At 68.9% G+C, this 56,390-nt stretch carries 52 protein-coding genes, 4 tRNA genes and 1 pseudogene (1 of these 57 running past the window's edge); 19 read left to right on the top strand and 38 right to left on the bottom strand.

Going from position 1 to position 56,390, the window contains the following annotated elements:
• The 11 genes from rpsG to ACWD6R_RS06865 all read right to left on the bottom strand — a co-directional run.
• A protein-coding gene (gene rpsG / locus ACWD6R_RS06915; protein ID WP_030977935.1) for a 30S ribosomal protein S7 crosses the window boundary here: on the bottom strand, nucleotides 1–439 show its 5' portion. Its footprint begins 32 nt before the window's first position; only the first 439 of its 471 coding nucleotides appear in the window; it begins with the start codon at nucleotides 437–439; its stop codon lies beyond the left edge, outside the window.
• Nucleotides 440–441: 2 nt separating this feature from the next.
• The gene (rpsL, locus tag ACWD6R_RS06910; protein ID WP_003948652.1) at nucleotides 442–813 is read right to left on the bottom strand and encodes a 30S ribosomal protein S12; all 372 of its coding nucleotides are present in this window, start codon (nucleotides 811–813) and stop codon (nucleotides 442–444) included.
• Nucleotides 814–1,710: 897 nt separating this feature from the next.
• Nucleotides 1,711–5,610 (bottom strand): DNA-directed RNA polymerase subunit beta', encoded by a 3,900-nt coding sequence (locus tag ACWD6R_RS06905; RefSeq protein ID WP_451817759.1) that lies wholly within the window; start codon nucleotides 5,608–5,610, stop codon nucleotides 1,711–1,713.
• A 128-nt stretch (nucleotides 5,611–5,738) separates the two neighbouring features.
• Complete coding sequence (gene rpoB / locus ACWD6R_RS06900; protein ID WP_451817758.1) at nucleotides 5,739–9,224, bottom strand: DNA-directed RNA polymerase subunit beta; 3,486 nt, start codon at nucleotides 9,222–9,224, stop codon at nucleotides 5,739–5,741.
• A 598-nt stretch (nucleotides 9,225–9,822) separates the two neighbouring features.
• Complete coding sequence (gene rplL / locus ACWD6R_RS06895; protein WP_393299506.1) at nucleotides 9,823–10,206, bottom strand: 50S ribosomal protein L7/L12; 384 nt, start codon at nucleotides 10,204–10,206, stop codon at nucleotides 9,823–9,825.
• Nucleotides 10,207–10,291: 85 nt separating this feature from the next.
• Entirely contained in the window at nucleotides 10,292–10,852 is a 561-nt protein-coding gene (gene rplJ / locus ACWD6R_RS06890; protein WP_030914107.1) for a 50S ribosomal protein L10, read from the bottom strand.
• 558 nt (nucleotides 10,853–11,410) lie between these two features.
• Nucleotides 11,411–12,133: a 50S ribosomal protein L1 gene (gene rplA / locus ACWD6R_RS06885; protein ID WP_451817757.1), complete on the bottom strand. Its 723-nt coding sequence runs from the start codon at nucleotides 12,131–12,133 to the stop codon at nucleotides 11,411–11,413.
• A gap of 80 nt (nucleotides 12,134–12,213) precedes the next feature.
• Complete coding sequence (gene rplK / locus ACWD6R_RS06880) at nucleotides 12,214–12,648, bottom strand: 50S ribosomal protein L11 (protein ID WP_404232267.1); 435 nt, start codon at nucleotides 12,646–12,648, stop codon at nucleotides 12,214–12,216.
• 175 nt (nucleotides 12,649–12,823) lie between these two features.
• Nucleotides 12,824–13,762: a transcription termination/antitermination protein NusG gene (gene nusG / locus ACWD6R_RS06875; protein WP_451817756.1), complete on the bottom strand. Its 939-nt coding sequence runs from the start codon at nucleotides 13,760–13,762 to the stop codon at nucleotides 12,824–12,826.
• A gap of 73 nt (nucleotides 13,763–13,835) precedes the next feature.
• Nucleotides 13,836–14,123, bottom strand: coding sequence for a preprotein translocase subunit SecE (secE, locus tag ACWD6R_RS06870; RefSeq protein WP_037687986.1), 288 nt, complete (start codon nucleotides 14,121–14,123; stop codon nucleotides 13,836–13,838).
• A gap of 106 nt (nucleotides 14,124–14,229) precedes the next feature.
• Nucleotides 14,230–14,302 (bottom strand) — tRNA-Trp (locus ACWD6R_RS06865).
• 225 nt (nucleotides 14,303–14,527) lie between these two features.
• On the opposite strand from ACWD6R_RS06865, the gene ACWD6R_RS06860 reads away from it, so the two are divergent.
• Nucleotides 14,528–15,754: a pyridoxal phosphate-dependent aminotransferase gene (locus tag ACWD6R_RS06860; RefSeq protein WP_451817755.1), complete on the top strand. Its 1,227-nt coding sequence runs from the start codon at nucleotides 14,528–14,530 to the stop codon at nucleotides 15,752–15,754.
• Between the two features lie 247 nt (nucleotides 15,755–16,001).
• The gene (locus tag ACWD6R_RS06855) at nucleotides 16,002–17,021 is read left to right on the top strand and encodes an adenosine deaminase (protein WP_451817754.1); all 1,020 of its coding nucleotides are present in this window, start codon (nucleotides 16,002–16,004) and stop codon (nucleotides 17,019–17,021) included.
• 50 nt (nucleotides 17,022–17,071) lie between these two features.
• On the opposite strand, the gene ACWD6R_RS06850 is transcribed toward ACWD6R_RS06855, so the two are convergent.
• On the bottom strand, nucleotides 17,072–17,677 hold the full coding sequence (locus ACWD6R_RS06850; RefSeq protein WP_451817753.1) for a TetR/AcrR family transcriptional regulator: 606 nt from the start codon (nucleotides 17,675–17,677) through the stop codon (nucleotides 17,072–17,074).
• Nucleotides 17,678–17,763: 86 nt separating this feature from the next.
• Between ACWD6R_RS06850 and ACWD6R_RS06845 the strand changes: the two genes are divergently transcribed.
• Complete coding sequence (locus tag ACWD6R_RS06845) at nucleotides 17,764–18,399, top strand: NAD(P)-dependent oxidoreductase (protein WP_451817752.1); 636 nt, start codon at nucleotides 17,764–17,766, stop codon at nucleotides 18,397–18,399.
• Between the two features lie 13 nt (nucleotides 18,400–18,412).
• Here the strand turns inward: ACWD6R_RS06845 and ACWD6R_RS06840 are convergent, their stop codons facing one another.
• The 8 genes from ACWD6R_RS06840 to ACWD6R_RS06805 all read right to left on the bottom strand — a co-directional run bounded on the left by ACWD6R_RS06840 (nucleotide 18,413) and on the right by ACWD6R_RS06805 (nucleotide 23,240).
• Complete coding sequence (locus ACWD6R_RS06840) at nucleotides 18,413–19,468, bottom strand: UDP-N-acetylmuramate dehydrogenase (RefSeq protein WP_451817751.1); 1,056 nt, start codon at nucleotides 19,466–19,468, stop codon at nucleotides 18,413–18,415.
• 93 nt (nucleotides 19,469–19,561) lie between these two features.
• A complete protein-coding gene (locus tag ACWD6R_RS06835) occupies nucleotides 19,562–20,989 on the bottom strand; it encodes an MFS transporter (RefSeq protein ID WP_451817750.1) in 1,428 nt (475 codons plus the stop codon).
• A 93-nt stretch (nucleotides 20,990–21,082) separates the two neighbouring features.
• Nucleotides 21,083–21,631 carry a TetR/AcrR family transcriptional regulator gene (locus ACWD6R_RS06830; RefSeq protein ID WP_451817821.1) on the bottom strand — a complete coding sequence of 183 codons (549 nt, stop codon included), beginning with the start codon at nucleotides 21,629–21,631 and terminating at the stop codon, nucleotides 21,083–21,085.
• A 155-nt stretch (nucleotides 21,632–21,786) separates the two neighbouring features.
• Nucleotides 21,787–22,215 carry a MaoC family dehydratase gene (locus ACWD6R_RS06825; RefSeq protein ID WP_451817749.1) on the bottom strand — a complete coding sequence of 143 codons (429 nt, stop codon included), beginning with the start codon at nucleotides 22,213–22,215 and terminating at the stop codon, nucleotides 21,787–21,789.
• Nucleotides 22,215–22,667, bottom strand: coding sequence for an FAS1-like dehydratase domain-containing protein (locus tag ACWD6R_RS06820; protein ID WP_451817748.1), 453 nt, complete (start codon nucleotides 22,665–22,667; stop codon nucleotides 22,215–22,217). Before ACWD6R_RS06820 ends, ACWD6R_RS06825 begins: the two co-directional genes overlap by 1 nt.
• 117 nt (nucleotides 22,668–22,784) lie before the next feature.
• Nucleotides 22,785–22,949 (bottom strand): 50S ribosomal protein L33, encoded by a 165-nt coding sequence (gene rpmG, locus ACWD6R_RS06815; protein WP_003956487.1) that lies wholly within the window; start codon nucleotides 22,947–22,949, stop codon nucleotides 22,785–22,787.
• Nucleotides 22,950–23,047: 98 nt separating this feature from the next.
• A tRNA-Met gene (locus ACWD6R_RS06810) sits at nucleotides 23,048–23,120 on the bottom strand.
• Between the two features lie 47 nt (nucleotides 23,121–23,167).
• Nucleotides 23,168–23,240 (bottom strand) — tRNA-Thr (locus ACWD6R_RS06805).
• A 370-nt stretch (nucleotides 23,241–23,610) separates the two neighbouring features.
• Here ACWD6R_RS06805 and ACWD6R_RS06800 point away from each other — a divergent pair.
• The 3 genes from ACWD6R_RS06800 to ACWD6R_RS06790 all read left to right on the top strand — a co-directional run bounded on the left by ACWD6R_RS06800 (nucleotide 23,611) and on the right by ACWD6R_RS06790 (nucleotide 25,967).
• Nucleotides 23,611–24,873 carry an amidohydrolase family protein gene (locus tag ACWD6R_RS06800; RefSeq protein ID WP_451817747.1) on the top strand — a complete coding sequence of 421 codons (1,263 nt, stop codon included), beginning with the start codon at nucleotides 23,611–23,613 and terminating at the stop codon, nucleotides 24,871–24,873.
• Nucleotides 24,874–24,907: 34 nt separating this feature from the next.
• Nucleotides 24,908–25,564 carry an SDR family oxidoreductase gene (locus tag ACWD6R_RS06795; RefSeq protein ID WP_451817746.1) on the top strand — a complete coding sequence of 219 codons (657 nt, stop codon included), beginning with the start codon at nucleotides 24,908–24,910 and terminating at the stop codon, nucleotides 25,562–25,564.
• Nucleotides 25,565–25,712: 148 nt separating this feature from the next.
• On the top strand, nucleotides 25,713–25,967 hold the full coding sequence (locus ACWD6R_RS06790; RefSeq protein WP_451817745.1) for a hypothetical protein: 255 nt from the start codon (nucleotides 25,713–25,715) through the stop codon (nucleotides 25,965–25,967).
• A 266-nt stretch (nucleotides 25,968–26,233) separates the two neighbouring features.
• Here the strand turns inward: ACWD6R_RS06790 and ACWD6R_RS06785 are convergent.
• Nucleotides 26,234–26,315 (bottom strand) — tRNA-Tyr (locus tag ACWD6R_RS06785).
• Nucleotides 26,316–26,484: 169 nt separating this feature from the next.
• On the opposite strand from ACWD6R_RS06785, the gene ACWD6R_RS06780 reads away from it, so the two are divergent.
• From ACWD6R_RS06780 to ACWD6R_RS06770, 3 genes are all read left to right on the top strand, one after another.
• Nucleotides 26,485–26,973 carry a YajQ family cyclic di-GMP-binding protein gene (locus tag ACWD6R_RS06780; RefSeq protein ID WP_266931780.1) on the top strand — a complete coding sequence of 163 codons (489 nt, stop codon included), beginning with the start codon at nucleotides 26,485–26,487 and terminating at the stop codon, nucleotides 26,971–26,973.
• A gap of 191 nt (nucleotides 26,974–27,164) precedes the next feature.
• Nucleotides 27,165–27,674 (top strand): methylated-DNA--[protein]-cysteine S-methyltransferase, encoded by a 510-nt coding sequence (locus tag ACWD6R_RS06775; protein WP_451817744.1) that lies wholly within the window; start codon nucleotides 27,165–27,167, stop codon nucleotides 27,672–27,674.
• Between the two features lie 60 nt (nucleotides 27,675–27,734).
• Nucleotides 27,735–28,394, top strand: coding sequence for an alpha-ketoglutarate-dependent dioxygenase AlkB family protein (locus ACWD6R_RS06770; RefSeq protein ID WP_451817820.1), 660 nt, complete (start codon nucleotides 27,735–27,737; stop codon nucleotides 28,392–28,394).
• 15 nt (nucleotides 28,395–28,409) lie between these two features.
• Here ACWD6R_RS06770 and ACWD6R_RS06765 read toward each other — a convergent pair whose 3' ends face one another.
• The 15 genes from ACWD6R_RS06765 to ACWD6R_RS06695 form a co-directional block, all read right to left on the bottom strand.
• A complete protein-coding gene (locus tag ACWD6R_RS06765) occupies nucleotides 28,410–28,682 on the bottom strand; it encodes a GlsB/YeaQ/YmgE family stress response membrane protein (protein WP_451817743.1) in 273 nt (90 codons plus the stop codon).
• 99 nt (nucleotides 28,683–28,781) lie between these two features.
• Entirely contained in the window at nucleotides 28,782–29,339 is a 558-nt protein-coding gene (locus tag ACWD6R_RS06760) for an SMI1/KNR4 family protein (protein WP_451817742.1), read from the bottom strand.
• 125 nt (nucleotides 29,340–29,464) lie between these two features.
• Nucleotides 29,465–29,857: a YccF domain-containing protein gene (locus tag ACWD6R_RS06755; RefSeq protein WP_451817741.1), complete on the bottom strand. Its 393-nt coding sequence runs from the start codon at nucleotides 29,855–29,857 to the stop codon at nucleotides 29,465–29,467.
• Complete coding sequence (gene htpX / locus ACWD6R_RS06750; protein WP_451817740.1) at nucleotides 29,854–30,717, bottom strand: zinc metalloprotease HtpX; 864 nt, start codon at nucleotides 30,715–30,717, stop codon at nucleotides 29,854–29,856. Before htpX ends, ACWD6R_RS06755 begins: the two co-directional genes overlap by 4 nt.
• 223 nt (nucleotides 30,718–30,940) lie before the next feature.
• The gene (gene mscL / locus ACWD6R_RS06745) at nucleotides 30,941–31,402 is read right to left on the bottom strand and encodes a large conductance mechanosensitive channel protein MscL (protein WP_451817739.1); all 462 of its coding nucleotides are present in this window, start codon (nucleotides 31,400–31,402) and stop codon (nucleotides 30,941–30,943) included.
• A gap of 106 nt (nucleotides 31,403–31,508) precedes the next feature.
• Nucleotides 31,509–33,059, bottom strand: coding sequence for an NADH-quinone oxidoreductase subunit N (locus ACWD6R_RS06740; protein ID WP_451817738.1), 1,551 nt, complete (start codon nucleotides 33,057–33,059; stop codon nucleotides 31,509–31,511).
• Nucleotides 33,056–34,630: a complex I subunit 4 family protein gene (locus ACWD6R_RS06735; RefSeq protein ID WP_451817819.1), complete on the bottom strand. Its 1,575-nt coding sequence runs from the start codon at nucleotides 34,628–34,630 to the stop codon at nucleotides 33,056–33,058. Before ACWD6R_RS06735 ends, ACWD6R_RS06740 begins: the two co-directional genes overlap by 4 nt.
• Before the next feature lie 27 nt (nucleotides 34,631–34,657).
• Nucleotides 34,658–36,658, bottom strand: coding sequence for an NADH-quinone oxidoreductase subunit 5 family protein (locus ACWD6R_RS06730; RefSeq protein WP_451817737.1), 2,001 nt, complete (start codon nucleotides 36,656–36,658; stop codon nucleotides 34,658–34,660).
• Nucleotides 36,655–37,065, bottom strand: a complete 411-nt coding sequence (gene nuoK, locus ACWD6R_RS06725) for an NADH-quinone oxidoreductase subunit NuoK (RefSeq protein WP_451817736.1) — start codon at nucleotides 37,063–37,065, stop codon at nucleotides 36,655–36,657. The genes ACWD6R_RS06730 and nuoK overlap by 4 nt, the downstream gene beginning before the upstream one ends.
• On the bottom strand, nucleotides 37,065–37,619 hold the full coding sequence (locus ACWD6R_RS06720; RefSeq protein ID WP_451817735.1) for an NADH-quinone oxidoreductase subunit J family protein: 555 nt from the start codon (nucleotides 37,617–37,619) through the stop codon (nucleotides 37,065–37,067). The genes nuoK and ACWD6R_RS06720 overlap by 1 nt, the downstream gene beginning before the upstream one ends.
• Nucleotides 37,616–38,203 (bottom strand): NuoI/complex I 23 kDa subunit family protein, encoded by a 588-nt coding sequence (locus tag ACWD6R_RS06715; RefSeq protein ID WP_451817734.1) that lies wholly within the window; start codon nucleotides 38,201–38,203, stop codon nucleotides 37,616–37,618. Before ACWD6R_RS06715 ends, ACWD6R_RS06720 begins: the two co-directional genes overlap by 4 nt.
• Complete coding sequence (locus ACWD6R_RS06710; RefSeq protein ID WP_451817733.1) at nucleotides 38,203–39,171, bottom strand: complex I subunit 1/NuoH family protein; 969 nt, start codon at nucleotides 39,169–39,171, stop codon at nucleotides 38,203–38,205. The genes ACWD6R_RS06715 and ACWD6R_RS06710 overlap by 1 nt, the downstream gene beginning before the upstream one ends.
• Entirely contained in the window at nucleotides 39,168–40,466 is a 1,299-nt protein-coding gene (locus tag ACWD6R_RS06705; RefSeq protein WP_451817732.1) for an NADH-quinone oxidoreductase subunit C, read from the bottom strand. The genes ACWD6R_RS06710 and ACWD6R_RS06705 overlap by 4 nt, the downstream gene beginning before the upstream one ends.
• Nucleotides 40,463–41,092 carry an NADH-quinone oxidoreductase subunit B gene (locus tag ACWD6R_RS06700; RefSeq protein ID WP_323135876.1) on the bottom strand — a complete coding sequence of 210 codons (630 nt, stop codon included), beginning with the start codon at nucleotides 41,090–41,092 and terminating at the stop codon, nucleotides 40,463–40,465. Before ACWD6R_RS06700 ends, ACWD6R_RS06705 begins: the two co-directional genes overlap by 4 nt.
• On the bottom strand, nucleotides 41,083–41,484 hold the full coding sequence (locus ACWD6R_RS06695) for an NADH-quinone oxidoreductase subunit A (RefSeq protein ID WP_451817818.1): 402 nt from the start codon (nucleotides 41,482–41,484) through the stop codon (nucleotides 41,083–41,085). The genes ACWD6R_RS06700 and ACWD6R_RS06695 overlap by 10 nt, the downstream gene beginning before the upstream one ends.
• Nucleotides 41,485–41,662: 178 nt before the next feature.
• Between ACWD6R_RS06695 and ACWD6R_RS06690 the strand changes: the two genes are divergently transcribed.
• The 6 genes from ACWD6R_RS06690 (at nucleotide 41,663) to ACWD6R_RS06665 (ending at nucleotide 50,772) form a co-directional block, all read left to right on the top strand.
• Nucleotides 41,663–42,862, top strand: a complete 1,200-nt coding sequence (locus tag ACWD6R_RS06690; RefSeq protein ID WP_451817731.1) for a sensor histidine kinase — start codon at nucleotides 41,663–41,665, stop codon at nucleotides 42,860–42,862.
• 248 nt (nucleotides 42,863–43,110) lie between these two features.
• Nucleotides 43,111–44,466, top strand: a complete 1,356-nt coding sequence (locus ACWD6R_RS06685; protein ID WP_451817730.1) for a sensor histidine kinase — start codon at nucleotides 43,111–43,113, stop codon at nucleotides 44,464–44,466.
• A gap of 237 nt (nucleotides 44,467–44,703) precedes the next feature.
• The gene (locus ACWD6R_RS06680; RefSeq protein ID WP_451817817.1) at nucleotides 44,704–45,363 is read left to right on the top strand and encodes a LuxR C-terminal-related transcriptional regulator; all 660 of its coding nucleotides are present in this window, start codon (nucleotides 44,704–44,706) and stop codon (nucleotides 45,361–45,363) included.
• A gap of 253 nt (nucleotides 45,364–45,616) precedes the next feature.
• Nucleotides 45,617–47,590: a 2-oxoacid:acceptor oxidoreductase subunit alpha gene (locus ACWD6R_RS06675; protein ID WP_451817729.1), complete on the top strand. Its 1,974-nt coding sequence runs from the start codon at nucleotides 45,617–45,619 to the stop codon at nucleotides 47,588–47,590.
• Nucleotides 47,583–48,662 carry a 2-oxoacid:ferredoxin oxidoreductase subunit beta gene (locus ACWD6R_RS06670; protein WP_451817728.1) on the top strand — a complete coding sequence of 360 codons (1,080 nt, stop codon included), beginning with the start codon at nucleotides 47,583–47,585 and terminating at the stop codon, nucleotides 48,660–48,662. The genes ACWD6R_RS06675 and ACWD6R_RS06670 overlap by 8 nt, the downstream gene beginning before the upstream one ends.
• A 154-nt stretch (nucleotides 48,663–48,816) precedes the next feature.
• Nucleotides 48,817–50,772 (top strand): APC family permease, encoded by a 1,956-nt coding sequence (locus ACWD6R_RS06665; protein ID WP_451817727.1) that lies wholly within the window; start codon nucleotides 48,817–48,819, stop codon nucleotides 50,770–50,772.
• Here ACWD6R_RS06665 and ACWD6R_RS06660 read toward each other — a convergent pair.
• A complete protein-coding gene (locus ACWD6R_RS06660; RefSeq protein ID WP_451817726.1) occupies nucleotides 50,760–51,143 on the bottom strand; it encodes a winged helix-turn-helix transcriptional regulator in 384 nt (127 codons plus the stop codon). The two genes, ACWD6R_RS06665 and ACWD6R_RS06660, sit on opposite strands and share 13 nt — an antisense overlap.
• Before the next feature lie 110 nt (nucleotides 51,144–51,253).
• On the opposite strand from ACWD6R_RS06660, the gene ACWD6R_RS06655 reads away from it, so the two are divergent.
• The 4 genes and pseudogenes from ACWD6R_RS06655 (at nucleotide 51,254) to ACWD6R_RS06640 (ending at nucleotide 54,976) form a co-directional block, all read left to right on the top strand.
• The gene (locus tag ACWD6R_RS06655) at nucleotides 51,254–52,114 is read left to right on the top strand and encodes an SDR family oxidoreductase (protein ID WP_451817725.1); all 861 of its coding nucleotides are present in this window, start codon (nucleotides 51,254–51,256) and stop codon (nucleotides 52,112–52,114) included.
• Nucleotides 52,115–52,243: 129 nt separating this feature from the next.
• On the top strand, nucleotides 52,244–53,248 hold the full coding sequence (gene rarD, locus ACWD6R_RS06650; RefSeq protein WP_451817724.1) for an EamA family transporter RarD: 1,005 nt from the start codon (nucleotides 52,244–52,246) through the stop codon (nucleotides 53,246–53,248).
• Nucleotides 53,249–53,386: 138 nt separating this feature from the next.
• Nucleotides 53,387–54,676, top strand: a pseudogene (locus tag ACWD6R_RS06645) (FAD-dependent monooxygenase); the annotation flags it as partial.
• A gap of 90 nt (nucleotides 54,677–54,766) precedes the next feature.
• The gene (locus ACWD6R_RS06640; protein ID WP_451817723.1) at nucleotides 54,767–54,976 is read left to right on the top strand and encodes a hypothetical protein; all 210 of its coding nucleotides are present in this window, start codon (nucleotides 54,767–54,769) and stop codon (nucleotides 54,974–54,976) included.
• Nucleotides 54,977–55,329: 353 nt separating this feature from the next.
• Here ACWD6R_RS06640 and ACWD6R_RS06635 read toward each other — a convergent pair whose 3' ends face one another.
• Nucleotides 55,330–56,154 (bottom strand): SAM-dependent methyltransferase, encoded by an 825-nt coding sequence (locus ACWD6R_RS06635; protein ID WP_451817722.1) that lies wholly within the window; start codon nucleotides 56,152–56,154, stop codon nucleotides 55,330–55,332.
• Nucleotides 56,155–56,390 lie beyond the last annotated feature (236 nt).

Raw genomic sequence — 56,390 nt, 5'->3', positions numbered from 1 at the left:
ACTCGGCCATCTTGTGGGTGTCCTCACGCTTCTTGACAGCAGCGCCAAGACCGTTGGAGGCGTCGAGCAGCTCGTTCATGAGGCGCTCGGTCATCGTCTTCTCGCGGCGGGCGCGGGAGTAACCCACGACCCAGCGCAGGGCGAGGGTGGCGGCGCGACCGGGCTTGACCTCGATCGGCACCTGGTAGGTGGCGCCACCGACACGGCGGGACTTGACCTCGAGCGAGGGCTTGACGTTCTCAAGCGCGCGCTTCAGCGTGATGACCGGGTCGTTGCCGGTCTTCTCGCGGAGGCCTTCCATGGCGCCGTACACGATCCGCTCGGCAGTGGAACGCTTGCCGTTGAGCAGGATCTTGTTGATCAGCGAGGTGACAAGAGGAGAACCGTAGACCGGGTCGATGATGACCGGGCGCTTCGGGGCGGGGCCCTTACGAGGCATTCTTACTTCTCCTTCTTGGCGCCGTAGCGGCTGCGGGCCTGCTTGCGGTTCTTGACGCCCTGGGTGTCAAGGGAGCCGCGGATGATCTTGTAACGAACACCCGGCAGGTCCTTCACACGGCCACCACGCACGAGCACGATGGAGTGCTCCTGCAGGTTGTGTCCCTCACCCGGGATGTAGGCCGTGACCTCGATACCGGAGGTCAGACGCACACGCGCGACCTTACGGAGGGCCGAGTTCGGCTTCTTCGGGGTGGTCGTGAACACACGCGTGCAGACGCCACGGCGCTGGGGCGAACCCTCAAGCGCGGGCGTCTTGTTCTTCTCGACCTTGTCCTGCCGGCCCTTCCGGACCAGCTGCTGGATCGTAGGCACTACTTCTCCGGTTTCTGTGTGCCGTTCGTGAAACTAACCTGGAACGTCACCGACCCACGCGGTCGGGTGTGTCGAATGCTGCGGACTCCCGCCCGAGGACAGAAGGGGCACAGATCGCGGTGGCCACTGACGGGCTCGCCGTGCGGTTGAGGACACGCACACGAGCCCAGGCACACCCCAGGCACAAGGTCTGAGCGTACCTACCTCATCGACTTGGGTCAAAACAAATGCTGTCCGCCGGGACACGCAGGACAGAGCGTTGCGTCCCGTTCACCACCTGGTGCAAACCAGTCGTTCCTCGCACATGCCCCGGTCACTTTCATCAGCCTCTCGTCCCACCGGCCGGCGGGGCGCGCCGAGGGGCACTCCCCCTCACTGACCACCCAAAAACTCACGGCTCGCCCCGAACAGCATGCGCGAGAACCAACTGCGCATGATCGAGACCCAGATGGACCCGGTCGGCCAGTTGCCCGGCAGCGACGGAGAGCTACGAGCGGGAGGGGCCGAAGAAGCTCGCCCTGCGGGCGCTGAGCGACGTTCTGAACCAGCGGCTTCCCGGGGGCCTCAGCAGGACCCCGCGACGCCACAGCTGCCGCTGGACGCCCGGGCGGGACCGTGCACGGAACCGGCGGGACAGGACACACTGCCCCGCCGCCGTCCGGCGAGTCGCGGCATTCCGGGCCGCAGCCCGCCCGGCCGACGGCGCGGGGTGCCGTACCCGCCGAGCCGGGCACCCCGGCCCGGCTGCTCTCCAGCCACCCCGACCACCCGACCCGGCTGAACCGCCTGCGGCCCTGTCTGCAGCCCGGACGCCGACCCCACGCACGCCGAAGGGCGGCCACCCCGTACGCAACGGGGTGGCCGCCCTTCAGTCGTTCAGACCTTCGAACGACTCGCTTACTGGTTGTACGGACCGTAGTCGTAGTCCTCCAGCGGAACGGCCTGGCCGGAGCCCGTGCCGAACGGCGAGTAGTCGATGTCGTCGTAGCCGACGGCCGAGTACATCGCGGCCTTGGCCTCCTCGGTCGGCTCGACCCGGATGTTGCGGTAGCGGGCCAGACCCGTACCGGCCGGGATGAGCTTACCGATGATGACGTTCTCCTTGAGGCCGATCAGGGAGTCCGACTTGGCGTTGATCGCCGCGTCGGTCAGAACCCTGGTCGTCTCCTGGAAGGACGCCGCCGAGAGCCACGACTCGGTGGCGAGCGAGGCCTTGGTGATACCCATCAGCTGCGGACGGCCGGAGGCGGGGTGACCGCCCTCGGTGACCACACGACGGTTCTCGGTCTCGAACTTCGACCGCTCGACCAGCTCGCCCGGCAGCAGCTCCGCGTCGCCGGACTCGATGATCGTCACGCGGCGCAGCATCTGCCGGATGATGATCTCGATGTGCTTGTCGTGGATCGACACGCCCTGCGAGTTGTACACCTTCTGGACTTCGCCGACCAGGTGGACCTGGACCGCGCGCTGACCGAGGATGCGCAGCACGTCGTGCGGGTTGGTGGCACCCACGGTGAGCTTCTGGCCCACCTCGACGTGGTCGCCCTCGCCCACGAGCAGACGGGCACGCTTCGAGATCGGGAACGGCGTCTCGTCGCTGCCGTCGTCCGGGGTGACGACGATCTTCTTGGTCTTCTCGGTCTCCTCGATACGGATACGGCCGGCCGCCTCCGAGATCGGGGCGACACCCTTGGGCTGACGGGCCTCGAAGAGCTCGACGACACGGGGCAGACCCTGGGTGATGTCGTCACCGGCCACACCACCGGTGTGGAAGGTACGCATCGTCAGCTGGGTACCGGGCTCACCGATGGACTGGGCGGCGATGATGCCGACCGCCTCACCGATGTCGACCAGCTTGCCGGTGGCGAGCGAGCGTCCGTAGCAGAAGGCACAGGTACCGACCGCGGACTCACAGGTCAGGACCGAACGGGTCTTGACCTCCTCGACGCCGGCGCCCACAAGGGCGTCGATCAGGACGTCACCGAGGTCGACATTGGCAGGCGCGATGACCTTGCCGTCGACGACGACGTCCTCGGCGAGCATGCGGGCGTAGACCGAGGTCTCGACGTCCTCCGTCTTGCGGAGCACACCGTCCGCACCCTTGACGGCGATCTTCAGCTTGAGGCCACGGTCGGTGCCGCAGTCCTCCTCGCGGATGATCACGTCCTGCGAGACGTCCACCAGACGACGGGTCAGGTAACCCGAGTCGGCGGTACGCAGGGCGGTGTCCGCCAGACCCTTACGGGCACCGTGCGTGGAGATGAAGTACTCCAGAACGGTGAGGCCCTCACGGAAGGACGCCTTGATCGGACGCGGGATGGTCTCGTTCTTGGCGTTGGACACCAGACCACGCATACCGGCGATCTGACGCATCTGCATCATGTTTCCTCGGGCACCCGAGTCAACCATCATGAAGATGGGGTTCGTCCGCGGGAAGTTCGCGTTCATCGCCTCGGCAACCTCGTTGGTCGCCTTGGTCCAGATCGCGATGAGTTCCTGCGTGCGCTCGTCCTTGGTGATCAGACCGCGCTCGTACTGCTTCTGGACCTTCTCGTCCTGAGCCTCGTAACCCGCGACGATGGCCTTCTTGGCCTCGGGCACGACGACGTCGGAGATGGCCACGGTGACACCCGAGCGGGTCGCCCAGTGGAAACCGGCCGCCTTCAGGTTGTCGAGCGTCGCCGCCACGATGACCTTGGGGTAGCGCTCGGCCAGGTCGTTGACGATCTCGGAGAGCTGCTTCTTGCCCACCGAGTAGTCGACGAACGGGTAGTCCTCGGGCAGCAGCTCGTTGAAGAGCGCGCGGCCCAGGGACGTACGCAGCCGGAACGTGTCGCCCTGCTGGTACTCCTGTTCGCCTTCCTCGGCGACCGGCGGCACCCAGCCACGCGGCGGGATGGTGCCCACCGGGAAGCGGATGTCGACCTGCGTCTGGAGCGACAGCTCGCCGGCGTCGAAGGCCATGATCGCCTCGGCCGTGGAACCGAAGGAACGGCCCTGGCCGATGACCTTGCGCTCCTCCTCGTCCGTGGTGAGGAAGAACAGGCCCAGCACCATGTCCTGGGTCGGCATGGTGACGGGACGACCGTCGGCCGGCTTCAGGATGTTGTTCGAGGACAGCATCAGGATGCGGGCCTCGGCCTGCGCCTCCGCGGAGAGCGGCAGGTGCACGGCCATCTGGTCACCGTCGAAGTCCGCGTTGAACGCGGTGCAGACGAGCGGGTGGATCTGGATGGCCTTGCCCTCGACCAGCTGCGGCTCGAAGGCCTGGATGCCGAGGCGGTGCAGGGTCGGTGCACGGTTCAGCAGCACCGGGTGCTCGGCGATGACCTCTTCGAGGACGTCGTACACCACGGTGCGGCCGCGCTCGACCATGCGCTTGGCCGACTTGATGTTCTGCGCGTGGTTCAGGTCGACCAGGCGCTTCATCACGAACGGCTTGAAGAGCTCCAGCGCCATCGCCTTCGGCAGACCGCACTGGTGCAGCTTCAGCTGCGGACCGACAACGATCACGGAACGCGCGGAGTAGTCCACACGCTTACCGAGAAGGTTCTGACGGAAACGACCCTGCTTGCCCTTGAGCATGTCGCTCAGGGACTTCAGCGGGCGGTTGCCCGGACCGGTGACCGGGCGACCACGGCGGCCGTTGTCGAACAGCGCGTCGACGGCCTCCTGCAGCATCCGCTTCTCGTTGTTCACGATGATCTCGGGGGCCCCGAGGTCAAGGAGACGCTTGAGGCGGTTATTGCGGTTGATCACACGGCGGTACAGGTCGTTCAGGTCGGAGGTCGCGAAGCGGCCACCGTCCAGCTGCACCATCGGACGCAGGTCCGGCGGAATGACCGGCACGCAGTCGAGCACCATGCCCTTGGGCTTGTTGCTGGTCTGCAGGAACGCGGAGACGACCTTGAGGCGCTTGAGCGCACGGGTCTTCTTCTGGCCCTTGCCGGTACGGATGATCTCACGAAGCCGCTCGGCCTCTTCGCTCAGGTCGAAGGACTCCAGGCGCTTCTGGAGCGCGGCGGCGCCCATGCAGCCGTCGAAGTACGTGCCGAAGCGGTCACGCAGCTCGCGGTAGAGCAGCTCGTCGCCCTCGAGGTCCTGGACCTTGAGGTTCTTGAAGCGGTTCCACACCTCGTCGAGACGGTCGATCTCGCGCTGCGCACGGTCACGCAGCTGCTTCATCTCACGCTCGGCACCCTCGCGCACCTTGCGGCGCACGTCGGCCTTGGCACCCTCGGCCTCGAGCTCGGCCAGGTCGGTCTCGAGCTTCTTGGCGCGGGCCTCCAGGTCGGAGTCGCGACGGTTCTCGGTCTGCTGACGCTCGACGGAGACGTGAGCCTCCAGCGACGGCAGGTCACGCGTACGGCGCTCCTCATCCACGAACGTGATCATGTACGCGGCGAAGTAGATGACCTTTTCGAGGTCCTTCGGCGCGAGATCAAGCAGGTAGCCGAGGCGCGACGGGACGCCCTTGAAGTACCAGATGTGAGTGACGGGAGCAGCAAGCTCGATGTGACCCATGCGCTCACGACGCACCTTGGCGCGCGTGACCTCCACGCCACAACGCTCACAGATGATGCCCTTGAAGCGGACACGCTTGTACTTGCCGCAGTAGCACTCCCAGTCCCGGGTCGGACCGAAGATCTTCTCGCAGAAGAGTCCGTCCTTTTCGGGCTTGAGCGTGCGGTAGTTGATGGTCTCCGGCTTCTTCACTTCGCCGTGCGACCAGGTCCGGATGTCGTCCGCGGTGGCAAGGCCGATCCGCAGCTCGTCGAAGAAGTTGACGTCGAGCACTTGTCGTCAATCCCTCTTTCGGGGGTTCGAGCCCCCTCGCATGAGCGAGAAAACGGGGCACTTCAGCAATGGTCTGAACGGGTCCGGGGAGAGCCGGCCGGATCACAGGGATCCGGCCGGCCAACCCGTCAGACCTCTTCGACGCTGCTCGGCTCGCGCCGGGACAGGTCGATTCCGAGCTCCTCCGCCGCGCGGAAGACGTCCTCGTCCGTGTCGCGCATCTCGATGGACATGCCGTCCGAGGAGAGCACCTCCACATTGAGGCAGAGCGACTGCATTTCCTTGATGAGCACCTTGAAGGACTCGGGAATGCCAGGCTCGGGGATGTTCTCGCCCTTGACGATGGCCTCGTAGACCTTCACGCGGCCGGTCACGTCGTCGGACTTGATCGTCAGCAGCTCCTGAAGGGCGTAAGCGGCGCCATAAGCCTCGAGCGCCCACACCTCCATCTCGCCGAAGCGCTGTCCACCGAACTGGGCCTTACCACCCAGCGGCTGCTGGGTGATCATGGAGTACGGGCCCGTCGAACGAGCATGCAGCTTGTCGTCGACGAGGTGGTGGAGCTTGAGGATGTACATGTAGCCGACCGAAACCGGCTCGGGGAACGGCTCACCGGAGCGGCCGTCGAACAGGTTGGCCTTGCCCGAGGGCTGGACCAGCCGGTTGCCGTCGCGGTTCGGGATCGTGGCCTCGAAGAGACCAGAGATCTCGTCCTCGCGCGCACCGTCGAAGACGGGCGTGGCGACGTTGGTGCCGGGGGCGACCTGGTCGGCGCCGATGGCCTGCAGGCGCTTGGCCCACTCGTCACCGAGGCCGGAGACGTCCCAGCCGCGGCTGGCGAGCCAGCCGAGGTGGATCTCCAGGACCTGTCCCGGGTTCATTCGGGACGGGACACCCAGCGGGTTGAGGATGATGTCGACCGGGGTGCCGTCCTCCAGGAACGGCATGTCCTCGATCGGAAGGATCTTCGAGATGACGCCCTTGTTGCCGTGACGGCCGGCGAGCTTGTCACCATCGGTGATCTTGCGCTTCTGCGCGACGTAGACGCGGACCAGCTGGTTCACGCCCGGCGGCAGCTCGTCGCCCTCTTCGCGGTCGAAGACGCGGACGCCGATGATCTTGCCGATCTCACCGTGCGGCACCTTCAGCGAGGTGTCGCGCACCTCGCGCGCCTTCTCACCGAAGATCGCGCGGAGCAGGCGCTCCTCGGGGGTCAGCTCGGTCTCACCCTTGGGCGTGACCTTGCCGACGAGGATGTCACCGGCGACGACCTCGGCACCGATACGGATGATGCCGCGCTCGTCGAGGTCGGCGAGGACCTCTTCGGAGACGTTCGGGATGTCCCGGGTGATCTCCTCCGGGCCGAGCTTGGTGTCACGGGCGTCGACCTCGTGCTCCTCGATGTGGATCGAGGAGAGGACGTCGTCCTGCACGAGGCGCTGCGACAGGATGATCGCGTCCTCGTAGTTGTGACCCTCCCACGGCATGAACGCCACGAGCAGGTTCTTGCCGAGCGCCATCTCACCGTTCTCGGTGGCCGGCCCGTCGGCGAGGACCTGGCCCTCGATGACCCGGTCGCCCTCGGAGACGACGACCTTCTGGTTGACCGAGGTGCCCTGGTTGGAGCGCGAGAACTTGGCGATGCGGTACGTGGTGTACGTGCCGTCGTCGTTGGTGACGGTGACGTAGTCCGCGGAGACCTCCTGGACGACACCGTCCTTCTCGGCCTTCAGGACGTCACCGGCGTCGGTGGCGCAGCGGTACTCCATGCCCGTGCCGACGAGCGGAGCCTCCGACTTGATCAGCGGCACCGCCTGACGCATCATGTTCGCGCCCATGAGGGCACGGTTGGCGTCGTCGTGCTCCAGGAAGGGGATCATCGCGGTGGCGACGGACACCATCTGGCGCGGCGAGACGTCCATGTAGTCGACGTCGTCGCCCGGGATGTAGTCGACCTCTCCGCCACGACGGCGGACCAGGACGCGGGGCTCGGTGAACCGCATGTCCTCGGAGAGCGTCGCGTTCGCCTGGGCGATCACGAAGCGGTCTTCCTCGTCGGCGGTGATGTAGTCGACCTCGTCAGTGACCTGACCGTCGACGACCTTGCGGTACGGCGTCTCGATGAAGCCGAACGCGTTGACACGTCCGTACGAGGCGAGCGAACCGATCAGACCGATGTTCGGGCCTTCAGGGGTCTCGATCGGGCACATGCGTCCGTAGTGGGACGGGTGCACGTCACGGACCTCGAAGCCGGCCCGCTCACGGGAGAGACCACCCGGGCCAAGTGCCGACAGACGGCGCTTGTGGGTGAGACCCGACAGCGGGTTGTTCTGGTCCATGAACTGAGACAGCTGGCTGGTGCCGAAGAACTCCTTGATGGAGGCGACGACCGGCCGGATGTTGATCAGGGTCTGCGGCGTGATCGCCTCGACGTCCTGGGTCGTCATGCGCTCACGCACGACGCGCTCCATACGGGCGAGGCCCGTACGGACCTGGTTCTGGATGAGCTCGCCGACGTTGCGCAGACGACGGTTGCCGAAGTGGTCGATGTCGTCGGTCTCGACGACGATCGTCCGGCCGGACTCGCCGACCGTCTCGGTCTCCCCGGCGTGCAGCTTGACCAGGTACCTGATGGTCGCGATGACGTCGTCGGTGGTGAGCACCCCGGCGTCCAGCGGCTCATCGGCGCCGAGCTTCTTGTTCACCTTGTAGCGTCCGACCTTCGCGAGGTCGTAGCGCTTCGGGTTGAAGTAGAGGTTCTCGAGCAGCGTCTGAGCAGCCTCGCGGGTGGGCGGCTCGCCCGGGCGCAGCTTGCGGTAGATGTCGAGCAGCGCGTCGTCCTGGCCCTGGGTGTGGTCCTTCTCCAGGGTGGCACGCATGGACTCGTACTCGCCGAACTCCTCGAGGATCTGCTCGGTGGTCCAACCGAGAGCCTTCAGGAGAACGGTCACGGACTGCTTGCGCTTGCGGTCGATACGGACACCGACCATGTCGCGCTTGTCGATCTCCATCTCGAGCCAGGCACCCCGGGACGGGATGATCTTGGCGGAGAAGATGTCCTTGTCGGACGTCTTGTCGATGGAGGAGTCGAAGTAGACACCCGGCGAGCGGACGAGCTGCGACACGACGACACGCTCGGTGCCGTTGATGACGAAGGTGCCCTTGTTGGTCATGAGCGGGAAGTCGCCCATGAAGACCGTCTGGGACTTGATCTCGCCGGTCTCGTTGTTGGTGAACTCGGCCGTGACGAAGAGCGGGGCGGCGAACGTGAAGTCGCGCTCCTTGCACTCGTCGATCGAGTTCTTCGGGGGCTCGAAGCGATGGTCGCGGAACGTAAGCGACATCGACCCGGAGAAGTCCTCGATCGGTGAAATCTCCTCGAAGATTTCCTCCAGGCCGGACTTGGTGGGGACGTCTTGTCCACTGTCCAGAGCAGCCTCGACGCGAGCCTTCCAGGCAGCATTGCCGAGGAGCCAGTCAAAGCTCTCGGTCTGCAGCGCGAGGAGGTTCGGAACCTCGAGGGGCTCCTTGATCTTTGCAAAAGAGATGCGCAGCGGGGCGGTGCTGGCACCGTTGTTCGTATTCGCGGTCGAGGCGTTGCGCGAGGCGGCCAAGAGGGGGTCCTTCCGAGGGCTCGGACTCACTACGCGCGTACCGGTCCCACGTTGGACACGGAGACAGAAATCCCAGGTCAGGGAAGATCGGTCATCGATGCTCAAGCGTGGGCATGCCTCTGGTGACGGGCAGGAGGCAGCTAACAGGCAGCGCAAAGGGTCAGTGTAGCCAAACGGCACACTGATGTCCAGTCCGGGTTCTCAGAGACCCTCGTAGCTCGCAACAGCTGTTCTCAACACCTATGAATCGCCCTCGCGCGGGATGCGCTCTTCTTTACTGCCCTCTTCGTCATCGATCCATGCCTCGGATTCGGATCGATGTGACGACGCGTCCTGAGAATTGCGCGCCGCGTGCGGTTCGTCAAGGCCCCCCTGCCAGGACAGAGCCCCCTAGACCGTCACCCGCCGCCCCTCGGCATCGGCCGACGGCCCCGAGAGGCGTACGGCGAAGATCACCCTACTCGTCAACCGCGGAAGAGCAAGGCAACCGCCTCGGGTACGCCGAAGGGCGACCACCCGTACGGGTGGTCGCCCATCGCGATGTGACGTCCGTGCCGTGCGGCACGAGCAGTCCAGACGAGTCAGAAGACTCGCAGGGTCACTTGACCTCGACCGAGGCGCCAGCGGCCTTGAGGGACTCGGCAGCCTTCTCGGCGGCCTCCTTCGCGACCTTCTCGAGGACCGGCTTCGGGGTGCCGTCGACGAGGTCCTTGGCCTCCTTCAGACCCAGGGAGGTCAGCTCACGCACGACCTTGATGACCTGGATCTTCTTCTCGCCGGCGCCGGTGAGGATGACGTCGAACTCGTCCTGCTCCTCGACGGCCTCGGCAGCGGCAGCAGCGCCACCGGCGGCGGCAATGGCGACCGGAGCGGCAGCCTTGACGTCGAACTTCTCCTCGAACGCCTTGACGAACTCGGAGAGCTCGATGAGGGTCAGGGTCTCGAACTGCTCGAGCAGCTCGTCCTGGGACAGCTTCGCCATGATGGCGTCCTTCCACTAAGTCGGCAGGTGCCGGGTGTATATGAAGGCGGGCGTACGGGCCCGCTGCGAGCCGTGGGGCGGAGTGTTACTCCGCCACCTCGGCGTCGGCGGGAGCCGGCGTACCGGCACCGCCCTGCTCGACCTTGGCGCGAAGGGCGTCCGCAGTGCGGACGAACTCCGACAGAGGGGCCTGGAAAGTCGCCGCGGCCTTGGCCATCGACGCCTTGATCCCACCGGCCACCTTGGCGAGCAGAACCTCGCGGGACTCGAGGTCCGCAAGCTTCTTGATCTCATCGGCGGACAGCGCCTTACCGTCAAGGACACCGCCCTTGATGATGAGGTTCGGGTTGTCCTTGGCGAAGTCACGAAGACCCTTCGCCGACTCCACCGGGTCACCGGTGACGAAGGCAACCGCCGTCGGGCCTGCGAACAGGTCGTCCAGCGTGTCGATCCCGGCCTCGTTGGCCGCAATCTTGGTCAGCGTGTTCTTCACCACGGCGTACTGGGCGTTCTCACCGAGCGAACGGCGCAGCTGCTTGAGCTGTGCCACGGTGAGACCCCGGTACTCGGTCAGCACAGCGGCGTTCGAGCTGCGGAACTGGTCCGCGAGCTCGGCTACCGCGGCAGCCTTGTCGGGCCTTGCCATGAGCGTCGGCCTCCTTCCGGGTGATGAGGACCGCTCAGAAGGGGCCGGGAAAGACGAAACGCCCCGGCACAGGTGCCAGGGCGCAGCTCGACCGGACAGAGTCCGGGAGCTTTCCACAGTCACCTGCGCAGGTCGTCCGCACTCAACGGATCCTTCGGTCACTACCCCCTCTTGCGAGAGCGCAGCAACGACCAGCGGTCTTTGGCTTCTGGAGGAGAATACGCGACCGGGGTCGCGCCGAGCAAATCCGTTTCGGTTCGGGCGGTGCGGGAGGTTTAAGACGCGCCCGCGGTGCTGCCCTGCGGCTGGTTCCACGAGCTTCTGGAAGTCGACCGTGCCGGCGGCAGGAGGCTCCTCGACCGTGGCCTGGGTGCGGTATCGGCGTCGAGCCGGGAGTTCTTCGCGGTCAGCTCGGCGACGTCGACCGTCCCTGAGTAGTGCGTGGTGGCGACGCCCCGTACGTCCTCCTGACGGATACGAGGACGGGCCCCGCACCTCGAAAGGTTGCGGGGCCCGTCAATGTCACACGTGACACGGCTTTCGTACGAGCGCGGAGGCTCAGACGGCGGCCGGGTCCTCCTCGACGAGGAGGTTACGGGTGCGGTTGGCGTCCAGCGGGATGCCGGCGCCCATCGTGGTGGCCAGAGTGGCCTTCTTGATGTAGCGGCCCTTGGCGGCGGACGGCTTCAGACGGAGGATCTCCTCCAGCGCCGCGGCGTAGTTCTCGACCAGCTTCGTGTCATCGAAAGAGACCTTGCCGATGATGAAGTGCAGGTTCGAGTGCTTGTCGACGCGGAACTCGATCTTGCCGCCCTTGATGTCGTTGACAGCCTTCGCGACATCGGGGGTGACCGTACCGGTCTTCGGGTTCGGCATCAGGCCACGCGGACCGAGCACGCGGCCGAGGCGGCCGACCTTGCCCATGAGGTCCGGAGTGGCGACGACGGCGTCGAAGTCCAGACGGCCCTTCGCCACCTCGTCGATGAGCTCGTCGGCGCCGACGATGTCGGCGCCCGCGGCTTCCGCGGCCGCAGCACGGTCACCGGTCGCGAAGACCAGGACCCGGGCGGTCTTGCCGGTGCCGTGCGGGAGGTTCACGGTGCCACGGACCATCTGGTCGGCCTTGCGCGGGTCTACACCCAGGCAGAACGCGACCTCGACGGTGCTGTCGAACTTGTTGCTGGCGGTGTCCTTGGCGAGACGGACGGCCTCGAGGGGGGCGTAGTTGCGCTCCCGGTCGATCTTGGCGTCCGCAGCGCGGAGGTTCTTGCTGCGCTTCACTTCTGCTCCTGTGGTTTCAGGTGTGGAGGCGTGGTACGGGCCAGCGCTTGGCCCTGCCACTGAAGGACTACGGGGGCTGATCAGCCCTCGACCGTGATGCCCATCGAACGGGCGGTGCCGGCGATGATCTTCGACGCGGCGTCCAGGTCGTTGGCGTTCAGGTCGGGCAGCTTGACCGTGGCGATCTCGCGGACCTGGGCGCTCGTGAGCTTCGCGACCTTGGTCTTGTGCGGCTCGCCGGAGCCCTTGTCCACACCTGCGGCCTTGAGGATGAGCTTGGCAGCCGGCGGGGTCTTCGTCACGAAGGTGAAGGAACGGTCGTCGTAGACCGTGATCTCCACCGGCACGACCATGCCACGCTGCGACTCGGTCGCGGCGTTGTAGGCCTTGCAGAACTCCATGATGTTGACGCCGTGCTGGCCGAGCGCGGGGCCGACCGGCGGGGCCGGGTTGGCCGCACCGGCGTTGATCTGGAGCTTGATAAGCCCCGTGACCTTCTTCTTCTTGGGAGGCATTGCTCTCTCCGGGTCCTAGTGAGAGTTTTTCGCCGTCATCCGGTCATCCGGATGCAGGCATACCGCACAACGATAACGGGTATAGCTGCGCGACCAAAAACCGAGCAGGTCAGAGAGGCTGCGAAGCCTCTCTGACCTGCTCGGTAGGCATGTGTCCAGGAGTCGGCGGAAACCGCTAGTTCTTCTGGATCTGGTCGAAGCTGAGCTCGACCGGGGTCTCGCGGCCGAAGATCTCGACGAGGCCCTTGACCTTCTTCGAGTCGGCGTTGATCTCGTTGATCGTCGCCTGCAGCGTCGCGAACGGGCCGTCGGTGACGGTGACCGAGTCGCCCACCTCGAAGTCCAGCACCTGGACCTCGACCTTGCGGGACGGAACCGGCTTGCCCTCGGCCTCCGCGGCCTCGCGGGCGGCCTTCTCCTCGGCCTCCGGGGCGAGCATCTTGACGATCTCGTCCAGGGTCAGCGGGTACGGGTCGTAGGCGTTGCCCACGAAGCCGGTGACACCGGGCGTGTTGCGGACGACGCCCCAGGACTCGTTCGTCAGGTCCATGCGCACCAGGACGTAACCCGGGAGCTTGTTCTGACGGACGTTCTTCCGCTCGCCGTTCTTGATCTGGACGATCTCTTCCTCGGGCACCTCGGCCTGGTAGATGAAGTCCTCGACGTTGAGCGAGACGGCGCGCTGCTCCAGGTTGGCCTTCACACGCTTCTCGTAACCGGCGTACGTGTGGATGACGTACCACTCACCGGGGAGACCGCGGAGCTCGTCGCGGAGCGCGGTGACGGCGTCGACGGGAGCGGCCGGCTCGGCCTCTTCCTCGGCCTCCTCGGACGCGCTGTCCTCGGAGTCGGTCTCGTCCTCGGCCGCCTCGGACGCGCTGTCCTCGTCCTCGGAGTCGGTCTCGTCGTCGGAGTCGGTCTCGTCGTCGGAGTCGGTCTCGTCCTCGGCGTGCAGGGCAGCCTGCTCGGCGGGCTCGCCCGCGGCGGCGTCGCCGGCTTCGGCCTGGTCCGGCTCCACAGCGTCCGCCGCCTCGACGATCTCGAACTCGTCCTCGGCGGACTCGACGTCGCCCGCCGTCGAGTCGACGGCGTCGTTCAGGTTCGGGTCAGACACGGTGGCTGCTTCTTCCTGGATACAAATGGGTGGAACATGCGAAAGGGGCGCCCTTGGGGCGCCCTCCGCGGGATCAGCCGAAGACGTACTTGATGACCCGCTGGAATCCGAAGTCAATCACGGTAACAAGACCGATCATGACGACGACGAAGACAATCACCACGGACGTGTACGTCGTGAGCTGGTTGCGAGTCGGCCAGACAACCTTGCGCAACTCGGCGATGATCTGGCGGTAGAACAGCGCGAGACGGCCCAGGGGACCCTTCTTGCCGCGCTTGCCGCCCTTCCGAGTCTTCTTCTTCGACTCGGGTACTTCATCCTCAGCATCAGGCATGTCGATGGAGCCCACGGCGTCCGTCACGCTTCTCACCTGATTCCGGGTCATGGCCGTGCCGCGCCCGGTGGAGCCGCACGGCGGTGCATTGAAGTACGTACATGCGCACACATCCTGGCGAAGGAGTGTGTAGCAGGGCCGGAGGGACTTGAACCCCCAACCGCTGGTTTTGGAGACCAGTGCTCTACCAATTGAGCTACGACCCTTTGTGGTTTCCACCAACCTACCGCATCTTTCCCGGTATCCCGGGTGCAGCAACGGTGTGGCTGGTGAAGGCCAACGACAGGTGAGTGTACGTGCTCAGAGGCCCGGCGTCGAACAGACAGCTCCCGACAACTCGTGGCCGCATGTTGTCCACATGCTGTCCGAGTCCTGTCCGGTCCCTGAAACCCGTGTGCCGACCGGGATCGGGGTCTGGGACGATGGGGCCCATGAGCGCTGCAACTCCCCCCTCCGAGCGCCGGGTCTCCGCCCGCATCGGTGCAATCTCCGAATCCGCCACCCTCGCCGTCGACGCCAAGGCCAAGGCCCTCAAGGCCGCCGGCCGTCCGGTGATCGGCTTCGGTGCCGGCGAGCCCGACTTCCCGACCCCCGGCTACATCGTCGACGCCGCGGTCGAGGCCTGCCGCAACCCGAAGTACCACCGCTACACCCCCGCCGGCGGGCTCCCCGAGCTCAAGGCCGCCATTGCGGAGAAGACGCTGCGCGACTCCGGTTACGAGGTCGACGCCTCCCGGATCCTGGTGACCAACGGCGGCAAGCAGGCCATCTACGAGGCGTTCGCCGCGATCCTCGACCCGGGCGACGAGGTCATCCTCCCAGCGCCGTACTGGACCACCTACCCCGAGTCGATTCGTCTCGCCGGCGGTGTCCCCGTGGAGGTCGTGGCCGACGAGACCACCGGCTACCAGGTCTCCGTCGAGCAGCTGGAGGCGGCGCGCACCGAGCGTACGAAGGTCGTCCTGTTCGTCTCCCCGTCGAACCCGACCGGTGCGGTGTACAGCGAGGCCGACGCCAAGGCGATCGGCGAGTGGGCCGTCGAGCACGGCCTGTGGGTGCTGACCGACGAGATCTACGAGCACCTGGTCTACGGCACCGCGAAGTTCACCTCGCTGCCGGCGCTCGTGCCCGCCCTGCGTGACAAGTGCATCGTGGTCAACGGTGTCGCCAAGACGTACGCGATGACCGGCTGGCGCGTGGGCTGGCTCATCGCCCCGAAGGACGTCGTCAAGGCCGCGACCAACCTGCAGTCGCACGCCACGTCCAACGTCTCCAACGTCGCTCAGGTCGCCGCACTGGCCGCCGTCTCCGGGAACCTGGACGCGGTCGCCGAGATGCGGACCGCCTTCGACCGCCGCCGGCAGACCATCGTGCGGATGCTGAACGAGATCGACGGCGTGCTGTGCCCGGAGCCCGAGGGCGCGTTCTACGCGTACCCGTCCGTGAAGGCGCTGCTCGGCAAGGAGATCCGCGGCAAGCGCCCGGCCACCTCGGTCGAGCTGGCGGCCCTGATCCTGGACGAGGCCGAGGTCGCGGTCGTTCCGGGCGAGGCCTTCGGCACGCCGGGTTACCTGCGGCTGTCGTACGCACTGGGCGACGAGGACCTCGTCGAGGGCGTGTCGCGGCTCCAGAAGCTGCTGGGCGAGGCCCGCAGCTGAACTGGCACGCCATCGCATAAGCGGGTCCCCGGCTCAGCCGGGGACCCGCTTATGCGTTCAGGCAAGCGCCCGTTCGGTGAATCGGGCTTCCTGGGTCGAGATCCATGCGGCAGGATCTTCGAGTGACTCCTCCCCCTCTGACAGGGGGCTTCTCACTCGGCCGCCGCAGCGGCCTCGTGACGGACAAGCCCTGCCCGACGCCTGTTGGCACAGTGCGGAATATAACAGTTACGGAAGGTGAACGGATATGGGGCGGGACGTCCGGCTGTTGCCCAAGGCCCACCTGCACCTGCATTTCACCGGGTCGATGCGGCCCACGACACTGCTCGAACTCGCCGACAAACACGGCGTACGCCTGCCGGAGGCACTGACCGGCGGCGAACCGCCCCAGCTGCGGGCCACCGACGAGCGCGGCTGGTTCCGCTTCCAGCGGCTCTACGACATCGCCCGGTCCTGTCTGCGGGCGCCCGAGGACATCCAGCGGCTGGTGCGCGAGGCGGCCCAGGAGGACGTCGCCGACGGCTCCGGCTGGCTGGAGATCCAGGTCGACCCCACCTCGTACGCACCGCTGCTCGGTGGGCTGATCCCGGCGATCGAGATCATCCTGGACGCGGTGGACGCCGCCGCCCGCGAGACCGGGCTCGGGATGCGGGTGGTGATCGCCGCGAACCGGATGAAGCACCCGCTGGACGCGCGGACACTGGCACGGCTCGCGGTGCGCTACGCGGACCGGGGCGTCGTCGGCTTCGGGCTCTCCAACGACGAGCGGCGCGGGATGGCGCGCGACTTCGACCGGGCCTTCGCCATCGCCAGGGAGGGCGGCCTGCTGGCGGCCCCGCACGGCGGGGAGCTGGCCGGCCCGTCGAGCGTGCGGGACTGCATGGACGACCTCGACGCGGCCCGGATCGGCCACGGCGTACGGGCCGCCGAGGACCCGCGGCTGCTGCGCAGGCTGGCGGAGCGCGGGGTGACCTGCGAGGTGTGCCCTGCGTCGAACGTGGCACTGGGCGTCTACGAGAAGCCGTCGGATGTACCCTTGCGCACTCTGTTCGAGGCCGGGGTGCCGATGGCGCTCGGCGCGGACGACCCGCTGCTCTTCGGCTCCCGGCTGGCCGCGCAGTACGAACTCGTACGCCGCCACCACGCGTTCACGGACGAGGAGCTGGCGGAGCTGGCGCGGCAGTCGGTACGGGGGTCGGCGGCGCCGTCCGATGTACGGGAGCAGCTCCTCTCCGGGATCGACGACTGGCTGGCGAAGCCGGCCTGACAGCGCAAGGGCCGGGAGACGGGCCCACCTGCGAGCCCGCACCGGCCCGGTTACGCCCCGATTCCGTACAGCACCGTCCGCGCCACGGACGCGGCGAACTCGTCGAGTGACTGCGGTGGCCGGCCCTCGTCCGTCGCGTCGTAGGCGAACGCGCGCTGGACGCAGGCGCCGAGCAGCAGCGACGCGGCGGCATAGGTGTCGGCGCCGGGCCGGACGCGGCCGGCGGACTGTTCGCTGCGGAGGTAGGCGGCGACGCCCTGGATCGGCATGTGCGGGCCGGTGCCGAGCTCGCGCATGGCCGCGTCGTGGCGGTTCTTGAGCCGCGGCTCGGCGTAGAGGGAGGCGGCGATCGGGAAGCTCTGGGCGTAGAAGAGCGCGGCCTCGCGGGCTATCTCGGTGAGGTTCTCCTCGACCGTCCGCTCCCCCGCCGCCGGGTCGGCGGTCAGCCGCCGCAGGAGCGGGTTGAGCTTGGGCAGCCGCTCCTTGAGGACAGCCACGAACAGCTCCTCCTTGCTCGGGAAGTGCTTGTAGAGGGCCGCCTCCGAACAGCCCGCTGCCCGGGCGATTTCCTTGGTGGTGGCCCGGGCCAGGCCGATGGTGAGCATCAGCTGGTGGGCGGCGTCGATGATGCGGACGCGGGCCGGCTTCTGCTCCATGTGCACTCCAATGAGGCTTGACGCGTGGTGAGTATCCACTCACTCTAGAGGTGAGTGAATACTTACCCACCCGGGGAGGGTGCGCAATGAGACTCACGGTGTTCGGTGCGACAGGCGGCATCGGCCAGGAGATCGTCCGCCAGGCGGTGGCCGCGGGCCATGACGTGACGGCAGTGGTCCGCGATCCGGCACGGCTGCCGGTCCCGCTCTCCGACGTCACGGTCCACACAGCGGCGCGGATCGACGATCCAAAGGCGCTGCGCGAAGCGGTCGCCGGGCGGGACGCGGTGCTCTCCGGACTCGGCTCGCGCGGCCGGAAGGCCGACGGGATCGCCGAACGGCTCACCGGCTCGGTGCTGCGCGCGATGGAGGCGGAGGGGACACGGCGGCTGCTCGTGGTGAGCGCGGCCCCCGTCGCACCGAAGCCCGCGGACGATCCGTTGCTGGACCGGATGATGCTGAAGGCGATCGGCGCGATCCTCAAGGAGGTCTACGCCGACCTGACGCTGATGGAGGCCGCACTGGCCCGCAGCGCGACGGACTGGACGTCGGTCCGGCCGCCGAAGCTCACCAACGGGCCGCTGACCGGGACGTACCGGACGGTCTACGGCAGCAATCCGCGCAGCGGCCGGTCCATCTCCCGGGCCGATGTGGCGCACGCGATGCTGGCGCTGATCGACGATCCGGCGGCGGTGAAGCAGGGCGTGGGCGTGGCGTACTGACACCGCACCCGCGTCAGAGGGTGACGCCGACCGTCACCGGTTCGTTGACGAGCGTGACGCCGAAGGCGTCGTGAACGCCCGCGACGACCTCGCGGGCGAGCGCGAGCAGGTCCTCGGTGGTCGCCCCGCCGCGGTTGGTGAGGGCGAGTGTGTGCTTGGTGGAGATGCGGGCGGGCCCGGATCCGTACCCCTTGGTGAAACCGGCCCGGTCGATGAGCCAGGCCGCCGAGGTCTTGGTGCGTCCCCCGTCCGCGGGGAAGGCGGGGGGCGTCACCTCGGGGCCGAGCCGGTCCTTGGCACGGGCGAGGAACGCCTCGTACTGCGCACCGTCGAGGATCGGGTTGGTGAAGAAGGACCCTGCCGACCAGGTGTCGTGGTCCTCCGGGTCGAGCACCATGCCCTTGCCGGCCCGGAGCCGCAGCACGGTCTCACGGGCGGCCGCCGCGGGCACCCGGTCGCCCGGTTCGACACCCATGGCACGGGCCGTTTCGGGGTACTTGAGGGGCGCGGAGAGACCGCCCGCGTCTTCCAGCTCGAAACGGACACGCAGCACCACGAAGCGGTCGGGTTCGGCCTTGAAGCGGCTGTGGCGGTACGAGAATGCGCACTCGGCGTTCGGGATGGTGACCGTTTCGCGGGTGTACCGGTCGTAGGCGACGACCTCCGTGATGGTCGACGCGACCTCCTGGCCGTACGCACCGACGTTCTGGATCGGCGTCGCACCCGCCGAGCCGGGGATTCCGGCCAGGCACTCGATGCCCGCGAGACCGGCTTCGACCGTGCGGGCGACGGCGTCCGTCCAGATCTCTCCGGCGGCCAGTTCCAGCGTCGTACCGGAGAGCGCGAAGCCCTTGGTCGCGATGCGCAGGGCGGTGCCGTCGAAGCCCTTGTCGCCGATGACCAGGTTGCTGCCGCCGCCGACGACGAGGAGCGGAGTGCCGTCCTCGTCGGCCTCGCGCACGGCTGCGACCACCTCGGCGTCCGTCGTTGCCGCGAGGAGGCGGGCTGCGGGGCCGCCGAGCCGGAAGGTGGTCAGGGGGGCGAGGGGGGCGTCGTGGAGTTCCTGCACGGGGACAAGAGTACGGTCCGCGGCGCCACCGCTCGGGCGGGGCCACGGACCGTACACACAGGGCGGCCGGGTCGGACCGGACCGCGCCACGGATCAGGCGGCGACGGCGGACCACTCCTCGACCGGCTCCGGCTCCGCCGTCGGCGCGGGGCGGCGGCCCGGGATCAGCAGTGCCACGAGCGCGGCGAGCGCCACGAAACCGGCACCGATCCAGACCGCCGGGACGGTCCCGTCCGTGAAGGACTGCGCGGAGCCGTAACCGCCCTGCGCGGAGAAGACCGAGGCGAGCACCGCGATCCCGAGGGCGCCGCCGACCTCACGCAGGGCGTTGTTGGCGCCGGAGGCGATGCCCTGCTCGGCGGGCTGGACGCTCGACATGACGAGGCTGGCGGCCGGCGCGAAGTAGAGCGCCATGCCGACACCGCCGATCATCAGGGCGGGCAGTTGCGCGGTGTACGAGGCGTCGGGGGCGATGACCATGGCGAAGAGGGCCAGCCCGACGGCCTGGAGCGCGAGACCGGTCACGACGACCGGGCGCCCGCCGAACCGGTCGGAGAGATACCCGGCAATCGGAGCGACCAGCATCGGCATGCCGGTCCAGGGCAGCATCCGCAGCCCGGCCTCGGTCGGCGAGTAGCCCAGCACGCCCTGGAGGTACTGGATGAGCAGGAAGATCGATCCGAACATCCCGAGGAACATCAGCAGGCCGGCCATGTTGATCCCGAAGAACCCGCGGTTGCGGAAGAGCCGCATCGGCAGCATCGGGTTCTTCGCCCGGAAGCCGTGGTGGATGAAGCCGCCCATCAGCGCGGCACCGGCGATCAGCCCGGTGAGGACCGTGGCGCTGGTCCAGCCGTCGGCGTTGGCGTTGACCAGCCCGTAGACGATGCCGAACAGACCGCCGCTGACGAGAAGTGTGCCGGGGATGTCGAGCCGGGCGTTCGGGGCGTACGACTCCACCAGGCGCAGCCGGGCCAGCGGCAGCAGGACCAGGCCGACCGGCACGTTCAGCCAGAAGATCCACTGCCAGGAGATGTGCTCGGTCAGGCTGCCGCCGATCAGCGGACCACTGGCCACGGCGAGTCCGGTGACGGCGCTGAAGATCCCGAGGGCCATGCCGCGGCGGGCGGCCGGCACGGCGGCCGTGAGCAGGGTGAGTGTCAGCGGCATCATGATCGCCGCGCCGACGCCCTGGACGGCCCGGAAGGCGATCAGCTCGTTGATCCCGGACGACAGGGCCGCCGCGGCGGAGGCGCCGGTGAAGACGGTGAGCCCGGCGAGGAAGAGCCGCCGCCGGCCGAACCGGTCGCCGAGAGCGGCACCGAGCATCAGCAGAACGGCGAAGGTCAGGGTGTACGCGTTCACCGTCCATTCGAGCTCCGGCAGCTCGCCGCCGAGGCTCTTGCGGATGGAGGGCAGGGCGGTGGTGACGACGAGGTTGTCGAGGGCCGCCATGAAGCCGGCGACGCTGGTGATGACGAGGGCCCAGACCGCTCCTGAGCGGCCTGTCGTGTGCTTCACTGCTCCCCCTGGGGGTTAGTTATTAATGACTAACTTTCCTTGGCAGAGAACCGGGCCGAACCCGGGTCGCACTGTTCGGACGGTCGGCCGCACTCAGGCCGTCGGCTGCGCCGAGGGATAGAAACCGGACCAGACACGGTGACCGGCCGGGAAGCCGAGCGAGGCCAGGGTGTTGACGAGCATGGCGTACGCGAGGAAGGTCGTGGTCTCGCCGGGATCGGCGCCGAGCGCGAGGTGGATCTCGTCCCACATCTGCAGCCAGCCGGCCCGCGCCGACTCACCGAACTCGTGGTCCCCGGAGGCCTCGGCCGCCGCGACCGCCGCATACATCTGCATCTGCATCAGCAGTTTGTCGGGGTCGTCGACGATGAGGCGCTGATACGCCGCCGCCATGGCGTGGAGCGCCTCCTGCCCCTCCAGGCCCGCACCGGCCTCGGCGAAGACCTTCCGGGTGTCCGCCAGGCAGCGGTCGGAGGCGGCGAGGAACATGGCCTGCTTGCTGGGGAAGAGGCGGAAGAGATACGGCTGCGAGACGCCGACCCGCTTGGCGATCGCCTCCGTGGAGGTGGCGTTGTACCCGCCGCGGGCGAACTCGGTGATCGCCGCGCGGATGACGCTCTCGCGCCGCTCCTCAGCACTCATCCTGACCATGCAGCTAAGTTAGTGCTCAATCACTAACTTGGTCAAGCGGTACGGGACAGCCACTCCGGAACGTGACGCGAGGGCCTCGCGAGTACGGGTAAGGGGCACCCCCAGCGGAGAGTGCCCCTCACTCATGAACGTGGCTCGACAACGGCTCAGGTGAGCCGCACAACGGCGCGGGACATCCCCAGCACCTTCTTGCCCTCGCTCATCGCCGTCAGGTCCACCCGCACCTGCTTGTCGTCCAGCAGGGCCGCCACCTTGGCACCGACCTCGATCAGCGCACCCTTGTCGTCGTTCGGCACGACGACCGGCTTGGTGAACCGCACCCCGTACTCGACGACCGCACCCGGGTCACCGACCCAGTCCGTGACCACCCGGATCGCCTCGGCCATGGTGAACATGCCGTGCGCGATCACATCCGGCAGCCCGACCTCGAGAGCGAACTTCTCGTTCCAGTGGATCGGGTTGAAGTCACCGGAGGCGCCCGCGTACTGCACCAGCGTCGCGCGGGTCACCCGGAAGGACTGCGCCGGCAGCTCCGTACCGACCTCGACCGATTCGTAACTCACCTTCGCCGTCATCACGCCTCCTCGGTGGCGCGCGCCACCAGCTTCGTCCACGCGGTCACGACATGCTCGCCGGCCTCGTCATGGACCTCACCACGGATGTCGAGGATGTCGTTGCCCGCCATGGACTTGACGCCCTCGATCGTCGAAGTGACCGTCAGCCGGTCCCCCGCCCGCACCGGACGCACGTACGCGAACTTCTGGTCACCATGCACCACACGGCTGTAGTCCAGGCCCAGCTGCGGGTCCTGCACCACCTGTCCCGCGGCCTTGAAAGTGATCGAGAAGACAAAAGTGGGCGGCGCGATCACATCGGAATACCCGAGCGCCCGGGCGGCCGCCGGATCGACGTACGCGGGATTGGCGTCTCCCACCGCCTCGGCAAACTCACGGATCTTCTCCCGGCCGACCTCGTACGGCGCGGTGGGCGGATAGGTCCGCCCGACGAAGGACTGGTCGAGCGCCATGGGCTCGCTACCTCCTGATGAAAGACGAAAAGGCCGATGAACAACCCTGTACGGGACAGTCCTATACAACGACACGAGGCCGCCCCCAGTGGGGGCGGCCTCGTGTACGAGCCTGATTCAGCGGGTTTCGCGGTGCGCAGTGTGCGAGTTGCAGCGCGGGCAGTGCTTCTTCATCTCAAGACGGTCCGGGTTGTTACGCCGGTTCTTCTTGGTGATGTAGTTCCGCTCCTTGCACTCCACGCAGGCCAGCGTGATCTTCGGGCGGACGTCGGTGGCAGCCACGTGAGTGCTCCTTGGACGGACGGATGAACGGATGAACGAATGAACGCAAAAAAAGAGTAGCCGATCGAAGGACCGACCCCACAATCGGCTACCGTAAGTAGCGGTGACCGGACTTGAACCGGTGACACAGCGATTATGAGCCGCTTGCTCTACCGACTGAGCTACACCGCTTTGATGACGGATCCCCCCGCCGTGAGGCGGGGTTCTCCGATCACCAGAGCCCCAATACGGAATCGAACCGTAGACCTTCTCCTTACCATGGAGACGCTCTACCGACTGAGCTATTGGGGCGAGCGATGAAGACATTACACGGTCCTCCGCCGATCGCCCAAATCCGTTTCGGAGCCCCCGCCGCAGCGATGACCGGCCCCGCCCCGATCCCCCGACCGACCCCCGATCCACGACCGGCGGCGGACTCGGCCGGGAGCCCGGCCGGCGGCCGGAACCGCCGCCTGATCAGCAACGTGACCGGCAACCCGACCAGCGCCGTGAGCCACACCCGGCCGGCCTCGGAACAGCCACCGCGCCGGCCCCTCCCACCCGCCGCGCACACCTCACGAGGCCACACCGGTACGACTATTTCCCTCCTCCTCGAACCGGGACGAACACGCCCCTAGGCTCGACTCACTCTGCGTGATCTTGTAACCCTCCCAGGAGCGCGATGCCCGACAGCCGGCCGCGGCAGCCCGACGACCACGCCGCCACCGAAGCCAACGCCCTGATCCTGTGCGGCGCCCGGCTCACCGACGGCCGCATCGTCGACGTACGCCTCGGCCGCGGCCGCATCGAGGCCGTCGGCACCACGGGCAGCCTGACCGCCCCCGGCCCCCGCATCGACCTGCGCGGCTATCTCCTGCTCCCCGCCCCCGCAGAACCCCACGCCCACAGCGACACCGCACTCACCGCGGACAGCACCGGCCCCGACAGCTCCGGACCCGCCTCGCACCACCCCGAGGACATCCAGCGCCGCGCCACCGAAGCCGCCCTGCTGCAACTCGGCCACGGCGCCACCGCCCTGCGCTCACACGTACGGATCGGGGACGTCACCGGACTCGCCGGCCTCGAAGCAGTACTCCAGGCACGCCGCTCCCTGCACGGACTCACCGAACTGACCCCGGTCGCCGTACCCCGCCTGCTCACCGGAATCGCGGGCGCCGACAGCCTCGCCATGCTGCGCGACGCGGTGAAAACAGGAGCCGGCGTGATCGGCGGCTGCCCCGAGCTCGACCCCGACCCGGCCGGATACACCGAAGCCGTCCTGGAGATCGCCGCCGAACACCACTGCCCCGTCGACCTGCACATGGACGGCGACGACCCCGCCCGCCTCGCCCGGCTCGCCGCCATGGCCGCCGGACACCGGCCCGGCGTCTCCATAGGCCCCTGCGCCGGCCTCGACCGGCTCCCCCCGGAAACCGCGACCCGCACCGCCGATCAGCTCGCCGCCGCCGAAGTAACCGTGATCTGCCTCCCCCAGGGCGGCTGCTGCGGCGCCGGACGCAGGGGCACCGCCCCCGTACAGCTGCTACGCGCCGCCGGAGTGCGCGTAGCGGCAGGCAGCGGGGCACTGCGCGACGTCGCGAACCCCGTGGGCCGCGGAGACCCGCTGGAGGCCGCCTACCTGCTCGCCTCACAGAGCGGCCTACGCCCCGAGGATGCGTACGACGCCGTCTCCACGGCCGCCAGGAAGGCCATGGGGCTGCCCGAGATCCGCGTCGAGGCAGGCTTCCCCGCCGAACTCCTCGCCGTACGTGGCGAACAGCTCTCCGGCGCGCTCTCGCTCGCGTACAGCCGGATCGTCGTGCACAGCGGACGCGTGGTGGCCCGTACCAGCGCGGTCCGCGAATACTGCGACTCCGAGACCGTCGTCGCACTCGATCTGCCCCGCCAGGCCCGCCCTGAACCCGGGCCGGGCGGCGGGTCCTGAGCGGGGCGGCGCGCCGCGGCGTACGGTCGTGACTATGCGCATTGTCATCGCAGGTGGACATGGTCAGATCGCGCTGCGGCTGGAGCGGCTGCTCGCTGCGCGCGGAGATGAAGCGGTCGGCATCATCCGCAACCCGGAACAGGGCGAGGACCTCCGGTCGGCAGGCGCCGAACCGGTCGTCCTGGACCTCGAATCGGCCTCCGTGGAGGAAGTGGCCGAGGTGCTGCGCGGCGCCGACGCGGCGGTCTTCGCGGCCGGCGCGGGCCCGAACAGCGGTACGGCCCGCAAGGACACGGTGGACCGCGGCGCGGCAGTGCTGTTCGCGGACGCGGCGGAACGGGCGCGCGTACGGCGCTGCATCGTGGTCTCCTCCATGGGTGCCGATCCGGACTACCCGGGCGACGATGTCTTCGACGTGTACCTGCGGGCCAAGGGCGCCGCCGACGCTTACGTACGCTCCAGGACCGCACTCGACTGGACGATCCTGCGCCCCGGAATGCTTACCGACGACGCGGGCAACGGGCAGGTTCTGCTGGCAGCCTCGACGGGGCGCGGAACGGTACCGCGCGACGACGTGGCGGCGACGCTGCTGGAACTGCTGGACACCCCGGCGACAGCGGGACTGACCCTGGAACTGATCTCGGGGAACGTGCCGTTGGCGGTGGCGATGAAGGACGTCGCGGGGAACTGAGCGGGGCGACGGGGGGAGGAGCGCAGAGCCCGAACGCCCCTCCCCTGCTCTCCCTCGTACGAAGTTTCTTCGGCCGAACGGGTGACCATCAGCCGCCCGCGTCGTTGATCCTCCCGACGGCTCGTAAGCCCCGCCGGGAGGAGGACCCATGCGTCGCTCAACAGCCCTGATCCGCACAGCCACTTGTCGTGTCGCGCGCGGCCTCCGCGAGGACACCGGCGAACAGCTGACCGGGCGCCAACTCGCGCAACGGGTGGGCTGGCTGAGCAGCCTCGTCGCCGACATCGGACAGGCGACGATCGACGCCCACCCGGACCGGACGTCGCTGACGGCGCTCACCGCGGACGAGACCCCCAGCGGCAAAAAGAGGACACCGTTCGGCGGGGGCCGGTCCCAGGCTTGAGCTCCACCAGGCCGGCAGGCAGCGAATGCGGCAACCCCGATCTCCGGCCAATCGGCTGGAGACCCTGCTCCGCACCCACCGGACCGTACTGCGCGCCACCGGATCCCCACGGGGCCGGACCGGCTCGGCGCAGCGTGGAACGCTCGGAGCGAACAGGGCAGGCGTAGCTGCAAGCAGCGGTTCGAACCACGGTGGGAAAGCTCGCGAAAGGGGCAGAAAATGACTGAGCCCCCGACCATTTGTGCTGGTCAGGGGCTCTGTTCGAGTGGCGGCGCCAGGGTTCGAACCTGGGTAGGCTGAGCCGGCAGATTTACAGTCTGCTCCCTTTGGCCACTCGGGCACACCGCCTCGAACGACGCGTTGGAACTCCGTTGAGCGGGGCTCCTTGGCGACGACGTAAACGATACCTGATGACGTGGGGTGCTCCGCCACCTGATTGATCAGTGCTCGTGGCGGTGGGCGATGGCTAGGCTTTGCGTCGTACCCCACAAGCATTCGACGCAAGGAGCCACACGTCATGGCCGACTCCAGTTTCGACATCGTCTCGAAGGTCGAGCGGCAGGAGGTCGACAACGCCCTCAACCAGGCCGCCAAGGAGATCTCGCAGCGCTACGACTTCAAGGGCACGGGCGCCTCGATCTCCTGGTCCGGCGAGAAGATCCTGATGGAGGCGAACGGCGAGGAGCGGGTCAAGGCGATCCTCGACATCTTCCAGTCCAAGCTGATCAAGCGGGGCATCTCGCTCAAGTCGCTGGACGCGGGCGAGCCGCAGCTGTCCGGCAAGGAGTACAAGATCTTCGCCACGATCGAGGAAGGCATCTCCCAGGAGAACGCCAAGAAGGTGGCGAAGATCATTCGCGATGAGGGTCCGAAGGGCGTCAAGGCGCAGGTCCAGGGCGACGAGCTGCGGGTCAGCTCGAAGAGCCGGGACGACCTGCAGGCCGTGCAGGCGCTGCTGAAGGGCCAGGACTTCGACTTCGCCGTGCAGTTCGCGAACTACCGGTAGGTCCGTCTTTCGGTCGTCCGTCCGGGCGTGGGTGGGGCAGGCCGGGAGATACGCACCGGCCCGCCTCGCACCCCATCGGACGTGATGTCCGAATACCGCCGGTCGCGGGTGGCGGACGGTCACAGACTTGTCCGTATGGAACGGCGATGTGGGTGATTCGTCGCCCTGTACGGAGAAGAGAGGGACCGGCCATGACCATGTACGCGACCGTCGACAGCCCGCTGGGTGAACTGCTGCTGGTCGGTGAGGAATCACCAGCCGCCGCCGGCGGTGTGGCGCTCGCCTCGCTCTCCCTGCCGGGCCAGAAGGGCGCCGAGGTCGTCCAGGACGGGTGGATCCCTGCGCCGGAGGCCTTCGCCGGGATCGCCGCGCAGTTGAGGGCGTATTTCGAGGGGCGGCTGACCCACTTCGACATCGCGTACGCGGAGGGTCGGGGCACGGAGTTCCAGCGGCGGGTGTGGAGCGCGCTGGACACCGTCCCGTACGGGGAGACGGTGTCCTACGGGCAGATCGCCGAGCGGATCGGCGCACCCGGGGCGGGTGTGCGGGCCGTGGGGACGGCGATCGGCCGCAATCCGCTGCTGGTCGTGCGCCCGTGCCACCGGGTGATCGGTGCGGACGGGGCCCTGCGGGGTTACGCGGGCGGGCTGGAGCGCAAGGAGCAGCTTCTGGGGCTGGAAGGCGCTCTGGCGGCGCGCTGAGCGGCCCGTGTGCCGAGCGTTGCGCGCTGAGCGGCTGTGTACGGATGGGCGGTGGGCGAAATGGCGGGTCTCTTCCCGAGGCCGCGGGCTGTCGTGGCGCCGGGTGCCGTGCATGTGCCGGACTGGTTGCCGGTGGAGCGCCAGCGGATGCTGGTCGAGGCCTGCCGGGAGTGGGCGCGGGGGCCGGTGCCACTGCGGCACACGGTGTTGCCGGGCGGAGGGGTGATGTCCGTCCGGACGGTCTGTGTGGGGTGGCACTGGCAGCCGTACCGGTATTCGCGGACCGCGGATGATGTGAACGGGGCGCGGGTCGCCGATTTTCCGGACTGGCTGGCGGAGTTGGGGCGGGCGGCGCTGGTCGAGGCGTACGGGGAGGAGAGTCCGGTCGGGACGTACGCGCCGGACACCGCGCTGATCAATTTTTATGACGGCGCGGCGAGGATGGGCATGCACCAGGACAAGGAGGAGCGGTCCGGTGCGCCGGTGGTCTCGCTCAGCATCGGTGATACGTGTGTCTTCCGCTTCGGCAACACGAAGGACCGTGGACGGCCTTATACGGATGTGGAGTTGGCTTCCGGTGACCTGTTCGTCTTCGGTGGGGAGTCACGCTTCGCGTTCCACGGTGTGCCGAAGGTCTGTCCGGGGACGGCCGATCCCGCGACGGGCATGAGCAGAGGTCGGCTCAATCTGACCCTGCGCGAGACCGGGTGGGGTGTCTGAGGCGCGGACGGGGTGTCAGTGGCGGTCCCGGGAGTTCCCGAAGAGCAGCCGGTAGGCGATGAGCAGTACCAGCGAGCCGCCGATGGCCGAGATCCATGTCGCGGTGTCGTAGAAGTTCTTGGATATGGGGTGGTCGAGGAAGCGTGAGGATATCCAGCCACCGATGAAGGCGCCGGCGACTCCGATGAGGGTGGTGCCGACCAGCCCGCCCGGGTCGCGGCCCGGGAGCAGCACCTTGGCAATGATGCCGGCAAGCAGTCCGAGAATGATCCAAGCGATAATGGTCATGCTGCCAAACCTACCGTTCACTTGGCTGTGGAATCCAAGACGTCGGGTGGGCGTGGACGGTTGCTGGTTGAGCGGGATGAGCGGCAGGTCACAGCCTGTTCATATGCGGGTGTTGTAGTCCGGCCAGGGCTGCAGGTCCATTGCTTCGTCGTCGGCGTCCTCCCCGTACCAGCCCGCTCCGTCCAGCCATGTGCGCAGCCAGGTGGCGAGATCGGGCTGGTCGATGTACCAGGCGTGCTGCGGTTCGTCGGCGTTCGGCTCGAAGAGCAGGACGGTGGTGCGGTCGGTGCGGCAGTCCACGCAGCTGTACATGCCGCAGCCCAGGGTGCATATCGGCAGTACGCCTTCCGGCCACGGCCACTGCCCTTCCTCGCTCGCGGATCTGCGGTGGGCGAGGTACTGATCGACGGCGGACTGCTCGCCGTCGGGGGCGGGGCTGCCGGTGAGGGGCAGCAGACCGTATTCCGGGCCGAAGCCGCCGTTGGCGACCCGGGTGTAGAGGGCGGTCAGCAGTGGCGGCAGCGCGAAGCCGAGGGCCGCTTCGGCCTGGGCAATGTCCTGGGTGGACAGAGCTGCCGGGAGGGGGCACTTCTCCCACCGTGGGGTGGTGTGCGCTGTCTTCTCCACGGCCGTCAGCAACTGCTCGGTGTCGTTCATGGGTTCATGGTGGAGGACGACACTGACAATCGGTGGAGGGTGGCCCGATGCCGTCCTGCGTGACGGGGGGCGTTTCGACGGATGGGCCGCCCGGCTCCCCGTTGCCCCCTGGTCGTGCTGCCGTCCTATCGGGTGGCGAACGGCTGGTCCGTTCGGACGATTTCCTTGCCGAAGGGCATGAGGGAGACCGGGATCATCTTGAAGTTCGCGATGCCGAGCGGGATGCCGATGATCGTGATGCAGAGGGCGATTCCGGTGGTGATGTGGCCGAGGGCCAGCCACCAGCCTGCGAGGATCAGCCAGAGGACGTTGCCCACGCAGGAGGGTGCGCCGGCGTCGCGGCGGTCGACGACGGTGTAGCCGAAGGGCCACAGTGCGTAGATGCCGATGCGGAAGGCTGCGAGGCCGAACGGGATGCCGATAATAGTGATGCACAGCAGGACACCGGCGGCCATGTAGCCGAGGAACATCCAGAATCCGCACAGGACCAGCCATATGACGTTCAGGATTGTCTTCATGGGCGATGACCTGCCATCTGCTCAAGTCGGGCAATGCGCTCCGCCATCGGCGGGTGCGTGGAGAACATCTTGGACATGCCCTGGCCGGGGCGGAAGGGGTTCGCGATCATCATGTGGCTCGCGGTCTCGATCTTCGGCTCGGGGGGCAGGGGGAGCTGTTTCGTTCCGGCGTCCAGTTTGCGCAGGGCACTGGCGAGGGCCAGGGGGTCGCCGGTCAGTTGGGCGCCCGAGGCGTCTGCCTCGTATTCGCGGGAGCGGCTGACGGCGAGTTGGATGACGCCGGCGGCGAGCGGGCCGAGGATCATGATCAGCAGCATGCCGAGGATGCCGGGGCCTTCGTCGTCGTTGGACCGGCCGACCGGGATCAGCCATGCGAAGTTGACCAGGAACATGACGACGGAGGCGAGTGCTCCGGCGACTGACGAGATCAGGATGTCGCGGTTGTAGACATGGCTGAGTTCGTGGCCGAGGACGCCTCGCAGTTCGCGTTCGTCCAGGATCTGCAGGATGCCTTCGGTGCAGCACACTGCCGCGTTGCGCGGGTTGCGGCCGGTGGCGAAGGCGTTGGGTGCCTGGGTCGGGGAGATGTAGAGCCGTGGCATGGGTTGGCGGGCCGTGGTGGAGAGTTCGCGGACCATGCGGTAGAGCTGTGGCGCCTCGAATTCGCTGACCGGGCGGGCCCGCATGGCCCGTAGTGCGAGTTTGTCGCTGTTCCAGTAGGCGTAGGCGTTGGTGCCGACGGCTACGAAGAGCGCGACGATCAGGCCCGTACGTCCGAAGAAACTGCCGATGACGATGATGAGTGCGGACAGGCCCCCGAGGAGTACGGCGGTTCTCAGCCCGTTGTGCCGACGGTGCACGGTACGCCCTCCAAGTGGTGCAGCAGGGGAACCCTTTTGCTGGTGGTGCTCCACTCCCCAGTGGAGCCTCCTGTACTGGTCAACGCCAGGCGAGGAGAGCTAGTTCCCTTGTGCGCACGGCCGGAGGGCGGGCCGTGTCCGGCGGCTTGTCCGGCTGTTCGGGCCGGAGCGGGCATTGGGCCGTACGGGTGTCGGGGGGCGGTGCGGGTCGGCTCCGGGTGGGTCAGCGCTGGGCGGGGAGTTTGGCGAGCGCGAGGGCCTCGGGGTCGGGCTTGATCTCGCTGGTGCAGTGGGCGCAGCGGGAGGCGATGGCCGGGATGGCCGTGTAGCAGCGGGGGCAGTCGCGCAGGGCGGCCTTGATGTCGACCTTCTCCTCGGCCTTGGCTGTGAAGCGGCTCTGGACCTTCGTCATGGGGACGACGACGCAGAAGTAGAGGACGGCGGCGGTGATCAGGAAGGCAATGGAGGCGCTGACGAACAGTCCGTAGGGGAACTTCACGCCCTCGACCTTGAAGGTGGCCTTGCTGAAGTCTCCGGTGCCTCGGGTGATGACTCCGATCAGCGGCACGATGAATGCGTTGCTGAATCCTGTGACGACTGCGGTGAACGCGGCTCCGACGGCGAGTCCGATCGCCATGGAGATCACGTTTCCGCGCAGGACGAAGTCCTTGAACCCGTTCAGCACTGCCCTGGCTCCTCTTTTGTGTGTACGTATGCGTGGTGTGCGGGCATGACCCTGCCCTGTGTGGCCCGGCCGGGGCAAACCGATCTTGGGCGGGGTCGGTGCGTGGTCAGAAGAGGTTGACCGCGGCGAACCTGAGCACCAGCTGCGGGGCTCCGGAGAGCACGATGCCGACGGCGGCGGTGAGGGCGATCGCGGCGGTGAGAGACGTCGGTGCGGTCACGCGCAGGGTGGGTGCCGTGCCCGCCGTGCCTGCCGGGGCCGCCGCAGCCTCGGGCTCTTCCGGTCCGCGGAAGAGTGCCGCCGTCCACTGGAGGTAGTAGTAGAGCGCGATCACGACGTTGACGGCCATGACGACCGCGAGCCAGCCGAGGCCTGCGTCGACGGCGGCGGAGAAGACCGTGACCTTGGCGAAGAGGCCGATGATGCCTGGCGGCAGTCCGGCGAGGCAGAGCAGGAAGAAGGCCATGGCGAGGGCGGCGAGGGGGCGGGTGGCGTACAGGCCGCGGTAGTCGGAGAGACGGTTGTCCGGGCTTGTGCGGGAGACGAGGGCCACTACCGCGAAGGCGCCGAGGTTCACGACGGCGTACATGAGGGCGTAGGCGACGGTGGAGCCGATCTGGTCGTCGCTGGAGTACGCGGCGGAGGCGATCGGTACCAGGAGGTAGCCGGCCTGGGCGACGGACGACCAGGCGAGCAGGCGTACGGCGCTGCGGGCGCGGGTGGCGGTCTGGCGGAGGGCGGCGACGTTGCCGATGGTCATGGTGAGTGCGGCGACGACGGCGAGTGCGGGTCCCCAGACGTCGGCGTACGACGGGAATCCGATCACGGTGACGAGGATGAGCCCGGAGAAGCCGACTGCTTTGCCGACGACCGAGAGGTAGGCGGCGACGGGGAGCGGGGCGCCGACGTAGGTGTCGGGGACCCAGAAGTGGAAGGGTGCGGCGGCTGTCTTGAAGGCGAAGCCGACGAGGGTGAGGGCGACGCCCGCCTGGGCGAGGGTGTCGAGCTGACCAGGGACGTCGTCGAGGCGGGTGGCGAGTTCCGTGAGGTGGAGGGTGCCGGTTGTCGCGTACACGAAGCTGACGCCGAGGAGCATGACGGCGGTCGCGACGACGGAGGAGAGGAAGAACTTCAGGGCTGCCTCGGAGGAGCGCCGGTCGCCGCGCTTGATGCCGACGAGGGCAAAGGCGGGCAGGGAGGCGACTTCGAGGGCGACGACGAGGGTGGCGAGGTCGCGGGCGGCTGGCAGGAGTGCGGCGCCGGCCGCGGAGGACAGCAGCAGGAACCAGAACTCGCCCGCGGGGAGCTTGCGGGTGTCGCCGAGGGAGAGCAGTGCGATGAGAAGGGCGCCGCCGAGGACGAGGAACTGGATGATCAGGGCGAAGTGGTCGGCTGTGTAGCTGCAGGCCGTGGCGGTGCCGGTGCCGGTGGTGAGGCAGAAGGTGGAGTGGTCGCCGTCGCGCAGCGGGACGAGGAAGGCGAGTGCGGCGACGAGTCCGGCGATGGTCGCCCAGCCGAGCAGCGGCTTGCGCTCCTGGGGGAGGAAGAGGTCGGCGACGAGGATGATCAGGGCGACCGTCGCGACGATGACGGGGGGCGCGACAGCGAGCCAGTCGACGGACTGGACGAGGCTGGTGGTCTCGGCCGCTGTGGTCACGACTTGCCTCCTGCGAGGAGCTTCTGCACGGCCGGGTCGGTGAGGCCGAGGAGGACTGCGGGCCACAGGCCGGCGAGGACGGTGAGGGCGGCGAGCGGGGTCCAGGCGGCGAATTCGTACGTCTGGATGTCGGCGATGCGGTGCGGTTCCTCGCGCTTCTCGCCCATGCAGACCCGGCGTACGACGATGAGCATGTACGCGGCGGTAAGCAGGGTGCCGAACGCGCCGATCGACATGAAGGTGAGGAAGGCGGGGCGGCTGAGGCCGCCGGCCGGGTCGAAGGCGCCGAACAGGGCGAGCATCTCGCCCCAGAATCCGGCGAGGCCGGGCAGGCCGAGCGAGGCGACGGCGGCGAAGGCGAGGAGACCGCCGAGGCGGGGGGCGCGGCCGTAGAGGGCGGCCCCGGTGGCGCCGGAGAGGGTGTCGAGGTCGGCGGTGCCGTAGCGGTCCTTGACTGCGCCGACCAGGAAGAACAGCAGGCCGGTGATGAGGCCGTGGGCGATGTTGGCGAAGAGCGCGCCGTTGACGCCGGTGGGGGTCATGCTCGCGATGCCGAGGAGCACGAAGCCCATGTGGCCGACGGAGGAGTACGCGATCAGGCGCTTGAGGTCGCCCTTGGAGCCGGGGCGGGCGAGCGCGAGGCAGGCGAGGGATCCGTAGATGATGCCGACGACGGCGAATGCGGCGAGGTAAGGCGCGAAGGTCTGCATCCCGTCGGGGGTGATGGGGAGCAGGATGCGGACGAATCCGTAGGTGCCCATCTTCAGCAGGACACCCGCGAGGAGCACCGAGCCGACGGTCGGGGCGGCGGTGTGGGCGTCCGGGAGCCAGCTGTGCAGCGGCCACATCGGGGTCTTGACGGCGAGTCCGATGCCAATGGCGAGAACCGCGATGACCTGCACGGACGAGGTGAGCCCACGGCCGTTGTCAGTGGCGAGTGCCACCATGTCGAAGGTGCCGCTCGTCAGTCCGATGAGGAGCAGGCCCAGCAGCATGATCACTGAGCCGAGCAGTGTGTAGAGGATGAACTTCCAGGCGGCGGCCTGCTTCTGCGCGCCGCCCCAGCGGGCGATGAGGAAGTACATCGGGATGAGGACCATCTCGAATGCCAGGAAGAACAGCAGCAGGTCGAGGACGGCGAAGGTCGCGAGGGTGCCGGACTCGAGGACGAGGACGAGGGCGACGAAGGCCTTCGGGGAGGGGCCCTCGGCCCGCGGCGTCAGCCGCTGATGTTGCAGTTTGAAGTAGCTGTAGAGCGCGCAGAGAAAGGTCAGCAGCGCGGTCAGTACGAGAAGGGGGAGCGAGATGCCGTCGATGCCGAGGTGGATGCGGACGTCGAGCGCCGGGATCCAGCTGATGTCGGTGGTGGCCTGCATTTTCGACGGGTGGTCGTGGTCGAAGCCGAGGGCCAGGACGATCGCGGCGACGAGGATCGCGCCGGTGACGGTCACGCCGTGGCGGAGCACGGCCTGGTCGGGGCTCTTTCCCTTCAGCCCGGGCGGGGCGGGCAGGAGAGCGGCGACGGCGCCGATGAGCGGGCCGACGACGATGAACGCGAGAAGGAACTGCATCACGGATTCGCTGATATCGATCACGGCTCACGACCCGGCGTTGACGTTGGCAAAAACGACGGCGGCGATCGCCAGGACAAGGGAACCGGCGAGCAGTGCGCTGAGGTAGGTCTGCACGTTGCCGGTCTGGGCGCGGCGGACGGCGGTGCCGAGCCAGCGTGCGCCGGTGCCGGCGCCGCGTACGTACGTGTCGACGACCTCGCGGTCCAGGAAGCGGACGAGGCTCGCCGCGGCCTGGACGGGGCGGACGAACAGCGTCGCGTAGAGGGCGTCCAGGTGGAAGCCGGTGGCGGCGTGGCGGTGGAGCGGGCCGAGCAGGAGCCGTCCGGGGTCGGCCGGGTCGGGGGTGCCCGGGGTGTCGCCGTATCCGGCGGTGTGGTGGGTCATGGCCTCGGCCTCGATGAGTGCGGGTTCGGCGTCGGGGTGGGCGACGACGGCACCGGCGGGGGTGCGGGCGGCGAGGGCCGTGGTGTGGCGCCAGGCGCCGTAGGTGACGAGGCCGCCGACGAGGCCGACGCCGGTGGAGAGGACGGCGGTGGTCACGGACGGGGTGAGGCTGTGGCCGTCGAACCAGTCGGTGATCACGCCGACGGTGAGTCCGAAGCCGATGGTGGGGATGGCGAGGACCCAGAGGACGGCGGTCATCGCAACGGGCTGCCTGCCGTGGTCGGGGGCCTCGGCGCCGCGGCCGCGGAAGGCGAGGAGCCAGAGGCGGGTGGCGTACGCGGCGGTGAGGACGGCGGCGAGCAGTCCGGCGACGAGGACGGTCCAGCCGGCGGCGGCCGGGGCGACGTGGCGTTCGCCCAGGGCGGTGTGTTCGGCGGCGACGAGGACGGCTTCCTTGGAGAAGAAGCCGGCGAACGGCGGGATGGCGGCGAGCGCGAGGAGGGCGACGGTCATCGTCCAGTAGGCGTCCGGGATGCGCTTCGCCAGGCCGCCCATGCGGGACATGGCGGTGAGCGAGTTGGTCCCGGCGGCGTGGATGACCACGCCGGCCGCGAGGAAGAGGACGGCTTTGAACGCGCCGTGCGAGAGGAGGTGGAAGACGGCGGCCCCGCGGTCGCCGACGGCCAGGGCGCCGGACATGTAGCCGAGCTGGCCGATGGTCGAGTAGGCGAGGACCCGCTTGATGTCGTCCTGGGCGAGAGCGGCGAGTCCCGATCCGATCATCGTGACCGCCGCCATGACGGCGAGGACGACGAGGGCGGCGCCGGATTCGGCGAAGACGGGGAGGAGCCGGGCCACGAAGTAGATGCCGGCGGCGACCATCGTCGCGGCGTGGATCAGCGCGGAGACCGGGGTCGGGCCGGCCATCGCGTCGGGCAGCCAGGTGTGCAGGGGGAACTGCGCGGACTTGCCCGCGACGCCCGCGAGGAGCAGCAGGGCGATGAGAGTGGGGTGGTCGAGCCCGCCGTGCGCGACGGCGCCGAGGATGCCGGTGATCCGGAACGTGCCGGTGTCGGCGGCAAGCGCGAACAGGCCGATCAGGAAGGGGACGTCGCCGAGCTTGGTGACCAGGAACGCCTTGAGGGAGGCGGCGCGGGCTTCGGGTGTCTCCCAGTAGTGGCCGACGAGGAAGTACGAGCAGATGCCCATGACTTCCCAGCCGACCAGCAGCACCATCAGGTCGCCGGAGTAGACGACGAGCAGCATCGCCGAGGTGAACAGGGAGACGAGGGCCGCGTACGAGGGGTAGCGGGGGTCGTGGCGCAGGTAGGCGGTCGAGTAGATCTGCACGCAGGTCGCGACGAGACCGACCAGGACGGCGACGAGGACCGCGAAGCCGTCGAGGTGGAGGGCGAGGTCGATCGGGACCGAGCCGGTGGGGGTGAGCCGGGTCGACGCGTCGATGGCCTGGCCGCCGCCCTGGCGTGCGGCGACGACGACGGCGATCACGGCCGCGGCGAGGGTGGGGAGGATCGCGAGGGGACGTACGTATCCGGGGGCGGTGCGGCCGAGGAGCAGGCCGGTGGCGGCGCCCAGGAACGGAAGGAGGGGAACGAGGACGGCGAGGGTCGTGGTGGTCACGCGGTGGCCTCTGCCTTCTTTGCCTTCCCTGCCGGAGCAGTGGCCTGGTCTTCGGTGCCGGTGGTGTCGTCCTCGTCGCCGGGGAGGGATTCCGCGGCGTCGGTCTCGGCGGTGTCGCGGAGGCGGTCGACGTCCGAGTTGCCGCGGTTGCGGTGGACGGCGAGGACGATCGCGAGGCCGATGCCGATCTCGGCTGCGGCGATGGCGATGGTGAAGAGGGTGAGGGCCTGGCCGGAGTGCAGGGCGTCGCGGAACCAGACGTCGAAGGCGACCAAGTTGAGATTGACGGCGTTGAGCATCAGCTCGACGGACATCAGGACCAGGATCGCGTTGCGGCGTGCGAGTACTCCGTACAGCCCGGTACAGAAGAGGAGGGCGGCGAGCACGGCGGGATAGGCGAGGTGCATCAGCTCTGCTCCTTACTGCGCTTGCGGGACAGGACGATCGCGCCGACGAGGGCGGCGAGCAGCAGGACGGAGAGTGCTTCGAAGGGCAGTACCCAGTGCCGGAAGAGAAAGGCGCCGGTGGCTTCGGTGGATCCGTGGGCCGGTCCGCCCAGGTCGATCCAGGTGGTGCGGAAGGCGTCCACGACGACCCAGACGAGGGCGGCCGCAGCGGCGACCGCGACGCCGAGGGCGGCCCAGCGGTTTTCGGAGTCGGCGTCCGGGGAGCGGCCGATGGGGGCCTTGGTGAGCATCAGCCCGAAGAGAAGGAGGACGACGACGGAACCGACGTAGATCAGTACCTGTACCCAGGCGATGAACTCCGCGGTCAGCAGGAGGTACTCGACGGCGAGGCCGCCGAGCGTCACGACCAGCCAGAGGGCGGCATGCACCAGCTGCTTGGTCGTGACGGTGATGAGGGCTGCGCCGATGGTGGCGACGCCGACCAGGACGAAGGCGATCTCGATGCCGGTCGGGGAGAGGAAACCGGGGTGGGCCGCGGCGGCTGCGAGGGTCACTCCTTTCCTTCCTCTTCTTCCTGCTGCGGGGTCTGCTGGGCCTGTTGGGCTTCTTGGGCGCGCTGGGCTTCGAGCTTCTCCGCCGTCTTGCGGGCGGCGGCGATCTCCTTCGGTTCCTCCGCACCCGGGTCGAGTGCGGGCGGCTCGGGCACCGTCCACATCCATTCGCGGAGCTTGTCCCGCTCATGGGTGAGTTCGAGGATGTCGGTCTCCGCGTACTCGAACTCCGGCGACCAGAACAGCGCGTCGAAAGGACAGACCTCGATGCAGATACCGCAGTACATGCAGAGGGAGAAGTCGATGGCGAAGCGGTCGAGGACATTGCGGCTGCGTTCGCGGCCGCCCGGTGCGGCGACGGGCACCGTCTCCTTGTGGGAGTCGATGTAGATGCACCAGTCCGGGCACTCACGGGCGCAGAGCATGCAGACCGTGCAGTTCTCCTCGAACAGCCCGATGACGCCGCGGGAGCGCGGCGGGAGTTCGGGCTGGACGTCGGGGTACTGGGCGGTGACCGTCTTCTTCGTCATCGTCCGCAGGGTGACGGCCAGGCCCTTGGCGAGGCCGGAGCCGGGGATCGGAGGCATTAGCTGATCGCCACCTTCACGATGCCGGTGAGCGCGATCTGCGCGAGAGCGAGCGGGATGAGCGTGGTCCAGGCGAGCTTCTGCAGCTGGTCCTCGCGGAGGCGGGGGTAGCTCACCCGCAGCCAGATGACGACGAAGGCGAGGACCGCGATCTTGAGGAGCGTCCACACCCAGCCGAGTCCGTCGGCGCCGAGCGGGCCGTGCCAGCCGCCGAGGAAGAGGACGGTGGTCAGTCCGCACAGGACGACGATGCCCGCGTACTCGGCGAGCAGGAACAGGGCGAAGCGGAGGCCGGTGTACTCGGTGTACGCGCCGAAGATGATCTCCGAGTCGGCGACCGGCATGTCGAACGGCGGGCGCTGCAGTTCGGCGAGTCCGGCCACGAAGAAGACCAGGGCGCCGACGATCTGCCAGGGCATCCACCACCACTCGAAGGCGTTGACGATGCCGGGAAGGGAGACGGTGCCTGCGGCCATCGCGACAGAGGCCGCGGCGAGCAGCATCGGAAGTTCGTACGCGAGGAGCTGGGCGGCGGTGCGGAGGCCGCCGAGGAGGGAGAACTTGTTGGCCGATGCCCAGCCCGCCATCAGTGATCCGAGCACTCCCACGCCCATGACGGCGAGTACGAAGAAGATGCCCGCGTCGACCACCTGGCCGACCGCGCCCTCGCTCGGGCCGATCGGAATGGCGACGAGTACGAGGAGGTACGGGAGGAGGGCGACGGCGGGGGCGAGTTGGAAGATGCGGCGGTCGGCCTCGGCCGGGACGATGTCTTCCTTCTGCGCGAACTTCACGCCGTCGGCAACGAGCTGGGCCCAGCCGTGGAAACCGCCCGCGTACATGGGGCCCAGGCGGCCCTGCATGTGGGCCATCACCTTGTGTTCGGTCTGGCCCACGACGAGGGGGACGACCATGAACACCGCGAAGACGATGATGAGCCGGAGGGCGACGTCGAGTACGTCGTTCACGCGGTATCGCCTCCGGCGGGGTGGTCGGGGGTTTCGGGGGTTTCGGGGGTGGCCGCGGGTTCGGTGCCTTCGGGGGTGGGGCCGCTGCGCGGGGCCTCTCCCCTGTCCGCCCTTTCCCGAACCGGGGGCTCCGCCTCCGGGCCGCCGCTCCTCGGACGCCGGAGGGGCTGGGAGGTGTCCGGTTCGGGGGTCGGGTCGAAGGCGGGGCGGGCGTGGTGCCAGGGCGCGTCCGCGCCGCGGGACTTGGGTGCCTGCTCCGGGGCTGCCGCCTCCGGCGTCGGTCCCGAGGGCACGGTCTCCGAGGGCGCCGAGCCCGAGGGCGCGGTCTCCGAGGGAGCCGTCCCCGGCGCTGCCGACGGGGAGGTGGTCGAGTCCGTCGCCGCAGTGCCCGGCGCGTCGGATTTCGGCGTGGCCGCCGAAGCCGCCGGTTCCGTCGCTGTCGACGTCTGCTCCACCGGCGCCCCCTGCCGGCTCGCCGAGCCCTGGGACGCGCTGCGGGTGCGGCGCGGAGTCGCGGTCGGGGTGGTGGCCGGCGGTGTGGTCGGGGTGGTGGCCGGCGGTGTGGTCCCGGTACCTGCGGCGGCCGGGGCTGCCGGCTCGGGCTGCTGGCTTGCCGAGCCCTCGCTCACGCTGCGGGCCCTGCGCACGGGGCGGTCGCCCGCGGGGCGGGCTGCTCGGGCCGGGCGGGTCGGGGCAGGTGGGAGCTGACCCTTGAGGGGGCCCCATTCGTTCGGGTCGGGCACGCCCGGCGGCAGCATCGTGCGCCGCTTGGGGCCGCCGTGCTCGGATTCGCCCGGCTCCTTGGCGCCCGGCCATGCTTTGGCGACCCTCGCCGCCAGGACGAAGTCCTTGCGCAGCGGGTGGCCCTCGAAGCCTTCGGGGAGGAGAAGGGGGACCAGGTGCGGGTGGCCCTCGAAGCCGATGCCGAACATTTCGTGGGTCTCGCGCTCGTGCCAGGCGGCGCCTGCGTAGACGCCGATGGCGGTCGGGAGAACCGCGGCGTCGTGCGGAACGGTCGTGCGGAGCAGGAGCCGACGGACCTTGCCCGGCGCCGGGGCGGCGACATGGGCGCAGACGCGGAAGCCGATGCCGGGTTCGTCGACTGCGCTCAGCCAGTCGAAATAGGTGCAGCCCAGCAGGGAGCGGGCCGTTTCGAGGGCGGTGGTCCAGGCGGCCGGCGGTACGTCGACGGTCAGCAGGTCGTAGGCGTACTCCGCCGTGGAGTCCTCGCCGAAGAGTTCGGTGACGGCTTCCGGCAGGCGGTCGTAGGCCTGCGCCGTTTCCGGATCGGTCACTTCTGCTCCTCCCCCGGGGCCGGCGGGGCGGCGACCAGGCCGCTGCGGAGTGCGGCGGTGGAGGGGCGGCTGCCGCCGGTCGCGTACCGCTCGCCCAGCGACTCGCGGGCGATCTTCTCCTGGAGCTTGAGGATGCCCTGGAGCAGGGCTTCCGGGCGCGGCGGGCAGCCCGGTACGTACACGTCGACGGGGATGATCTGGTCGACGCCCTTGGTCACGGAGTACGAGTCCCAGTATGGGCCGCCGCAGTTGGAGCAGGCGCCGAAGGAGATGACGTACTTGGGCTCGGGCATCTGCTCGTACAGCCGCTTGACGGCCGGGGCCATCTTGTCCGTCACCGTGCCGGAAACGATCATGAGGTCGGCCTGGCGGGGCCCCGGTGCGAACGGGATCACGCCGAGGCGGATGAAGTCGTGCCGGGCCATGGAGGCGGCGATGAATTCGATGGCGCAGCAGGCGAGCCCGAAGTTGAAGACCCAGAGGCTGTAGCGGCGGCCCCAGTTCAGAACCACCTTCATGGGCTCGGGTGCGAGCCGGGACAGCACGCCGAGCCGTTTCGGTTCGGGCAGCAGCGTCGGTTCGGGCCGGTGCTGCGGCTCGGGGGTCTGCGGGCTCGTCACGTCCATTCGAGGACGCCCTTCTTCCATGCGTAGAGCAGTCCCACGGCGAGGAAACCGAGGAAGATGAACATTTCCACCAGTGTGGTCGCGCCGTATCCAGGTGCTGCAAATACAGTCGCCCACGGGAACAAGAAGATCGAGTCGACAGCGAAGATCACATAGAGGAATGCGTAGACGTAGTAGCGGACCTGGGTGTGTGCCCAGCCCTCGCCGACGGGGTCCACGCCGCATTCGTAGGTGAGGAGCTTCTCGGGTGTCGGCACCACGGGGCGCAGCAGTCGTCCCGCTCCGAAGGCGACGGCGACGAACAGCACGCCGATCACGGCGAGCAGTCCGACGACCGAGTAGCTCTGGAAGTACTCCGTCGCGAGAACGGTCGATTCCGGCAGGTCCGCCACGTAGGCCACGTCCGCCCCTCCGCTCCCTCATGCCTGTTCGACGTCTGTACGCACGGGAGTCTAGGCCCTGCTAAAGGGGTGGTAAGCAGCCGCGTCGGGCAACGGGTGGGGTTATCCCTACTTCGCCCCACCCATGAACCCCATGGCGTGCGCAGGCCCGGCCCGGCAGGCTGGGCGCATGACCTTGAGCCCCCAGGCGCCCGACAACGACCGGCCGCCGCCCGCCCGCTTCGCACTGGATCCGTGGACGTGGAAGGAGATCTCCTATCTCCTGTCCAACCTGCCGATGGCGGTTGCCGGGTTTGTTTACACAGTTTTCATGATCGGTATCGGGGTGGGGCTTTCCGTCACGGTGGTGGGTCTGCCGTTGCTCGCCGGCGGGCTGCAGGGGGCGCGGCTCCTCGGCAGAGCGGAGCGGGGCCGGGCCCGTGCACTGCTCGGGGTACGTATCGACGAGCCGAGCGCGACCGCTCTGGGCCGCCGTGACCGTGGCGTCCTTCCGTGGCTGTGGTCGAGCCTCAAGGACCCGGTGGGCTGGCGGGCGGTGCTGTACACCTTCATGCGGCTGCCCTGGGGCGTGCTCACGTTCACGGTGACGTTGCTGAGTCTGTTCGTCCTGTGGCCCGTGCTGCCCTTCACGGCGCGGCTGCTGACCAACGCGGACCGGGCGATGGCGCGGGGGCTGCTCTCGCCCTCGGACGAGCTGGAGCGCAGGATCGCCGAACTGGAGTCGGACCGGGGTGTGGTCGTGGACACCGCCGCCGCCGACCTGCGGCGCATCGAGCGCGATCTGCACGACGGCGCGCAGGCCCGGCTCGTCGCCCTCGCCATGGGGCTCGGTCTGGCGAAGGAGAAGCTGACGCAGGACCCCGAGGCCGCTGCCCGCATGGTCGACGAGGCGCACGGCGAGGTGAAGGTCGCCCTGCAGGAGCTCCGCGACCTCGCCCGGGGGATCCATCCCGCCGTCCTCACCGACCGCGGCCTGGACGCCGCGCTCTCCGCCATCGCCTCCCGCTGCACCGTCCCGGTGACGGTGGGCGTGGATCTGCCGTCGCGCCCTGCGGAGGCGATCGAGGGGATTGCGTACTTCACCGTGTCCGAGCTGCTGCAGAACGTCAGCAAGCACAGTGGTGCGTGTTCGGCGTCCGTCGAGGTGTGGCGGTCGGGGGAACGGCTGCTGATCCAGGTCAGTGACGACGGCCGGGGCGGGGCGCAGATGGACGGCGGTACGGGGATGTCCGGGCTGGCGGAAAGGCTGGGGGCGGTGGACGGGCTGTTCGTCCTGACCTCGCCGGTCGGCGGGCCGACGACAGTCGTGGCCGAGCTGCCCTGGCGGGACCGGGGCGGGGACGGTGCAAGCGTCGCGAGACGGCCGTAGGGCCTTTCTTGCGGATCGTGCCGGGCTCGCGGGGTGCGGGTACGCGCGTCGGACCCGGCTCCCCGTTCCGGTCCGATCCCGCAGGAGGGGGCCCCGGTCGCGGTCGGGGGTGGGGAAAACCCCCGGTCGAAAAGGGATACCGGCCTCATGGTGAGGAGTCCCGCCGGACAGCACTCTTGAGGTGGCGGCCTGTACGGGCTGTCGAAGAAGAACCGCTCCATCCGCCGAGCAGAGAAACGGACGGCACCATGGCCACGGCATACGGACCGGACACTCGCGACCCTCAGCGGTCCGGTTCCGGCCCCGAGGACCACCCCCCGGTAAAGCACGTCGTTCCGGCGGTGCTGCGCGCGCCGTTCGAGGCGAGGACCTGGCGCGAGTTCGGCTATCTGTTGCTGAGTCTGCCCATCAGTACGGTGGTGTTCGGCCTCGCGGTGGCTCTGACCTCTGCCAGTGCGGGTCTGCTGATCACGTTCCTCGGCATTCCGCTCCTTGCCGGCACCCTGGCCATGTGCCGCGGAATCGGTGCCGTGGAGCGGGTCCGGGCGCGGGGGCTGCTGAGGCTCCAGGTGGCGGATCCGGCGCCGGCGCGCGGCAGGACCGGCGGGCTGATGTCCTGGGTCGGCGCGGTACTGAAGAGCGGGGCGTCCTGGCGGCACCTTCTCTATGCGCTGCTGCACTTCCCGTGGGCGGTCTTCGCGTTCACCGTCTCGTTGACGTTCTGGACGTACGGGTGGGCGGCCCTCGCGTATCCGTTGTGGCAGTGGGTCTTCCCGGCGTACGCGGGGGTCGACGGCATCCAGCTGTACGGCGACGCCACGCACGACATCTATCTCGACTCGCCCTTCGAGCTGGCCATGACCAGTGCGTTCGGTCTGATACTCGTCCTCGTCACCCCGTGGATCATCCGTGGTCTGACGTCTGTGGACCGGGTGATGGTGTACGGGCTGCTCGGGCCGTCCCGGCTGGCGTCGCGCGTCTCGGAGCTGGAGTCGGACCGGGGTGTGGTCGTGGACACCGCCGCCGCCGACCTGCGGCGCATCGAACGCGATCTGCACGACGGCGCACAGGCCCGGCTCGTCGCCCTCGCCATGGATCTGGGTCTCGCGAAGGAGAAACTGACGCAGGACCCCGAGGCCGCCGCCCGCATGGTCGACGAGGCGCACGGCGAGGTGAAGGTCGCCCTGCAGGAGCTCCGCGACCTCGCCCGGGGGATCCATCCCGCCGTCCTCACCGACCGCGGCCTGGACGCCGCGCTCTCCGCCATCGCCTCCCGCTGCACCGTCCCGGTGACGGTCGAGGTGGACCTGGCGTCGCGGCCCGCGCAGGCCATCGAGGGAATTGCGTACTTCACCGTGTCCGAGCTGCTGCAGAACGTCAGCAAGCATGCGTACGCGACGCGTGCGACGGTTGATGTGTGGCGTACGGCCGACCGGCTGATGCTGCAGGTCACCGACAACGGGCGGGGTGGCGCGGACCTGTCGGCGGGCAGCGGTCTGGCCGGTCTGACCGAGCGGCTGGACGCGGTGGACGGCATCCTCGTCGTCGACTCCCCGGTGGGCGGGCCGACGCGGGCCACGGCCGAGCTCCCGTGGCGCGGCTGAGGCGGACCGACCGGTCCGCTGCCGCCGCCCCGCTCACCCCTCATGGGCGTTCCCTCGCCCCACCCGCGCCCTCGCCCATTCGGCACAGTCGCCCCACCCGGGCCCTCAACCATTCGGCACAGTTCCCCATCGGCGGGCCGATGCTGGGATGCTGGAGGGGTCAGGGGACGGATTTCCGTAGGCCGCGGGCCGGCGGACCAGTGCAGTGGGGGAAACAGCGTCGTGGTGGAGGACAGGGTGCGGGTGGTCATCGCCGAGGACTCGGTACTGCTTCGGGAGGGGCTCACCCGGCTGCTGACCGATCTCGGGCATGACGTCGTCGCCGGGGTGGGGGACGCCGAGGCACTGATCAAGACGGTGAGCGATCTCGCCGCGCAGGACGAGCTGCCGGATGTGGTCGTCGCCGACGTGCGGATGCCTCCGACCCACACCGATGAGGGCGTACGGGCGGCGGTGCGGCTGCGCAAGGAGTATCCCGGCATCGGGGTCCTGGTCCTTTCGCAGTACGTCGAGGAGCAGTACGCGACCGAGCTGCTGGCCGGCAGCAGCCGGGGGGTGGGGTATCTGCTGAAGGACCGGGTCGCCGAGGTCCGTGAGTTCGTCGACGCCGTGGTCCGAGTGGCGCAGGGCGGTACGGCGCTGGACCCTGAGGTGGTGGCGCAGCTGCTGGGCCGGAGCCGTAAGCAGGACGTCCTGGCCGGGCTGACGCCGCGCGAGCGCGAGGTGCTCGGCCTGATGGCGGAGGGGCGGACGAACTCCGCGGTCGCCAGGCAGCTGGTGGTGAGCGACGGCGCGGTGGAGAAGCACATCAGCAATATTTTTCTGAAGCTCGGGCTCTCGCCCAGTGACGGGGATCACCGTCGCGTGCTGGCCGTTCTGACCTATCTCAAATCCTGACACCCTGTCAGGTCATCTGTGGCCGATCGAGGGCCTGGGACTAAAGGATGAGCGCCGAGAAGCGGCGAACCACGTCGACTGACAGCTCAGGGGGGTAACGAAACATGGCAAAGCGGTACAAAAATGCGTCTCATAGTGAAGTCCACCATGTGACCGTTCCAGGGAAGGCGACCCTTACCGACGTAGGGTGGGCCTTGGGACCGCCGGCGGGCCGGACGGTCCCGAGCCGCCGCCCCGAGGGAGGTCCAGTTCAGTGACCAGCCAGGTCAGTAGCCCAGCCGGACAGGCCGACGAGGCCAACGACGCCGATCAGGCCAGTGAGACTGTTCTCCGGGGGCAACGCGCCCCCCATTCGGAGAAAGCGGGCGTCGGCGAGAAGGAGATCCGCCGCCTGGACAGGGTGATCATCCGTTTTGCGGGTGACTCCGGAGACGGCATGCAGCTCACGGGTGACCGGTTCACCTCGGAGACGGCGTCGTTCGGGAACGACCTGTCGACGCTGCCGAACTTCCCGGCCGAGATCCGCGCCCCCGCAGGCACCCTGCCGGGCGTCTCGTCGTTCCAGTTGCACTTCGCCGACCATGACATCCTCACGCCGGGCGACGCCCCGAACGTGCTGGTCGCGATGAACCCCGCGGCGCTGAGGGCGAACATCGGCGATGTGCCGCGCGGCGCCGAAATCATCGTCAACACCGACGAGTTCACCAAGCGCCCGATGGCGAAGGTGGGCTACGAGACCAGTCCGCTGGAGGACGGCTCGCTGCAGGCGTACAACGTCCATCCGGTGCCCCTGACGACGCTGACGATCGAGGCGCTGAAGGAGTTCGGGCTCTCCCGCAAGGAGGCCGAGCGCTCGAAGAACATGTTCGCGCTCGGGCTGCTCTCCTGGATGTACCACCGGCCGACCGACGGCACCGAGGCGTTCCTGCGGGCGAAGTTCGCCAAGAAACCGCAGATCGCCGAGGCGAACGTGGCAGCGTTCCGGGCGGGCTGGAATTTCGGTGAGACCACCGAGGACTTCGCGGTCAGCTACGAGGTGGCGCCCGCGACGCAGGCGTTCCCCACCGGTACGTACCGGAACATCTCCGGGAACCTGGCCCTGTCGTACGGGCTGATCGCCGCGGGCCGGCAGGCGGACCTGCCGCTCTACCTGGGCTCGTACCCGATCACCCCGGCCTCCGACATCCTGCACGAGCTCAGCAAGCACAAGAACTTCGGCGTCCGCACCTTCCAGGCGGAGGACGAGATCGCGGGCATCGGTGCGGCGCTCGGCGCGGCGTTCGGCGGTTCGCTCGGGGTGACGACGACGTCCGGTCCGGGTGTGGCGCTGAAGTCGGAGACCATCGGCCTGGCCGTCTCGCTCGAACTGCCGCTGCTCATCATCGACATCCAGCGCGGCGGCCCGTCGACCGGTCTGCCGACCAAGACCGAGCAGGCGGACCTGCTGCAGGCGATGTTCGGGCGCAACGGCGAGGCCCCGGTGCCGATCGTGGCGCCGAAGACGCCGGCGGACTGCTTCGACGCCGCGCTCGACGCCGCCCGGATCGCACTGACGTACCGCACGCCGGTGTTCCTGCTCTCGGACGGTTATCTCGCCAACGGCTCCGAGCCGTGGCGAATCCCGGAGGTCGACGAACTCCCCGACCTGCGCGTGCAGTTCGCCTCCGGACCCAACCATGAGCTGGCCGACGGCACCGAGGTCTTCTGGCCGTACAAGCGCGACCAGCAGACCCTGGCCCGCCCGTGGGCCGTCCCCGGCACTCCCGGTCTCGAACACCGCATCGGCGGCATCGAGAAGCAGGACGGCACCGGCAACATCTCGTACGACCCCGCGAACCACGACTTCATGGTCCGCACCCGCCAGGCGAAGGTCGACGGCATCGAGGTCCCCGACGTGGAGGTCGACGACCCCTCCGACGCCCGGACCCTGGTGCTCGGCTGGGGCTCCACGTACGGCCCCATCACCGCCGCCGTCCGCCGGCTGCGGGCGGAGGGGCAGTCGATCGCGCAGGTCCATCTGCGCCACCTCAACCCCTTCCCGCGGAATCTGGGCGAGGTGCTGGAGCGTTACGACAAGGTGGTCGTCCCGGAGATGAACCTCGGCCAGCTCGCCACGCTGATCCGGGCGAAGTACCTGGTGGACGCCCGCAGTTACAACCAGGTCAACGGAATGCCGTTCAAGGCCGAGCAGCTCGCCACAGCTCTCAAGGAGGCCATCGATGCCTAACACCGACCAGGCACTCCCCACCGGGCTCCCGGCACTGCAGCTGGTACCCAAGGCCGAGGCCAAGCAGTCCATGAAGGACTTCAAGTCCGATCAGGAAGTGCGCTGGTGCCCCGGTTGCGGTGACTATGCGGTCCTCGCCGCCGTGCAGGGGTTCATGCCCGAGCTCGGTCTGGCGAAGGAGAACATCGTCTTCGTCTCCGGCATCGGCTGCTCGTCCCGGTTCCCGTACTACATGAACACGTACGGGATGCACTCGATCCACGGCCGGGCCCCGGCCATCGCGACCGGGCTGGCGTCCTCGCGGCGCGACCTGTCGGTCTGGGTCGTCACGGGCGACGGCGACGCACTGTCCATCGGCGGCAACCACCTCATCCACGCGCTGCGGCGCAATGTGAACCTGAAGATCCTGCTGTTCAACAACCGGATCTACGGGCTCACCAAGGGGCAGTACTCCCCCACGTCCGAGGTCGGCAAGATCACCAAGTCGACGCCGATGGGCTCGCTCGACGCCCCGTTCAACCCGGTGTCACTGGCCCTCGGTGCGGAGGCGTCGTTCGTCGCCCGCACCGTGGACTCCGACCGCAAGCACCTCACCGGCGTGCTGCGCGAGGCGGCCGCCCACCCCGGCACGGCGCTGGTGGAGATCTACCAGAACTGCAACATCTTCAACGACGGCGCCTTCGAGGTCCTCAAGGACAAGGACCAGGCCGAGAACGCGGTGATCCGGCTGGAGCACGGGCAGCCGATCCGCTTCGGCACCGGGCAGTCCAAGGGCGTCGTGCGCGACCCGGCCACCGGCGACCTCAAGGTCGTCGAGGTCACCGCGGAGAACGAGTCGCAGATCCTGGTCCACGACGCACACGCCGCCAGCCCCACCACAGCGTTCGCGCTGTCCCGGCTCGCTGACCCCCACACGCTGCACCAGACCCCGATCGGAGTGCTGCGCAGCGTCGAGCGGCCGGTGTACGACACACAGATGGCCGAGCAGCTGGACACCGCGGTCGAGCAGAACGGCAAGGGCGATCTGGCCGTGCTGCTCGCGGGCAACGACAACTGGACGGTCGTCGGCTGAGAGGCGTCCGGCGGATCAGGGTCGGACGGTTCCCACTCGTCGCGGCCCCGGATGATCCGCCGGACACCCCCTGGGACGTCGTGAGGCGCACCGTACGGGTGCCCGGCCGGGGAGTCTTCACCGCTCCCGGCCCGGCACCCGTTCTCATGTGCCCATGGCCCTGGACCGTCCTGCGTACCGCATCAAACGACACCTGCTCGGCAAACCCCTCACCACCGAGCGCATCAGTGACGAGAAACTGAGCAACCGGACGGCGCTCGGGGTGCTCGCCTCGGACTGCATCAGTTCGTCCGCGTACGGCTCCGAGGAGATGCTCCGGGTCCTCGTGCCCGTCGTCGGCGCGGCTGCCTTCACCCTCCTCATGCCGGTGACCGGCGCGATCCTGCTGGTCCTGCTGCTTCTGACGCTCTGCTACAGCGATGTCGTCATGATCTACACGCGGGCGGGCGGCTCGTATGTCGTCGCCCGGGAGAACTTCGGGCCGAACGTCGCGCAGATCGCCGCCGTGGCGCTGCTCGTCGACTACATCGTGACCGTCGCCGTCCAGGTGTCGGCAGGCACGAACGCCCTCATCTCCCTCGCGCATCTGGCCGGGGGCGGCTGGACCGGTCTGGACCATCTCCAGCTGCCGGTCTCCGTCGCGGTGATCGCGCTGCTCGCGTACGGGAATCTGCGCGGCATCCGCGAGGCGGGCCGGACCTTCGCGCTGCCCGCCTATCTGTTCATGGCCGCGGTCGGTCTGGTGCTGCTCGTCGCCGCGGTGCGCGGGCTGACGGGCGGGCTGCCGCGCGCCGATCTGCATGCCGCCGGGGTGGTTCCGCTGGGCACGCCGGGCAGCGGCTGGGCGTACGGCGCCTCGCTCTTCATCGTGCTGCGCTCCTTCGCCAACGGCGGCTCGTCGCTCACCGGACTCGAAGCGATCTCCAACGGCATCTCCGCGTTCCGTGAACCGCAGGGCCGCAACGCCCGCCGCACCCTCATCGTGATGAGCTGTGTACTCGGCGTCCTCGTCCTCGGCGTCTCCACGCTGGCGCACTTCACGCATGCCGTCCCGTACACCGACGGCACGCCGACCGTCATCGCGCAGGAGGCTCATCTCGCCTTCGGTGCCGGCCCGGCCGGGACGGCCGGGCTGGTCTTCGTCCAGCTGGCGACCGCGCTGGTCCTCTATACGGGCGCCAACACGCCCTTCACCGGCTTCCCGTTCCTGGCCAGTTTTGTCGCCAAGGACCGTTTCCTGCCGCGGGTGCTGACCCGGCGCGGGCACCGGCTGGCGTTCTCCAACGGGATCATCGCGCTCACCGTCGTCTCGCTGGCGCTGCTGCTGGTCACGGGCGCCAGCGTGGACAAGCTGGTGGCGCTGTACGCGATCGGCGTGTTCACCGCGTTCACCATGGCGGGGTCCGGGCTCACCGCGTACCACCTGCGCCGCCGGGAGCGGTACCGCCGGCTGAAGATCGCGGTCAATGGGCTGGCCGCGGTCATCTCGGCGGCCGTGGTGCTGATCTTCGCGGTCACCAAGTTCACCGAGGGCGCCTGGCTGGTCGTGATCGTCTTTCCGCTCGGCGTCTGGGCGTTGATGCGGATCAACCGCGAGTACCGGCGCGAGGCCGCCGCACTGCAGAGCCTCCAGGCACCGGGCGCCGACCGGCCGCGGGTCCGGCGCCATCTGGTGTTCGTCCTCGTCGAGACGCTGGACCTGGCGACGCTGAAGGCACTGCGGTACGCCCATGAGCTGCGCCCGGACGAGATCCGGGCGGTGCACTTCGCGATCGACGAGGCGCACGGCAGGCGGCTGGCCGCCCGCTGGGAGGCGACGGCCGCGACCTCCGTGTCGCTGGAGCTGGTGGCCTGCCCCGACCGGCGGCTGCGCCATGCGATGCGGGAGCTCGCGACCCGCACCACGGCGGACGGGGAGACGTCGCTGACGGTACTGGTGCCGCGGCGTCTGTACCCGAACGTGCTCGGGAAGATGCTGCACCGGGGCACCGGCGAGGCGATGTCGAAGGCGCTGGTGCAGCTGCCGCACGTGGCGGTGACGATCCTGCCGTTCGATGTCTCGCGGGCACTGCGGGCGCTGGAGGAAGGGCGGGCTCCTCAGCCGGACTGAGCCTGCTTCCGGGCGTCGTACGACTCGCGGGCGGCGTGTACGGCGTCGACACGCCGCTCCGTCCAGCGCGCCAGCCCCCACACCTGCTCGGCGGCCTCCTTGCCCAGCTCGGTGAGCGTGTAGTCCACCCGCGGCGGGATCGCCGGCTTGGCATCCCGGTGTACGAAGCCGTCGCGCTCCAGCGTCTGGAGGGTCTGGGCCAGCATCTTCTCGCTGACGCCGCCGACCTCGCGGCGCAGCTCGCTGAAGCGGTACGAGTGCTCCAGCAGAGCGGCGAGGACGAGGACGCCCCAGCGGCTGGTGACGTGTTCGAGCACCAGGCGGGAGGGGCACATCTGCCGGTTCACATCGGGCACCTTGCTTACGCTCATACCAGTACCTTACTTCAAAGTGGGTACTTTCTCTCGGTTAGTGCATCCCGTAGGGTGAGCAACGGAGAGCACGAACTATGACCAGAGCGCCCAAAGAGGAGAAACCCCCCATGAGCATCGTCGTCACTGGAGCCACCGGAGAGCTCGGCAGTCTCGTCGTCGACCGGCTGCTGGAGACCGTGCCCGCGAGCGAGATCGCCGCCGTGGTCCGCAACAAGGAGAAGGCCGCCGGCCTCGCCGCCCGCGGCGTCGAGCTCCGGGTCGCCGACTACGACCGCCCGGAGACCCTCACCGGCATCTTCAGGGCCGGGGACCGCGTCCTGCTCATCTCCGGCAGCGAGGTCGGCAAGCGCGTACCGCAGCACACGGCGGTCATCGACGCGGCGAAGGCGGCCGGCGTCGCGCAGCTCGCGTACACCGGGGTGCTGGGCGGCCCGGACGCCGACTTCCAGCTGGCCGCCGAGCACAAGGTCACCGAGCAGCTGATCCTCGACTCCGGCCTGCCGTACACCTTCCTGCGCAACGGCTGGTACACGGAGAACTACACGGCGAACCTCGCCCCGGTCCTGGAGCACGGCGCCGTCGTCTCCAACGCGGGCGACGGCCGGGTCGCCTCCGCCACTCGCGCCGACTACGCGGCCGCCGCGGCCGCCGTACTGACCGGCGAGGACCACCTCGGCAAGGCCTACGAGCTGAGCGGCGACGTCGCCTGGTCGTTCGCCGAGTACGCGGCCGAGGTGGCGAAGGCCACCGGCAAGGAGATCGCGTACAACAACGTCCCGGCCGCCGTGCACCAGGAGATCCTGGTCGGCGCCGGTCTGCCCGAGGGCTTCGCCGCGATCCTCGTCGACGTCGACGAGGCAATCGCGCGCGGTCTGCTCGCCGGTACGAGCGGCGACCTGGCCCGTCTGATCGGCCGCCCGACGACGCCGATGGCCGAGACGGTGGCCGCTGCGGTCGCCGCCGGCTGAGCCCTTCCTCCGGACCGGACGGGCCCGGTGTCATGACCGTATGGCGATACGGCTATGACACCGGGCCCTCCCGGCGTTACCGTCGTGCAGTCGACGGAGCAGTTGACGCGAGGGATGCCGGGAGGGCCCGTGAAGGGGACAAATGAACAGCGGGCGGGCTTGTTGTCCGGCATCGGCGCATATGGTCTGTGGGGGGTCGTCCCGCTCTTCTGGCCGCTGCTGAAGCCGTCCGGCGCCATCGAGATCCTGGCCCACCGCATGGTCTGGTCACTCGCCGTCGTCGGCATCGCGCTGCTCGCGCTGCGCCGCTGGGCGTGGATCGGCGAGCTGATACGCCGGCCGAAGAAGCTGGGGCTGATCGCGATCGCCGCGGCTGTGATCACCGTCAACTGGGGTCTGTACATCTGGTCCGTGAACAGCGGCCACGTCGTCGAGGCGTCGCTCGGCTACTTCATCAATCCCCTGGTCACCATCGCCATGGGCGTCCTGCTCCTCGGTGAGCGGCTGCGCCCCGTGCAGTGGGTGGCGGTCGGCACGGGCGTCGCGGCCGTGCTTGTGCTGGCGATCGGTTACGGACGTCCACCGTGGATCTCATTGACGCTGGCGTTCTCCTTCGCGACGTACGGCCTGGTGAAGAAGAAGGTCAACATGGGCGGCCTGGAGTCGCTCACCGCCGAGACAGCGGTGCTGTTCGTGCCCGCGCTCGGCTATCTGCTGTGGCTCGGTGCGCAGGGCGACGCGACGTTCGTCTCCGGGGACGCCGGCCATGCGGCGCTGCTCGCCGCGACGGGTGTCGTGACGGCCACGCCGCTGGTCCTCTTCGGTGCGGCGGCGATCCGCGTCCCTCTCTCGACGCTGGGCCTGCTGCAGTACCTGGCACCGGTCTTCCAGTTCGCCCTCGGCATCCTCTACTTCCACGAGGCGATGCCGCCTGAGCGGTGGGCCGGGTTCGCGCTGGTGTGGCTGGCGCTCACGCTGCTGACGTGGGACGCGTTCCGGACGGCGCGGCGGACGAGGGCGCAGGCCGCGCGGCTTGCCGCGACGGCGGCGACACCGGCGACACCGACGGCACCGGAGCGGACGTCTCCGGCAGCGGGCGCGGACCCCTCCTCGTACGCAGCCCGAGAGCAGTGATCAGCGCGCCCAGCGTCACCATCGCCACCGGCACGACGAGCGCCGCACGGAAGGCGTCCAGGGTGGCTCCGGGCGTGCCGTCCGTGCCGGCCGAGGCGAGCCCGTACACCGCTGTCACCGCCGAGATCCCGACCGCCGAGCCCGACGCCGGACGCCCCGTACGACCGGTCGTGGCTCATCGCCCAGTGGCGGCTGGAGGAGATCCTGCGCGCCCGGCTCGCGGAGTACGGGGTGCGGGTCGAACTGGGTACCGAGGCAACGGGGTTGACCGAGGCGGACGCTTCGGTGACCGTCACCTTCACCGACGGCAGCGAGATCGAGGCGGCCTATGCGGTGGGCTGCGACGGCGGCCACAGCACGGTGCGCAAACTGCTCTCGTTCCCCTTCGAGGGGAAGACGACCGAGGAGCAGATGATGGTCTGCGGCGATGTCGAGGTGGAGGGTCTCGACCGCGGCCTCTGGCACCAGTGGTTCGACGAGGACGGCGCCGTGATGCTGTGCCCGATCCCGGGGACGCGGTCGGGCTGGTGGTTCCAGGCGGGACCCGAGACGGACGCCGCCGGAGCCCCCGTACCGCCCTCGCAGGAAAGCTTCCGACGGCTCTTCGCCAAGCACTCCGGTCTCCCCGGTACCCGCCTGTCGAACGCCACCCTCCTGTCGACGTACCGGGTCAACGAGCGCATGGTGGACCGCTACCGGGTGGGCCGCATCCTCCTCGCGGGCGACGCCGCGCATGTGCACGCGATCGCGGGCGGGCTGGGCATGAACACCGGCATCCAGGACGCGTTCAACCTGGGCTGGAAGCTCGCCCTCGTGGTGACCGGACGGGCGGGTGCGGGCCTGCTCGACACGTACGAGGAGGAGCGGCTGCCCGTCGCCGCCCGGACCCTCGACCTCACCTCCGACCGGCTGCGGGCGACCCTGGAGGCGATCAAGAAGCCGGGCGGCGGACTGGACGCGGCGAACACCGCGGAGACCATGGGGCTGGACGGGAACTACCGCTGGAGCTCGCTCGCCCGGGACGGCGCGGCCGACGGTCCCCGCGCCCGGCTGCGGGCGGGCGACCGCGCCCCGGACGCCCCGTGCCGCGACGCGGGGACGGGGGCGCTGGTCCGGCTGTTCGAGACGTTCGCCGGGCCGCACTTCACGCTGCTGGGCTTCGGCGCGGGCGCGGCGGAGGCGCTGCGGGAGGTGGCGGCGGAGTACGGCGACGTGGTGCGCGTGCACGCGGTGGACGACGGGGGCCACGAGGGCCTCACCGACGACGAGGGGCACGCCCGCTCGGCGTACGGGATCACCGAGAACGCCCTCGTCCTGGTCCGCCCCGACAACTACGTGGCGCTGATCGCGCGGGCCATGGACCACGGAGCCGTCGCGGATCACCTGGACCGTACGGCATTGGGGCGATCACGGCGCGTGTCCCGGTGAGTAAGCGCGGTCATACCGTCTGCTTACATTTCTCTGACACCTATGACCCGAACCCGGCACTTCGAGAGACACTCCCGCACGCTCCTGCGCGTGGCGACCGCCACCGTGGCCGTCTCCGCCGTCATCTGCGCAGCCACACCCACCGCACGCGCCGACGACACCGCACAGGCGGTGCACCCTTCCGGACTCGGCCCGGCCGGACCCCGGTCCCGCCTCCAGGGCAATCCCGGCAACGGAGACCCGACTCCGGGCGTCCAGGAAATCGCCCGGCCGACGTCCACCCGGGCAACACCCCGATGAGCCACGCCGGTGACAGCTCCCCGCGGCCGGGCTCAGCCCGGCGCGGCGGCCACCCGGTCCCTCACACGCTGCCGGTGCTCGCCCGCCGGTGGGCAGCAGCTCCAGGCACAGGGCGCCGGGGTCGAATCGGTACGGCCGACCCTGCGGGGTGTGCAGGACTGCGCCGCGACGACACCGTGAGCCCCGCTCCCGTGCCGCGCTCGCCCGGGCCGCCGCGGCGGGGGCCCGGCACATCGTGGTCACCGGACGGCCCGTGCCGCGACGTGGGGACGGGGCACGGGTCCGCCTGTTCGAGCTGTTCGCCGGCCCGCGGGGCCATCGCGGGCCACCTGGACAGCGCCATCAATGTGCCGCTACGGCTTGCGGCCCACCCCGCCGTAGGCATCGACTGACGTCGCGGTGCCAGACGCACTGCCGGGTTCAGGGCGCCACTGCGTGACCTGGGCGATTCCGGGGTCGGCCAGGTCGAGGCCGTCGAAGAATCCGGTGATCTCGTCGATGCTGCGCACGTAGTAGGGGACCGCTCCGCTGGAGTTGTACGCCTCCGACGCTGCGATCATGCCTGCGCTGGTGGAGGTGGAGTCGCTGATGACCAGATAACTGCCGGACGGCAGGCCTGCCATGAGTTGGGATACGAGAGCTCTGGCCTGGTCGTAATCGGCGACGTGGCCAAGAGTATTGAGGATCATGAGGGCAACCGGCTGAGAGAAATCAAGCGTCTTCGCGGCGGCCTTCAAGACGGCCTCGGGCTCATACAGGTTGGCGTCGAGATACGCCGTTTCTCCCTCAGGCGTGCTGGTGAGCAGCGCGCGCGCATGGGCCAGTACCAGCGGATCGTTGTCGACGTACACGATCCGCGCATCCGGTGCGACCCGCTGGGCGACCTCATGGGTGTTGTCGGCCGTCGGCAAACCGGTTCCAATGTCCAGGAACTGACGGATGCCCTGCTCCCCGGCCAGATGCCGGACCACGCGCCCGAGGAAGTGACGACTCGTGAGTGCTACGTCGACGAGTCCGGGGAAGATCTCCTTGATGTGGTCTCCGAGCTCACGGTCCTTCTCGTAGTTGTCCTTGCCGCCCACGAAGTAGTTCCAGAAGCGCGCGGAGTGCGGCGTACTCGTGTCGATCCGTGCGCGTATCTCCGCGGCGGAATCGAGTCTGGGGTCACGGTCTGACACGGGGGTGCCTCCTGCGGGTCGTTGTTCAGGCGATCACTCACCAACCTAGACGTCCCCGCAGCTCTGTGCGCATGCTTCCGGCCGCCCCAAGTCCACGTCATGGGTGGGGCTTTGCCGGGTATCACCAGCGCATGGACTCAGCCCGGATCCACCGGCTTGATTTCGGGTTGATCGTTTCGGGGGTGTGCAGGCCGTGTCGGGGCTGGGTTGCGGATTCGGGCGTGGGGTGGCCGCTG

The sequence above is a fragment of the Streptomyces sp. NPDC005151 genome (assembly GCF_053599875.1).
The sequence above is the reverse complement of the archived record's forward strand: the minus strand, read 5'-3'. Positions and strand labels throughout refer to the sequence as shown.

Bases quoted from the DNA above. Each gene is read 5' to 3' on its own strand.
- rplL (WP_393299506.1), bottom strand. From the start codon at position 10,206: ATGGCGAAGCTGTCCCAGGACGAGCTGCTCGAGCAGTTCGAGACCCTG.
- rplJ (WP_030914107.1), bottom strand. From the start codon at position 10,852: ATGGCAAGGCCCGACAAGGCTGCCGCGGTAGCCGAGCTCGCGGACCAG.
- rplK (WP_404232267.1), bottom strand. From the start codon at position 12,648: ATGCCTCCCAAGAAGAAGAAGGTCACGGGGCTTATCAAGCTCCAGATC.
- ACWD6R_RS06860 (WP_451817755.1), top strand. From the start codon at position 14,528: ATGAGCGCTGCAACTCCCCCCTCCGAGCGCCGGGTCTCCGCCCGCATC.
- ACWD6R_RS06855 (WP_451817754.1), top strand. From the start codon at position 16,002: ATGGGGCGGGACGTCCGGCTGTTGCCCAAGGCCCACCTGCACCTGCAT.
- ACWD6R_RS06850 (WP_451817753.1), bottom strand. From the start codon at position 17,677: ATGGAGCAGAAGCCGGCCCGCGTCCGCATCATCGACGCCGCCCACCAG.
- ACWD6R_RS06845 (WP_451817752.1), top strand. From the start codon at position 17,764: ATGAGACTCACGGTGTTCGGTGCGACAGGCGGCATCGGCCAGGAGATC.
- ACWD6R_RS06830 (WP_451817821.1), bottom strand. From the start codon at position 21,631: ATGAGTGCTGAGGAGCGGCGCGAGAGCGTCATCCGCGCGGCGATCACC.
- ACWD6R_RS06825 (WP_451817749.1), bottom strand. From the start codon at position 22,215: ATGACGGCGAAGGTGAGTTACGAATCGGTCGAGGTCGGTACGGAGCTG.
- ACWD6R_RS06820 (WP_451817748.1), bottom strand. From the start codon at position 22,667: ATGGCGCTCGACCAGTCCTTCGTCGGGCGGACCTATCCGCCCACCGCG.
- ACWD6R_RS06800 (WP_451817747.1), top strand. From the start codon at position 23,611: ATGCCCGACAGCCGGCCGCGGCAGCCCGACGACCACGCCGCCACCGAA.
- ACWD6R_RS06795 (WP_451817746.1), top strand. From the start codon at position 24,908: ATGCGCATTGTCATCGCAGGTGGACATGGTCAGATCGCGCTGCGGCTG.
- ACWD6R_RS06790 (WP_451817745.1), top strand. From the start codon at position 25,713: ATGCGTCGCTCAACAGCCCTGATCCGCACAGCCACTTGTCGTGTCGCG.
- ACWD6R_RS06780 (WP_266931780.1), top strand. From the start codon at position 26,485: ATGGCCGACTCCAGTTTCGACATCGTCTCGAAGGTCGAGCGGCAGGAG.
- ACWD6R_RS06775 (WP_451817744.1), top strand. From the start codon at position 27,165: ATGACCATGTACGCGACCGTCGACAGCCCGCTGGGTGAACTGCTGCTG.
- ACWD6R_RS06770 (WP_451817820.1), top strand. From the start codon at position 27,735: ATGGCGGGTCTCTTCCCGAGGCCGCGGGCTGTCGTGGCGCCGGGTGCC.
- ACWD6R_RS06765 (WP_451817743.1), bottom strand. From the start codon at position 28,682: ATGACCATTATCGCTTGGATCATTCTCGGACTGCTTGCCGGCATCATT.
- ACWD6R_RS06760 (WP_451817742.1), bottom strand. From the start codon at position 29,339: ATGAACGACACCGAGCAGTTGCTGACGGCCGTGGAGAAGACAGCGCAC.
- ACWD6R_RS06755 (WP_451817741.1), bottom strand. From the start codon at position 29,857: ATGAAGACAATCCTGAACGTCATATGGCTGGTCCTGTGCGGATTCTGG.
- ACWD6R_RS06735 (WP_451817819.1), bottom strand. From the start codon at position 34,630: ATGCAGTTCCTTCTCGCGTTCATCGTCGTCGGCCCGCTCATCGGCGCC.
- nuoK (WP_451817736.1), bottom strand. From the start codon at position 37,065: ATGCACCTCGCCTATCCCGCCGTGCTCGCCGCCCTCCTCTTCTGTACC.
- ACWD6R_RS06715 (WP_451817734.1), bottom strand. From the start codon at position 38,203: ATGCCTCCGATCCCCGGCTCCGGCCTCGCCAAGGGCCTGGCCGTCACC.
- ACWD6R_RS06700 (WP_323135876.1), bottom strand. From the start codon at position 41,092: ATGGACGTGACGAGCCCGCAGACCCCCGAGCCGCAGCACCGGCCCGAA.
- ACWD6R_RS06690 (WP_451817731.1), top strand. From the start codon at position 41,663: ATGACCTTGAGCCCCCAGGCGCCCGACAACGACCGGCCGCCGCCCGCC.
- ACWD6R_RS06685 (WP_451817730.1), top strand. From the start codon at position 43,111: ATGGCCACGGCATACGGACCGGACACTCGCGACCCTCAGCGGTCCGGT.
- ACWD6R_RS06670 (WP_451817728.1), top strand. From the start codon at position 47,583: ATGCCTAACACCGACCAGGCACTCCCCACCGGGCTCCCGGCACTGCAG.
- ACWD6R_RS06665 (WP_451817727.1), top strand. From the start codon at position 48,817: ATGGCCCTGGACCGTCCTGCGTACCGCATCAAACGACACCTGCTCGGC.
- ACWD6R_RS06660 (WP_451817726.1), bottom strand. From the start codon at position 51,143: ATGAGCGTAAGCAAGGTGCCCGATGTGAACCGGCAGATGTGCCCCTCC.
- ACWD6R_RS06655 (WP_451817725.1), top strand. From the start codon at position 51,254: ATGAGCATCGTCGTCACTGGAGCCACCGGAGAGCTCGGCAGTCTCGTC.